Raw genomic sequence first — 46218 nt, 5'->3', positions numbered from 1 at the left:
ATTTTATGTATTTTATGTATTTTATGTATTTTATGTATTTTATGTATTTTATGTATTTTATGTATTTTATGTATTTTATGTATTTTTGTACTTTACATAATTTCCATAATAATATGAGAATGTAATATTTATCTTTATAATTAAGTTAACTCAATCTATGATAGCATAATTATCTGTCTGCTGTTATGTCTTTAAAAGATATTTGTGTTTTAAATTTTATAACTCATTATTTTATAATTTTTTATCTAATATTTTTTTAGTTTGTTAAACTTAATAAATATTTATTTTACTGGAAGAGTTTTGATTGAAAATTCCACTTTCCAGGATTAATTAGAATCATAAATGCAGTAACAGGCTTCAATGAAGTAAAGGAAAAATTTGATAATGAACTTGATGAAAAAGTATAGTATCACTAACTTTGTTATATACCAAGTCAGTGATGTTTTATTCACTATCTCCATTAAAACAATAGGAATGTTGTTTACATGGATTATGCTTAATCAACTCGGATTGGTCGTTGAGTTAGGCTATTTTCTTTTTATATCGTGGGCATTGCAGGTGCTTACTTTGCTTGCTTTCGGTTTGTATGGTGACAAGTTTTCAACTAAGTTCTATTTGATTTCATTCTGTATTTTAAGCTTACTTATTATTTCCAGCCTGTACTTTATTGAAAGTAAAAACTACTTTTACTGGGGAATATTTTTTATCGTCACATCTCTGTTCTCTATACTGACCCAACCGATTGGAAACAGTATCATCAGCCGAATATTGCATAATACAAACACCGATCTTGCTTTCAGAGCTAGAGGGTTGGTCAGTTCACTGAACGTTGTATCAGGCCCGGCTATCTCTGGAATATTAATTAGTTATCTTGCATATGGGCATATACTCGTCATTGTATTTTGCAGTGTCGTCATCTCTTTCTTAGGTTTTCTTTGGGTTTCTATGATGCCATCAGAAAAAAAAGCTGATACATCAAAGGTGAGTTTAAAGATCTTAAAGAACAACCCTACAGAATTAAGGTTAGGTGCAATTTCTGGTGTTTTTAATTTTGTCATCGTCCCATTGGTTTCTTACTTTATTCCTTTTTTGATCATCAATACGATGAAACTAGGTGCATTTGACTTGGGGGTAGCTGAGTTTTTCTTTGGTGCGGGAATGTTCTTGGGTAGTAGCGTTTTAGTAAAATTTTTCAATCAGATGCTCGGTAAAGGTTATGCATCATTGACTGGAACTATTTTAGTTTCACTTGGTATTTTCGGCGTATCCATATCGCAGTCAAATATTCATATCAATATATCCATGTTGATTGCAGGCATTGGCGTTGTTATTTATAACATAAACACAACATCTATCAGGATGACGGCAACACCTTCTTCACAAAGGCACTCCATGGAATCTGTATTTTTATCTCTGTGCATTATTCCCATTCCATTGGGAATGTTATTTTCTACTTACAGTATTCAGTTTCTAAGTGTTAACAGCATTCTGCTTGGCATGTCATTGATATTGTTATTCTGTTCCATTTTGATTATTAAAACGCCTAATTTTATGCATCTTTGCAAGATGAGCAGTGAATCGTTGGATGGATATTATGAAAAACTGTATCCGCGTTCTGTTGGTTAATAGAGAAAATGTATTTCAAAAACAGTTCTCATTTTACTGGTTATATTCAGGTTGCTTTAGCCATGCGTCTGGTCGGTAGCAATAATTCCCTGTCTCTAACTATGATACCCCTATCTCATAAATACAAATGGTTGTCCTATTGAATAAAAAATAACATGTCTTGATTGAGGGAAACTTATTTCATTAAAAGAGAACCTTGTAGGAGAGACAATTATGAGTAACCAGTATGATGTTTTGATCATGGGGGCCGGGGTTGCTGGCATTGGTATGGCATGTCATTTAACAAGAGAATGTCCCGATAAAAAGGTGATTATTTTAGAGCGCCGTCATGCTATCGGAGGGACTTGGGATTTATTTCGTTATCCGGGCATCCGTTCAGATTCAGATATGATGACTTTTGGTTATAAATTCCGGCCTTGGTCTGAAACCAGTGTTTTTGCCGATGGCGAGTCAATTAAAAACTATGTCAATAAAACGGCAAAAGAGTATGGAATTGATAAAAAAATCCAGTTTGGGTTAAAAATTACTCATGCGGACTGGTCTGGCACGACTAACCAATGGAACATTACCGCTGTTGAGGAGACGAGTGGAGAAACTCGAACTTTTACCTGTAATTATCTGGTCGCGGCGACGGGTTATTACAACTATGATGAAGCGTATTTACCTGAATTTCCCGGTATTGAGGATTTCAAAGGGCCCGTTATTCATCCCCAACATTGGCCTGAAGGATTAGACTATAAAGGAAAACGGGTTGTTGTTATTGGTAGTGGGGCGACAGCAGCCACGTTAGTTCCAACAATGGCAAATATTGCCGAACATGTCACTATGCTACAGCGCTCCCCCAGTTATTATTTGTCTGTACCCGGAACAGATAAAATCGCTGAGTTTTTAAGTAAATTTATACCAAAACGCTGGGTTTACTCATTCAGCCGAAATCGTAATATCTTTATGCACCGTTTACTTTATAAAACCAGCCGACATTTACCTACGCTGTTGAAATCGTTTTTATTGTCGTCAGCCCGCAAAAGGGTTGGGCCAAGTTTTAATATGAATCACCTTACACCAAAGTACATGCCTTGGGATGAACGGTTGTGTGTGATCCCCAATGGTAATTTTTTAAAGTCACTGAAAGAAGGCAAATCCTCTATTGTGACCGACCAGGTTAAACGCTTTACTGAAAATGGCATTTTACTGCAATCTGGCAAGGAGTTGCCGGCGGATATCATCGTTTCTGCTACAGGTCTGAAATTACGCTCTCTTGGTGGAGTTGAAATTTCTATTGATGAGCAAAAACTGCAGGGCAATAATCGTATGCTCTACAAGGGAACGTTGATACAGGATATTCCGAATTTTGCTTATTTGTTTGGCTATATCAACAGTTCTTGGACATTGAAAGTGGATCTATCCGCAGATTATGTTTGCCGATTACTGAAAGAGATGGATCGTCGTGGTGCTAAGTCTGTGACAGCTTATGCTCAGCCGGATGAAATGTTGAAACACGAAAACATTTTTGGTGAGTTACAATCGGGTTATGTGAGGCGAGGTGATGAAGGTCTTCCTCGTCAGGGGCGCAGCCCGAATTGGCATGTTCCACATGATTATAAAAAGGATAAAGAGGTATTGGGACAGCCTGTAGATGATACGGCACTGAGATGGGAATAATTTAAAATACGGCTGATAGCCGTATTTTGTATCTATTTTTAGTGACGGCCCCCGTCCTTTTGCGACACCCTCGCACTGGACGAGGGTTTACGGTGTTTAACGGTTCGTGATAATCCATTTCTTGGTGAGCCAAGAAAAAACCAGCCCCGCAATAGCGCCAAAAATATGCCCTTCCGTTGAAACATCTTCTTGCCATGGTAACAAGCCAAAGGCGATCCCACCGTAATACACAAAGACCAGAATGGCAAAGAAGAAATCTTTTGCTCTCCTTTGGAAGAAAGCATTGGCCAGCAATAATCCCCACAGCCCAAAAATCCAGCCGCTGGCACCAATATGAATAGATGTTCGGCCAAATAACCAGACCAGTGTCCCTTCCATAAAGATAATAAACAGACTGGCAAGAACATAATAGCGAATGGAGTGGGTCATCAGTAACGTACTTAGCATCAATAATGCAGGAAGATTACTGAACAAGTGTTTCCAGCTACCGTGTAGAAATGGGGATAGCGGAATACCGATCAGGCCTTGGAAGTATCTGGGAATGATACCGAAATGATTCAATGCACTACCGGTCAGGGTACTGATCAAGTGAACGAAGATAAGTATTGCTGTTAATCCGATTAGTATACTAAGGCGTTTTTTTAGCCATAATTTCACTGTGTTATTGCCTTATTATTTATGAGAAATCAAAATTGACTCTGGCCTTGAAAAAATGTAATTATAAAAATTGATCCCATGTCCTGAAATATTTGGATTCACTGATTTACATATGAGATTTGAATTTTATTTTAGCACAATAATTTTGGTTGTGTGCTTAAATATATATATCATTGATGTAAATTAATTTATTTTTGTATATATTAAGTGATTATCTTATTTAACTTTAAAATGATATTGATCACAATGCTGTTGATATTCTATTATTTATACTGGAATTATAAAATCTGTTTGTTATATATTGATTGTTATTATTTGAATATTTTGTTTTTATAGGGGTAACATTATTTATTGTCTGGATTGGAATCAACAGTAAAAAATTACAAATAAATATAACTGTAGTAAATGTCAATAGGATAAATACCTCCAGATAAGTCGGTGTTGGGTTAGGGCTTCTCATCAGTTTTATTTTTTTATTTCGTGAAAACTCCACCATACGCCAAATTTTGTTTCTCTTTTTTCTCTGTGCATAACGGAATTTTTTTGAAGTGTCTTGTAGAATATCTCTGTTGAGCCAAACTCTGCGAATGTCATAAACATTACCCCTTCATTTATCAGATAGTTACGATACTGACTAAAAATAGTTTCTCCGTAACTCGATATTGTATGCCCGGAAAGTGTTTTTTCTGACCAAGACTCAGGAGAAATGGGCCCATTGGCGAATATATAGTCATATTTACCATCAATAGACTCAAAGATATTACTATTTATAAAATGGATATCAGTAACCTTATTCAGATAAGCATTACTTTTAGCATGGTGTAATATATTATCATTGATATCTGTTGCTACTACCAAAGATGCACCATTAAGGGCAGAATAAATAGCAAGAATACCACTGCCAGTTCCTATATCAAGAACTTTTTTCCCAGTAAAATCATGATCTATAATGTTTTTTATAAGTAATGGTGTAGAGTGCGTTTGTAATGGAGATGGAAGAAATACTTGAGGAATAACAGATAACTTAATTCCTGCCAGTGTGATTTTTACCGGGGTTTCATCATTCGTTCTTAATTTTTCCTGCTCCAACCACCATTCTGTATAACGTTTGCAGTTCTTATTCATGGCAAGCTCTTTTTTAGGATGATTTGTAAGTATGATAAATACAGTCAAGAGGCTTTTTTATTTCACGTGTTTCCACTATACAAAGACCCGCATGTATTGCTTCTTTATATATAGTGGTCAATGACCAGTAGAAATCTGTGAAGGTCAAAACAGTTTTATTTTGGATGGTGGAATTATATTATTAAGCATTCTTCATCCTTATAATTATTATATTTTCTATGGTATGATTAATAGTAATGTTGTTTTTCAGTATGATCTGGATGATTAATCGTGATAAGGAACATACCTTTCTCTGTGATGTTCCAGATCAGCCTGTTTCCCTTTATATTTTCCCAGTATCCGAACCCTGTTTCTGACGCTCCCTGCGACTAAGCCCGTTTTTATGGGTCATTGTTGTCATCAAGTCTATCAGCATGTTGCTAATTGCCGTTATTACAGCTTTTGTTACGGGGGGATATTTGAGGGTTATTCAGTTGCTGTTACTCAGGCGGGTCAGATTGTCTATCTGTTCAATCAGCAGGATGACAGTCCTTCAGTAACCGACTCAGCTCAGGCCGTTCCGGCTGTATTTCACTGATATTTTCCCAGTAAATGGTAAGCAGATCTTTGCTGAAATACGGTTGCCATAGCATATAAATTTACTTGCACCTTTTATCATATTTTGTCAGCTTTAATACAAGTCAGGGTAGCTGACGGATATCTTTCAAGACAGGATAAACATGATGAAAAATGTAGGTTTGATCGGCTGGCGTGGTATGGTCGGCTCAGTATTGATGCAGCGTATGGTGGAAGAGCGTGATTTTGACCAGATCAATCCGGTCTTCTTCACTACATCCCAGCATGGGCAGCCGGCACCCGACTTTACCGGGAAAGCGGGCATTTTGCAGGATGCCTTTGATATTGAGGCGTTAGGTGCACTGGATATTATCATTAGCTGCCAAGGTGGGGATTATACCAACGAAATTTATCCCAAACTGAAGGCGACAGGCTGGCAGGGGTATTGGATTGATGCGGCTTCTGCGCTGCGTATGAGCGATGATGCCATTATTATTCTCGATCCCGTCAACCACCAGCATATTCAGGATGGTCTGAATAAAGGCATTAAAACCTTTGTTGGCGGCAACTGTACCGTTAGTTTGATGCTGATGTCTTTGGGTGGGTTGTTTGCCAATAATCTGGTTGAGTGGGCGTCGGTAGCAACTTATCAGGCGGCTTCTGGCGGTGGTGCTCGTCATATGCGTGAGCTGCTAGTGCAAATGGGCATGCTGCATAATCAGGTTGAAAGTGAGCTGCAAAACCAGGCTTCTGCAATTTTGGATATCGAAAAGCGTGTAACAGATTTCACTCGCAGTGGCGCATTGCCGATGGATCAATTTGGTGTTCCGCTGGCAGGTAGCCTAATTCCGTGGATTGATAAACAGTTGGACAATGGGCAGAGCCGTGAAGAGTGGAAAGGGCAGGCTGAAACCAACAAGATCCTCAATACAGGCAATAATATCATTCCTGTTGATGGCCTGTGTGTTCGTATTGGAGCGCTGCGTTGCCATAGTCAGGCATTTACCCTGAAATTGAAAAAAGATATTTCCATTCATGAAATTGAAACGCTGCTGGCTTCCCATAATGATTGGGTTCGCGTTATCCCAAATGATCGTGAATTGAGCATGCGTGAATTAACCCCGGCTGCGGTTACGGGGACACTGAATGCGCCCGTTGGCCGCCTGCGTAAGCTGAATATGGGGCCGGAATATCTGTCAGCCTTTACCGTCGGTGACCAATTGCTGTGGGGAGCGGCAGAGCCTCTGCGCCGTATGCTGCGTATTTTGCTGTAATTTCAACTCTGTTTAAGAACATTGATTTCAGAAGCCCGCAGATTCAAGCCCGGTTTTTTCGGTTGGAACGTATAAGCAATTAACCCTGATACAATTTCCAGCAAGAAACCGAGTTGACTGCGGTGCTTTGCGTGATGAAAGGAAGGTATACAAGGGAATGAGCGCCCTTCTTTTCAGCGTTAACATCCGAGTGTCACTGACCAATCCCGGAAATCGTCACTAATATAGTGCTTAATATGAGAAATATAAGAATTTTTGATGGCTCATATGAAATAAAGTGAGGCTATTCATGGCTTCACTGAGAAAAAGGGAAGCCGGCTGATAACGCTTGAGTAACCCGTATTCAATCAATTACTGATGCCAGAGAGGAATAAGTTTTTGGCAAAAGTCATCGACGTGACAGTAAAGTTCTTCTAAATTAATCTTGCCTGAGGATCTCCACGATGGGGTTTCCTTTGACAAAAACTTTGCTCGTGCCTCAGACACTGAGTTTCCTTCTGAAGTGAAATTCAGGTGGTTATCAATAAATCACACAACCTTTTTAACGACTCCTAGCCATGACAAAACTTAACATAGTTTAGCTTGTGGGAAATGGGGTATGCGGAGCATGGACATGATAAATAAAAACCTTCAGGTTCACCACAAAACGCCAGTGGTCACCGTGCAGGATAACCGGATGCTGACTGTGCGTGATATCCATTACCATTGCCATCCTGACCAGCCAGATCACATCGATGATCGCATCACTCGCTATCGGTTTAACGCCCACGGCAGTTTGAGCACGAGTATTGATCCGCGCCTGGCTGAATTGCAGCAGTCGAACCAAGCGATTAATCCCAATTTCACTTATCTCTCCTCCCTCACTGGTGATGTCCTACGTACTGATAGTGTCGATGCTGACGCTACCCGCTTTTGGCGCAATCAGAAGGTAGATGCTAAAGCGATTTATGTTTTACGACAGCCTGTATCAATTGGGCAGCAAACTAATCAATTGCCGACACCGATTATTCCTCTGGATACTGACAGCAGCACTTACACTAACTACACCCGCACTTACACGTATGACCGTGGTAACAATCTAACCCAGATACGCCACAGCGCGCCGGCAACCGGTCACAACTACACTACTGCTATTACTGTCTCCGAACGTAATAACCATGCCGTACTCAGCACACTGACAGACATACCATCAAAAGTAGATACTTTTTTTGATAAGGCAGGGTCTCAACTGCAATTAATGCCAGGGCAGAGATTGGATTGGACGATGAGGGGGGAGTTGCAACAAGTGACACGGGTAAATCGTTTATCTGGTCAACCAGACAGGGAAAGTTATCTTTATGATGGCAGTAATCAGCGTGTGGTGAAAGTCAGTACGCAGCAGACTGGTGGCAGCCAACAGCAACAGCGGGTGCTTTATCTGCCGGAGCTGGAGCTGCGCACCACAAAAAACGGCGATGTGGAAAAGGAAGTACTTCAAATCATTAAGGTCGGTGAGGCGGGGCGGGCGCAAGTGCGGGTACTGCACTGGGAAAGCGGCAAACCGGATGCGCTCAGTAACAACCAGATACGCTACAGCTACGATAATCTGGTGGGGAGCAGCGGACTGGAAGTGGGCGGTGACGGGCAGATCATCAGTCTGGAAGAATACTATCCGTATGGCGGCACGGCGGTGTGGACAGCCAGAAGCCAGACAGAAGCGGACTACAAGACCATCCGATATTCGGGCAAGGAGCGGGATGCAACGGGGTTGTACTACTATGGATACCGTTATTACCAACCGTGGACAGCGCGTTGGTTAAGTGCCGATCCTGCGGGAACAGTGGACGGGTTGAACCTGTTCCGAATGGTGAGAAATAATCCTATTACATTATTTGATCCGACTGGAAACCTTCCCATAAATCATAATGAGTTACCTGCGGATACTAAGTTATCTCAGATAGCAATGCTGGGCAGCCATGACGCAGGCACTTATGCCTACAGTAGGGCAAAAAAGCGGATTCTCAATGAGTTTAGGAGCACTATTGCCCCGAGCATTTAAAACTCAAAATCTAACCTTGAAGGAGCAAGCAGAAGCGGGTGCTAGGTACTTCGATATTCGAGTAGCACAGCGCAAAGATGGTTCATTTGGTTTTTTCCATGGCCCTAGCGTTGCAGGAGGTGATGCCACTGCCGATGTTAAGGCACTATTGGAGCATGCAGGAAAAGATACTAATAATTTCTATGTGCTCAAAATGGTATTTAAAGGGGAAGGAAAGAAGAAAGCAACGTCTAGAACATCGGCCTCAGATACATTTTTACAGGATGTACTTGCTGCTCACCGCAATAATCTTATTACACGTGATGATACATCGAGTTTAGGTGAAGCAACGGTTGATTTACTGAGTAAAGGAAAAAACATAGGGCTTATGGTTCATGGCTATGATGGAACTGAGCCACATTGGAGCTACAAAGAACAAGTTCATACTCAGTGGGCTAATAGAGCGAGCGCAACGGAGACAGCCGAGTTTTTGAGTGAGTATCATGCAACCCCAGCGCCTGACGGCCAGCTTAATGTTATTCAAACGAATATTCCATTTGCCTCTCCTGCGCGTGGGCAATTCACTCGAGGGGTAAAAAGTTACTTATCTAGAATTAAGGGCATTTTGGCTGATGCTGTCGATAAGATCCCTCATGCGGGAATAATTAGTGGGGATTATATCGGGAGTGAGCATGGGGCAAGTTCAAGATTTATGGAAAGGATTGAATTACATAATCAAAGCCTAATGAATACGCATTTATAAGGTAGCCAACAATAAAGAACCGATAAAATAAATCTGGCTCACCTTGTGTTGCAAGGTGAGCCAGATTAAGGATTTTTTGTATCCCAGCCAGATAGTGGAAAACTATCTGGGATAAGGACGATTAAATATCAATATTCGCGGCTTTCAGGGCATTCTCTTCGATAAATGCACGGCGAGGTTCAACCGCATCTCCCATCAGAGTCGTAAACAGTAGATCGGTAGCAATCGCATCCTTCACTGTTACACGCATCATGCGGCGGGTTTCTGGGTTCATGGTGGTTTCCCACAATTGATCAGGGTTCATTTCTCCCAGACCTTTATAGCGTTGGATGGAAAGGCCACGGCGTGATTCTTTACTCAGCCATTCTAATGCCTGTTCAAAGTTACTCACGGGTTGACGACGTTCGCCACGTTCAATGTATGCATCTTCTTCAATCAGGTTGCCAATCAATTCTCCCAGCTTGGTGATGCGGCGGTATTCGCCCCCGTGGATGAAATCGAAATCCAGATTGTAGTTGGTATCAACGCCATGTGTACGGATACACAGAACGGGTTCATAAACCTGACGCTCACGGTTCTCATGGATTTGATAGCTATAAGTGCTGCCATGCTGCTCTTTATCATTTAGACGAATAGCCAGCGTACTCACCCATTCTTCCACTTTTGCCTGATCGTTCAAGGCATCTTCGGTCAGTATCGGGTGGTAAATCAGATTATTCAGTAAAGCCTGCGGATACAGGCGTTCCATGCGTTTAATGATTTTGTTACTGGCATTGAACTCAGTGACCAGTTTTTCCAACGCTTCGCCTTTCAGTGCTGGGGCATGCTGATTGGTGTAGAGAGATGCGCCATCCAGTGCAATCGACATCTGGTAGGCTTCCATTGCATCGTCATCTTTGATGTATTGCTCTTGTTTGCCTTTTTTCACTTTGTACAGAGGTGGCTGGGCGATATAGACATAGCCACGCTCAATGATCTCAGGCATCTGGCGGTAGAAGAACGTCAGCAGCAGGGTACGGATGTGGGAACCATCGACATCGGCGTCGGTCATGATGATAATGCTGTGATAACGCAGTTTGTCCGGGTTGTATTCATCACGGCCAATACCGCAGCCCAGTGCGGTGATTAACGTTGCGACTTCCTGTGAAGACAACATCTTGTCAAAACGCGCTTTTTCAACGTTCAGGATCTTACCTTTCAGTGGCAGGATCGCCTGATTTTTACGGTTGCGCCCCTGTTTTGCTGACCCTCCCGCAGAATCACCCTCCACCAGGTAGAGTTCGGACAGAGCAGGATCACGCTCCTGACAGTCAGCCAGTTTGCCCGGCAGACCTGCCAGATCTAGTGCGCCTTTGCGGCGGGTCATTTCACGGGCTTTACGCGCCGCTTCACGGGCACGAGCGGCATCAATGATTTTGCCGACGACCGTTTTGGCATCGTTCGGGTTTTCCAGCAGGTATTCTACCAGCTTCTCATTCATCTGGGTTTCAACCGCAGTCTTCACTTCAGAAGAAACCAGCTTGTCTTTAGTCTGGGAAGAGAATTTCGGATCAGGGACTTTGACGGAAATAACTGCAATCAAGCCTTCGCGGGCATCATCACCCGTGGCGCTAACTTTGGATTTTTTGTTGTAACCTTCTTTATCCATGTAGCTGTTGAGGGTACGAGTCATCGCGGCACGGAAACCAACCAAGTGGGCTCCTCCATCGCGCTGAGGAATGTTGTTGGTGAAACAGTAAATGTTTTCCTGAAAACCGTCATTCCACTGCATGGAAATTTCCACGCCAATACCGTCTTTTTCCGTGGAAAAATAGAAGACATTAGGGTGAATAGGCGTTTTATTGCGGCTCAGGAATTCAACAAACGCTTTGATACCACCTTCATAATGGAAATGGTCTTCTGCATTAGTGCGTCTGTCGACTAAACGGATGGAAACGCCGGAGTTCAGGAATGACAGCTCGCGCAGGCGTTTCGCCAGAATATCATATTCGAATTCGGTGTTGAGCTTGAACGTGTCCATACTTGGCCAGAAACGGACAGTTGTCCCAGTCTGCTCAGTATCTCCGACCATTTTCAACGGGGCCTGTGGAACCCCATGCTGGTAGGTTTGTTCGTGGACTTTGCCGTCACGACGGATAGTCAGTTCCAGTTTTTCAGATAAGGCGTTAACAACAGAAACCCCTACACCATGCAGACCGCCGGAAACTTTATAGGAGTTGTCATCGAATTTACCCCCCGCATGCAGCACGGTCATGATGACTTCCGCTGCTGAAACACCTTCTTCTTCGTGTATGCCGGTAGGAATACCGCGGCCATCATCCTGAACAGAAACAGAGTTATCTGTATGGATGGTGACAAGTATTTTGTCACAATGACCTGCGAGGGCTTCGTCGATAGCGTTGTCAACAACCTCGAAGACCATGTGGTGCAGGCCGGTACCATCATCGGTATCACCGATATACATGCCTGGACGTTTACGGACGGCATCCAGCCCTTTTAATACCTTGATACTTGAGGAGTCATATGTATTCGACATCAACGTTTCTCGCTCATCTTAATCCTGTGGTTGAACCTCGATTTTGCCATGTTCTACGCGAAACATCCTGCTATTTACATCAATCATGTCTGTAACTTGCCCAAGCGTGATTGCACTGACAAATACCTGAGCCTGCGTAGATTTTAGACGCTCGGCTAACAGTTGACGACGGCCGGCATCCAGTTCAGAAGCAAAATCATCAAGCAGATACAGGCATTTTTGCCCGCTCTGTCGGGTGAAATATTCACCCTGCGCTAACCTCAACGCGCACATCAGTAATTTCAACTGACCACGGGAGAGCATATCTTCTACCGGTGTGCCGTCCACCCTGATCCGTAGATCGGCTTTATGGGGGCCGGAAGCGGTGTAGGTTAACGTTCTGTCGCGCTCGAATTGCCGCGCGAGCAGTTCTGCATATTCACTCTCTTTGTCCCAGCCCTGCTGGAAGCTGATGCTGAGGGTGAATTCAGGTAAAAATTGTTTGCAGGTTTTCTCGATATCTTCAGCAATACCTGCAATGTATTCAGCCCGCCATTGGCTTATTTCAGTCGCTAGCGGTGCAAGCTCACGATCCCAGTGTTGGATTTGGCTGTAGCGGGTCACTTGTCGCAATGCCGCATTTCGCTGTTTGAGCAGCCTTTTCAGGTTGACCCAGGCAGTAAAAAAACGCGGCTCATTGTGAAAACAGCCCCAGTCAATAAAAGCGCGGCGGTATTTAGGGCCACCGTTTAGCAGCGTAAAACCTTCTGGCGTGATAAGTTGCATCGGCAGCATTTTCGCCAGTTCGGCAATTTTATGCCCGTCACTGCCATCGATCCTGACTTTGCTGTCACCCAGACGGTTTTTACTCAGCCCTACCGCCAAGATCCGTTCGTGGAATTGCTGTTCCAGCCGCCCATGAAGAATGAATTCTTCACAATCATGGCGGATCACCCTTCCCGCCTGAATGCTGCGAAAAGCCCGCCCATGGCCCAATGTATAAATGGCTTCCAGTATACTTGTTTTACCACTGCCATTTGGCCCAACCAGAAAATTAAAACCGGTTGCCAAAGTCAGATCGGCATTCGCGATATTACGAAAATCGCGGATCAGCAAACGCGAGAGAATCATAAAATGAGTTAATGTGGTTACAGGCGCATAGGCATCACGACATAAGTCGCGGCCTGACTGGCTGAATTCTCTATTTTTACACTGGAGGTGGCATCCGTCAGCAAGAGACTTACCTGCTCGCATTTCAATGCATTCAGGACATCCAGCACATAGCTGACATTGAAGCCAATTTCCATTTCAGTGCCTTGGTAGCTGACATCGACAATCTCTTCCGCTTCTTCCTGTTCCGGGTTGTTTGCGGTAATTCTGAGTTGGTTTTGGCTTAAATAGATACGAACACCACGGAATTTTTCGTTGGATAAAATCGCTGCCCGTGAAAATGCCTGCTTAAGCACGTCACAGTTTGCTTCCAGCGTTTTATCTGGGTTTTTGGGCAGTACGCGGCGGTAATCAGGAAAGCGCCCGTCCACCAGCTTGGATGTGAAGACGAAATCACCGACATGAGCGCGAATGTTATTACTGCCAATCTGCAATTGCAGCGGGCTATCGCCGCCATCGAGCAGCCGCATCAATTCAATGACGCCTTTACGGGGAACGATCACCGAATGGGAAGGCAGGTTCTGGCCGATATTCATAGAGCAGACTGCCAGACGGTGGCCGTCTGTTGCAACGGTACGCAGTTCTTCCTCTTCGGTTTCAAACAGCATGCCGTTCAAGTAATAGCGCACATCCTGATGTGCCATTGAAAACTGGGTGGATTCAATCAGACGTTTCAGTGTTGCCTGTGGCAGAGAAAATTCGACTTCGCTCTGCCAGTCATCAAGATTGGGAAAATCTGAAGCCGGCAGGGTAGACAGTGAAAAACGGCTGCGGCCAGAGCGAACCAGAATGCGATCGCCATCCAGTTCAACACTGATTTCCGCTCCGTCAGGCAATCCTCGCCAGATATCAAAAAATTTACGCGCGGGGATGGTTGTTGCGCCCTGTTCATGCGGTTGAGTCAGCGCAACCCGTGCCTTCATTTCCATTTCTAAATCTGTACCTGTTAGCAACAGGGAACCTTCCGTCACCTGCAACAACAAGTTGCCCAAAATTGGCAGGGTAGGGCGGCCACCCAAGGGACTGCTAACCTGCTGTAAGGGTTTTAATAATTGCTCACGTTCAATGATAAATTTCATAGCGCTAGGAAGATAATGTTCTGATTAAGTTAGAAAAATCTTCTTTGATGTCATGACTTTCCTCACGCAGCTGTTCGATTTTACGACATGCGTGAAGGACTGTTGTATGGTCACGTCCACCAAAGGCATCCCCGATTTCAGGCAAACTGTGATTCGTCAGCTCTTTTGCCAGCGCCATTGCCATTTGTCTTGGGCGGGCAACGGAGCGTGAACGGCGTTTGGAAAGCAGATCAGCAACCTTGATTTTGTAATATTCAGCGACTGTTTTCTGAATATTATCAATAGTTACCAGCTTTTCCTGTAGAGCCAATAAGTCACGTAGTGCTTCGCGTACAAAATCAATGGTAATCGCCCGCCCGGTAAAATTGGCGTTGGCGATGACCCTGTTCAAAGCGCCTTCGAGCTCACGAACGTTGGATCGCAGGCGTTTGGCAATAAAGAAAGCCACTTCACCCGGTAACTGGATTTGGTTCTCGTCAGCTTTCTTCATCAGAATGGCAACGCGTGTTTCCAGTTCTGGTGGCTCGATGGCAACGGTCAGCCCCCAGCCAAAACGTGATTTTAACCGATCTTCGACGCCATTGATCTCTTTTGGATAGCGATCTGATGTCAGAATAATCTGTTGATTACCTTCCAGCAGGGCATTGAACGTGTGAAAGAATTCTTCTTGGGATCGCTCTTTATTCGCAAAAAATTGAATATCATCGATCAGCAGGGCATCCACTGAGCGATAATAACGTTTAAATTCTTCTATCGCATTGTTCTGCAATGCTTTTACCATATCCTGAACAAAACGTTCAGAATGCATGTATACCACTTTTGCATTGGCTTTGCGCGCCATGATGCTATTGCCGACGGCATGCAAAAGGTGAGTTTTACCCAAGCCGGTGCCGCCATAGAGGAACAGCGGATTGTATGCGCCCCCCGGATTATCGGCAACTTGTCGGGCCGCAGCTCTGGCGAGCTGGTTGGATTTACCTTCAACAAAGTTATCGAACGTATGTTTTGGGTTCACATTGGAACGATAGGATAACTCTGGCTGGGCTTTTGCATTATCCCAGCTTGGGCGCACAGATAAACTGGACGGCGCAGTAGCTATCGGCATGTTGGCAATGATTTTCTGAGATGTAGACTGGTTCGGTGAAACAGGCTTATTACCGACTTCAAAACGCAGTAACGGTACTTCAGGGCCACAGAAATCATTTAATAACAAATTGATATTGTTGATATATTTCTCTCTTACCCAATCCAGCACGAAACGGTTGGGGGCATAGAGAGCCAAAGTGTTATCACTCAGTTCTGCCTGAAGGGGTCGTATCCACATACTGAATTCTGTGGCAGGTAACTCATCCTGCAATCGGGCAAGACATTGCTGCCAAAGCGAAAGTGACACGGCGAACTCCCCTAAAACAAGACCAATAAAAGAAATCGGAATAATAGATACGTTATACTGGGTATAAAGCGTCACTCCCCCGATGATGAGGAAGGTCGCATGTACCTTGTGGCGATTTTTACTATCATCGCTCCCCAACGATCCGTATAGTGAGATCGGGATCGGTGATCATAACGCAAAAGACGGTATAGATCCTCATTCTTTTACACAGCTTTGACGCTTTTTATCCACAGGGAGATCGCCACGCTTTGGCACTCGGAGAATATAAGGCTCGTAGAAGATACTGTAGTGTAATCATGGTATATAGCAAATTCCATTTAGCTATTGTTTAAAATATGAAGTGAAAACAACATGATGATCACGATTAAGGTGTAAGGATCGGTGTATGATCCTTGCGCTTTATTACACAGTCCGTATAATCCTCCACCCTGCGTGTTATGCCAACGATTTTTTCCGGCTATGGCTGGTTAAGTTTTGGGTGAGCACCTCGGGTAGCAAAAGTCTGGTAATGTCTGGTTAAAGTAAAAAAAACCGACAGGAAAGCGGTCAGGCTCGCGTCATCTTAGATTGATGGATTGACTAGGGGTAGTACATTTTATTACAATCCTGCCTCTTTCTATATATTGATGTTGCGACTGAGGCATCGGTGTCTACTTATTTCTCACTGGTCGCCAACGAATTTGCTGAATCAGTAACAAATTTTAAGTTAGGTAGAAATCGCTATGAAACGCACTTTCCAACCGTCCGTACTGAAGCGTAACCGTACACACGGCTTCCGCTCTCGTATGGCCACCAAAAATGGTCGTCAAGTTCTGGCTCGCCGTCGTGCGAAAGGCCGTACTCGTCTGACTGTTTCTAAGTAATAAAGCTAATCATACCACGTGGTTAAGCTCGCTTTTCCGAGGGAGTTACGTTTGTTAACTCCCGAGCATTTCACTTATGTTTTCCAGCAGCCACAACGGGCAAGCTCCGCAGAGATAACCATTCTTGGGCGCCTTAATGAGCTGGGGCATCCCCGCATCGGTCTAACCGTCGCCAAAAAAAATGTTAAACGCGCCCATGAGCGTAATCGTATCAAGCGATTGGCTCGTGAAAGTTTTCGTTTAAACCAGCATAAATTGCCTTCCATGGATTTTGTGGTTTTGGTGAGGAAGGGGGTTGCTGAGCTTGATAATCGTGAGCTAACGGAGGCGTTGGGCAAATTATGGCGTCGTCACTGTCGCTTGGTTCGCGGCTCTTGATTGCGATAATCAGGGGCTACCAGTTGGTGATCAGCCCACTGTTGGGGCCTCGCTGTCGTTTTCATCCTACCTGTTCTCAATATGGCATTGAGGCACTGCGCAGGTTTGGAATGATAAAAGGCAGTTGGTTAACAGTGAAACGCATATTAAAATGCCACCCCTTACACGAAGGTGGTGATGATCCTGTCCCACCTAAAAAAAACGAAGATAACAGAGAACATTAACGATGGATTCGCAACGCAATCTTCTTTTCATCGCTTTGCTGTTTGTTTCGTTCTTGGTCTGGCAGGCGTGGGAGAAAGATCAGAACCCACAACCAACGGCACAGATCACGCAACAAGCAAATACGCCGAGTAGCGAAGCAAGCAGTGGGCAAGGTAAACTGATCACCGTGAAAACGGATGTGCTTTCTTTGCACATTAATACCCGTGGCGGTGATATCGAAGAGGCTGATCTGCTGGCCTATCCTGATACCCTCGGTTCAAACAAACCATTCAAACTGCTCGAAAGCACCCCTGAGTTCATTTATCAGGCTCAAAGTGGATTAACTGGCACCAATGGCCCAGATAATCAAGCTGAACGCCCGTTTTACCACACCACTCAGGATAGCTACGTTTTGGCTGATGGTCAGAATGAATTGCGTATTCCGATGACTTACACTGCACCAGATGGTGTTGTTTATGTCAAAACCTTCATTTTGAAACGCGGTAATTACGCGGTTTCTGTCGATTACAACATCGATAACGTGACTGACAAGCCGTTGCAGATGGCGTTCTTTGGTCAGTTGAAGCAGAGTGTTGAGTTGCCGAAAAGTCGTGATACTGGCAGCAGCAACTTTGCTCTGCATACTTATCGCGGTGCTGCTTATTCATCAGCTGAAGCAAAATACGAAAAATACAAATTCGGCGATATTGAAGATAAAGCGTTAGCCGTAACGACCAACGGTGGCTGGGTAGCGATGTTGCAGCAATATTTCGCCACTGCTTGGGTGCCGGGCGCAAACTCTACCAGTACTTTCTACACGATTGACCAGAAAAGCCAGAAAATGGCGATAATCGGGTACAAAGGTGAAACCGTCAATATCGCACCTAACAGCAAGCAGAATATCTCCTCTACTCTGTGGGTAGGCCCTGAAATTCAGGACAAAATGGCTGAAGTTGCTCCACATCTGGATCTGACCGTTGATTACGGCTGGTTGTGGTTTATTTCTCAGCCTCTGTTCAAATTGCTGAAATTCCTGCATGAATTCATCGGTAACTGGGGCTTCTCCATCATCGCCATTACCTTTATCGTGCGCGGTATCATGTATCCGCTGACTAAGGCGCAATACACCTCCATGGCGAAAATGCGTCTGTTGCAGCCGAAAATTACGGCGATGCGTGAGCGTCATGGTGATGATCGTCAGCGCATGAGTCAGGAAATGATGGCGCTGTACAAAACAGAAAAAGTGAATCCACTGGGCGGCTGTCTGCCTCTGGTGATTCAGATGCCAATCTTCCTTGCGTTGTATTACATGCTGATGGGTTCTGTTGAGCTGCGTCATGCGCCATTCATTGGTTGGATTGAGGACTTGTCCGCACAAGACCCTTACTACATTCTGCCATTGCTGATGGGTGCGACCATGTTTGTGATCCAGAAACTGTCACCAACGACCGTAACCGACCCTATGCAGCAGAAGATCATGACTTACATGCCCGTAATGTTCACTGTCTTCTTCCTGTGGTTCCCGTCTGGTCTGGTGCTGTACTATATCGTCAGTAACTTGGTCACCATCATCCAGCAGCAGGTTATTTTCCGCAGTCTGGAAAAACGCGGTTTGCATACCCGCGAAAAAAAGTAGCTCTTTAAAAGAGCTAACTAGAAGGCGGTCATTGGCCGCCTTTATTATTTCAGTTGATTAGTAAAAGAGAGAGTTTCATGAATACCACCGATACGATAGTCGCTCAGGCCACTCCTCCGGGACGAGGCGGTGTAGGCATCCTGCGTATTTCTGGCCCTAAGGCGGCGGAAGTTGCTGAGGTGGTATTGGGCAAGTTGCCGAAACCCCGTTATGCGGATTACTTGCCCTTCCGTGATGTGGATGGAACTGTGCTGGATCAAGGCATCGCGCTTTACTTCCCCGGCCCCAACTCTTTTACCGGCGAAGATGTGCTGGAACTTCAGGGGCACGGTGGGCCGGTCATTCTTGATTTGCTGTTAAAACGTATTCTGACAATTTCTGCTGTGCGTATTGCCAATCCGGGTGAATTTTCTGAACGTGCATTTTTGAATGACAAACTCGACTTGGCACAGGCTGAGGCGATTGCGGATCTGATTGATGCCAGTTCTGAGCAAGCTGCCCGTTCAGCCATGAATTCTCTGCAAGGGACATTTTCCCATCACGTCCACCAAATGGTGGAAGCGCTTACTAACCTTCGTATCTACGTTGAAGCGGCGATTGATTTTCCTGATGAGGAAATTGATTTTCTTTCCGATGGCAAGATAGAAGCCAAGTTGGATGAGGTGATTGCGGAGCTTGGTCACGTTCGTTCACAAGCTCGTCAGGGAAGCTTGCTGCGTGAAGGAATGAAAGTGGTTATCGCGGGGCGGCCAAACGCGGGTAAATCCAGTTTGCTCAACGCATTGGCTGGCCGTGAAGCCGCGATTGTCACCGATATTGCAGGTACAACCCGCGATGTTTTGCGCGAGCATATTCATGTTGATGGAATGCCGCTGCATATTATTGATACGGCGGGGCTGCGCGAAGCGAGCGATGAAGTGGAACGCATTGGTATCGAACGCGCATGGCAGGAAATCGAGCAGGCGGATCGCGTGCTGTTTATGGTAGATAGCACGACCACGGATGCCGTTGAACCTGCGAAAATCTGGCCGGAATTTATGGCAAAGCTGCCTGCATCACTGCCTGTTACCGTGATCCGCAATAAGACCGATATGACCGGAGAAGAAACCGGCGTATTAGAAGTAAGTGGTTACTCATTAATCCGCCTCTCTGCCCGTGAGGGGAAAGGTATTGATTTGCTGCGGGATCATCTAAAAGAGGCGATGGGTTTCAACAGCAATACCGAAGGGGGCTTCCTCGCCCGTCGTCGCCATTTACAGGCATTGAATACGGCGGCAGAACATTTGCAGGAAGGCCATCAACAACTGGTTTTTGCCCGTTCAGGGGAATTGCTGGCGGAAGAATTGCGACTGGCGCAACAGGTATTGTGTGAAATTACCGGCGAATTTACTTCGGATGATTTGCTGGGCAGGATTTTTTCGAGTTTTTGTATTGGGAAGTGAATGGGTAAAAAATATCGGGTAACGTTCACTGAGGCTTATCAAATGTATATTTTGATGAGCTTTGCTAGGATTGGCTTATGCTCTTTCTCAGATAAATTATCTACCTTATTTTGTATATTCAAAATAAACTACCATTGTATCTCCAAAAGAAAGTTGATGCTCTCCCGGACAGTACGCGTTCACCGTAATATCTGCACTAGCATATTCTTTCGCTGCACATCGGCTATTGCTTTAACTTGAACAATACCTGCCTTATTAAAATAAGGAAGAGCAATATCAATCGGTTTTTTTAAAAAAATTAAACAATGTACAATTAGGACATATTGCGCTTTATTTAAATGTTTTTTCAGATTTATATCAATTCATTTCGATATGATATAGGAATTACATTCATTAAAGATTGAATCACCAGCAGTATATTCTATTGTTAATGAAATGATGCAATTTTGTTATTGTTATATAAGCTTGGATGTTATTGATGATTTTTTTCATGACGATATACCAAATAAGACAGTTTATATTTTAATTAATTATAACTTGGTTTCTTCTTAAGATAATTATAATAATTGATATTATATCATATTTATTATAAGTAACAAATTAAATTCCATTGTAATGTTTTGTGTTAATATTATTAATTTGTTGTTATTTAAGATAAAATGAATAAAATAACAATTTGTTATTATTGTTTTTTTATTCATTTATTTATTGTTAATAATGAATATTTAATCATGATTTCATTTTGGAATAGTTATATATAATTATTCCAAATCTCAAATTTGAAAAAAATAATATATTCTTTCTTGTTTGTTATTAATTTAATTAATGGTGTTTTTATTTTTGTTTGTAGGATTGGTTTTCTTATTTATTGACATGGTGGAATAGTTTGTGAGACTTTATTATTCCATTAAGTTAAATATACGTTTGTAGGCGAATGTTATATGAAAAAATATGTATCTGCGGTATGTGAGGAATTATCCTCAATTCTCTTTGTTGAAGAAAATACTATTCATGAAAATTCTTCATTAATTAATGACTTGGGTGCCGATTCTTTAGATGTTATTGATTTGTCATTTAACCTTGGTAAGAAATTTAAAATCACGATGCCGACAAAAAGTGTTTTTGCCCATGCTTATGAAGTTCTTTCCGAAGAGGTACTGAACCGACTGTTAGCTGAGGATACGCTTACTCAAGAAGGCAAAGGATTACTTGTTTATAGTTGTTATGATTATACACCGGAACAGTTGAATACCATTCATACTTTGGGTGACGTATTTGGTGAAACCAATGTTCACAATTGGGCTTCGTTATGTAAAGCCACTTACGAGTCGAATGGAAAAAATGCGGATGAGATTATCCTGGAAGAAATAAAAAAATATTGTTCAGAAATGTTAATTAAATAATAAGGTTCTTAATTCATGAAATTAACTGGCTAAGATAAAAATAATTACAATTCAGTATTAATAGAAAATAACCTGAATAAAACATATTATTAAAATAGAAGATAACTATGACTGGTATTAGTACAGATAATATTGCTGTAACCGGTTATGGTTTAATTGTTCGTAATCATGATTGCCCAAGTGATTTATTTAATTCTCTATCGGAAGGGAAATCACTTATCTGTGAAGATGAGTTATTAAAAGAGTATGGAATAACCCATATTCCGAGTGCAAAATTATCCTTCAAAGATATAGATAGGTTACGTAGTCAATTCAGCTGTACAGGACAATTATCCAATAATCGTGTTTTCTTGATGGCTTGCGGTGCTGCATCAAATAGTTTGCAAATGGCGGGATTGACTCAAACGGAGTTAAATCAATCCCAATGTGAGTTATTTTTTGCCAATAACAAGATGTTTGTTGATGGTGAGGCATTATCCCGTTATTTCAATTCAGGAATATCACCCTCAAAATATATCGATATTGAACAATTTGGGGCGCTGATGCGCCCATATGAAATCGCCGAAGAGCTGGCAAACAGCTTAAATATCTCAACACTACCCAAAATTTATAGTGATGCTTGTACAGCTGGCATAGTCGCACTCTATTCGGCCTATCAGCACCTCAAGAGTGGCAGGCTTGACATTGCATTGGTTGGTGCTTCTGAAGAAGCCACCCACCCGATTATGCAATTATTGTTCAAGAAAGTCAGAGCGCTGTATGACGGTAAATTTACCGATATGAGCCAATCTTCACGGGCATTTGATAAAGATAGGTCAGGTTGTGTTCTGGCTGATGCTTCTGCATTTTTGGTTGTAGAACGTTGTTCTCATGCTATTGCCAGAAAGGCGAACATCATAGCTGAAATTGCAGGAATGTCTCGGCAATCCGAAGGGTATAAAATGACGTCAACCGATCTCTCTGGGCGATATTACCGGGACTGCATGTCTGCTGCATTGCAAGATGCGGGCTTATCAGCGGAGGATATTGAGCACATTAATTCTCATGGTACATCAACCGTCAATAATGATCTTGCTGAGAGCAAAGCGATTAATGCACTTTTCCCCCATAACCCATTGGTTATTTCCACGAAATCAGCGATGGGGCACTCGCTTGCTGTTAGCGGACTATTGGAAGCCATCCTTTCCATTGAAACACTGAAGAATGAACTCATTCTTCCCAGCCTTAATTTTTCTGAGGCGGGGAAAACAGATGGGGTGGTTAACGTTAACAGCACTGCAAAAGTGAAACGCGTTAATCACATCTTGAGTAATTCCTTTGGGTTTGGTGGGGAAAATAGCAGTCTGATATTAAAGCGGCATGAGGGGTGAAAAATGGGAATCTACATTGCCAGTGGAGTTAGCCTGCTTCCTGATGGCCTGAATATGGACAACCTGATACAGGGTAATATAGCAGCGGCTGAACGTTCAGATAGTTCACTTCATTTACCCAATATCGTAGGTGAAAGGCTTATTAGCGATAAGGCTTTTGTCATGCCACGTATGGATAAGATTGTCCGGCGGGTTGCGAATGCGCAAAGTCGGTGGGTGCTCTATTCTGGCATCAAAACGTGGGAAAGTAGCACTGGGGATAAAATTTCGCCTGAACAACGAGGATTGTTTATCGGATTAGGAACCAGTGATGCTGATGATGACATACTTCCTATTGCCTTTGATGCACAGGACGATGAAAGTTATGTTTCCAGAGCCTTGGTTGAAACACCTCCATTAATGGGATTGGCACTGTTAAATACGTCAACAGCCAGCCATTTATCTCAACATCTTAATATTCAGGGAGACAATGGTTTTTTTTCTCCTCATGTTGATGCAGGTGGCAATGCACTTCTGGAAGGCTATTACAGTATTAAAGAAAAACGTAGCCAATGGGTTCTCTGCGGCGGGGGCAGCCAGAAAATTTCACCGTGGTATTACCTTGCATACGAACGCCTCATAAAAAATACCCCGTGGCTACCAGCAGAAGCGGCGGCATTTATCACTCTGCATGAAGATGTTCATAATGCGGACGGTGAGATCCTCCGTTTTGAACGTTCATTTCTGCACAACACAGCCTTTCACAACAATAATCCGTATCAGCGTTTTCTGACTGAATTGACGGAGGAAAATTTATCGCCATGCCAAATCATCCATGTTGGAAAAGCTACTGATGGGTTCATAGCACTGGCAAGCGATACTTTTCCTGATGCTATACAATTTTATCTTGATAAAACAATGGGATATTCAGGGCCTGCTGCACCTTTTATTGCGATTAATCTGGCCATTGACATGCATAAAAAAGGGATCAGTGTTGATAACGTCAATCGGAATTTCATCCGTCCACTGCCGCCTAGTTTGGTGTTAGTCGTGGTTCATGGTTTGGAAAATCAATGCATTGCCATTTTGCTTCGCATGGGGATGCCCAAAGAGGGGGAGTTGTGATGGTTTCTGATCGTCGCGTTGTAGTCACGGGCATGGGGATCGTCAGTGCTTTCGGGACTCATATTGATGTTTTCTGGCAAAAACTTTGCGATGGAGAATCTGCCGTTAAACCACTGGCGTTTGCAGATAATGGCGCATTACCTATCAAATATGCTGCACAGATTGATTTTGATTCACTGATTGCCAATCACTCTGCGTACCTGCCGGAATCCGGGATGACAGACAGACGTGGAGTGATGGGGATTATTGCTGCAGCCAAGGCATTGGAAGATGCGGGGCTACATCCGGCACAGCTTGCTGGGAAGCGCATCGGAATTTATGGGTGTAGCGGGGTTTCTAGCACTCTTGAAGATGATAGAAATCTGTGCCGTCATTCTCATGAACCAGTTATGCAATCCCTGTTGCAGCAACGCAATAATTTGGGTGCTTATTCAGGCATAAGATGCAGTAATGATGGAATGGTAACGGAGATCGCTCGCCAGCTTGCTTTAGCGGGGCCTGTCGTCAATGTCAATGCGGCTTGTGCTGGTGCGACTCACGCTATTGGGCTGGCCTGTCAGTCCATTCGAAGGGGAGAGGCCACCATGATGCTAGCGGGAGGGGCTGATTCGGTCATAAGCCTGCGCACTTTGGTCGGGTTGAATTTGTTGGGAGCAACTGCCACAACAGAAAAATGGGGTGACAGGTTTTGTCGGCCTTTTGATAAAAATCGCAGTGGTTTGGTTGCTGGCGAAGGGGGTGCTTTCTTAGTCCTTGAAAGTGAAGAAAGTGCGTTGAGCAGAGGCGCGAAAATTTACGCTGAAATTACAGGATACGGTGCTTCCCTTGATGCTTATAAGCTGACCGCTCCCCATCCTGATGGCATTGGGGCGGAAAACGTTATCAGGAAGGCTATCAGGGACAGCGGTTTAGAACCTCACCAGATTGATTATGTTAATGCCCACGGTACATCAACCCCATTGAATGATGAGTTGGAAACTGCGGTTATCAAGCGGATCTTTGGCAGCCAGCCGCCCCTGATTTCATCAATAAAATCGATGTTGGGCCACTGGATAGCCGCGGCGGGAGCGGTTGAAACTATAGCAACGGTTCTGACGGTGAAAAACAAGTTTATTCCTCCTACCATCAATCTTGAAACGCCTGATCCACTGTGTGATTTGGATTATGTTCCACAGAAGGGCAGGCCTTTCCCCGTAAAAAATGCGATAACAAACTCATTTGGCTTTGGTGGCATTAATTCGTGTTTAGTGATAGGGGATTACGGTGATAAATAGAGGCGTAAAACTTATTAGCTATAATGTGACTAGTCATCATTCGTCATTGAATAGCTTGAATCATGAGAATAATGGCGGTGAGCTGATTAAAAATGACAAGTTGAGGCGTTTTTATTCTATAGGAACGGAAAAAGGCATTATTTCAGCGCGAAGAGCGTTAATGTTATCCGGTTTGGATATCGCTGATCCTAATAAAAGATTTGGCCTGTATACCACACAGTATGGCTATCTTCATCCTATGCCTTCGGAATTGAATCCTGAACAGGAAGAACATGGGGCAGAGAATGAACATGAAATTTATCAAACTATCTGGAATTCAGTACAGGTAAATCCTTTCTTAATTACCCTATCGCTCAGTAATAACCTGCTAGGTGTGCTTTCCCAAGAATTGAGCCTGCAATGTGATTGTGCTTCTTTTTTACGTGGAAATATCGGTTTGTTGTCAGCATTCAGTGAGGCTGAGTTATTCCTGAGCAACGGCATGATTGACTATGCATTAGTGGTGGCTTCTGGCATGGGAAATATCACTCATGATGCTCAATCTGATGGTGAGGAAGACTTTGTGGAATTTGGCGTCACTTTTATTCTGGCGAAGGGTGAAAGACCGACACTGCAAGATTATCCGACCATCGATATTTCCTCTCTGAGCAGAATGTATCGTGAAGGAAATCATTGTGCTGAAGCCGTCTTGTTTATCAATGAAATAGCGGACTATATGTCAGCCTGTGTACGGACTGAGACTGCCAGCCCTAGTCTCAAACCATAGCTCCACACAACCATAGCTTCATATAACCGCAGGTTCACATATTAAGGATCTATAATGGAAAATTACGCTAGGTTTTGTAAGCCATTGCTTACCCGTGCATTGGTTTCTATTGGTTTAGACAAAACTTATCATCGGGCTTCGGGCAATTTTTTGTATTACAAAGATGAACAGGATCAGGAAATACCCGTATTAGATCTTTTAGGAGGATATGGTGCGACATTGCTTGGCCACAATTCCCTTCTTATCAGAGAAAGAATTAAGCACTATCTTGATGAAGAGATACCGGTTCATAACCAGTTTTCCATCAGAAAGCCTGCGGCCGTCTTGGCAGAAAGATTGAATGAATTACTGAAGGAAGAAACTGCGACCAGCGGCGATTTTGTGTTCTGCTTTACCAGCACAGGAGCAGAATCGATGGAAGTTGCGCTGAAAAGTGTCGAATTCACACGTAATGCAGAGCTTGTAGCCTTGGAGCAAGAGGTTGCACAGGCTACTGCTAAATTAAACGGTGAGTCAGTGATTGCGCTGACAGATGAGCAGTACCAGCAGCTGCAACTGGAGGAAAAGGCTTCTGCCCAAGATATCCAACGTGCGTTGACTGCATTCAACCAGAGTCGGTTAGATTCAAAGCCAACATTTCTTGCCCTTGAACATGCCTTTCATGGAAAAATGATAGTAACGGCGAACTGTACACACGGTATTATGTATCGTGATTACTTGAAGCGTCTGAAAATAAACACTTATTTCCTTTCCACTGAGAAACTGTCTGAGTTTGTTGAGATGGGAGAGAAAGCCAATGACATTCTGAATGGTTGGTTATGGCTGCCACAGGAAGAAAATGACCGGATTATCCTGACGAAAAAGAAATTTAGAACCGTTGCCGCATTGTTGATAGAACCCGTTCAGGGAGAGGGGGGCGTTTACCCACTTAGTGCAGAGCAGGTAAGCGGAGTTAATCAACTAAAACAGATTATTAGATGTCCAATCATTGCGGATGAAGTGCAGGCTGGATCTGGGCGGTGTGGGTTTCTGGTGGCATCCAGTGATGTGGGTATTCATGCTGATTATTATGTCCTTTCCAAAGCATTGGGTGGAGGGTACGCCAAAATCGGGGTTGTTGCGATCCGTCAGGAGAGTTTTACTCCGGGGTTTGATTTAATTCAAAGCTCAACGTTTGGTGAGGATGATTTTTCCTGCCGAGTGGCTTTGGACTATATAAACTTACTGCATGCTGATCAGCGCCAGTTACTTAAGCAAGTCACCCAACTGGGGGAAGAGTTCAAGGTACGGCTCCATGCCCTGAAAGAAGACTACCCCGATATTATTCGAGATGTGCGCGGAAAAGGGCTGATCTGGGGGGTAGAATTCCATGATGTAGATGATTCAGATTCTTACATTTTGCAAAATATCGCTGTTCAGGGCAGCCTGGGCTATGTCATCAGTGGTTATTTGCTGTGCGGCAGCCATATCCGTGTTGCACCTTCAGGTAGTGCGTCCAATGTGATCCGTATGGAACCCTCTGTTTTTCTGGAACTTCGGGATATTGTCCGGTTTGTGGATGAGCTTGCCAAAGTTTGTCTGGCGATTCGCCATGCCAATGCAGGGTTCATTGTGGCCCCTATCCTTGGGAAGTTGAATCAATCCACTCCTGCTGATTATCGTAGCAGGGAAGTGGGCCAACAAAATGGCAGTGCAGCAAATTATAAGGCGGCGTTCATTAACCATCTGATTTCTGCAGACTGGCTCAGAGAAGTTGATCCCTCTTTCAGCATTTTCAGCGATGAAGAATTGGAATCGTTTGTCGAGAGCACCAGCTTTAATCTGGCGACTAAACCTTTCAAACCCGCACGTATAAGCTCGGTTAATGGGCAGTCGGTAGACTTTACGCTGTATCCGATTCCTGTGACATCAAAAATGATTAAGGCTGCACTGGCCCAAAATGATTTGGCGCGGTTGAGGCATGAAATTGATGTTCGTATTGCTCAAGCTGTGGAGTCTGGCAATACGGTAGTTGGGTTGGGGATGTTTACATCGATTATTACCAATAATGGTAAGTCAGTGAAAAATAACCAGATAGGTATAACGACCGGTAATGCTTTGACTGTGGGGATTGGGATTGAAGCCTTGCAAAGAAGTACATCGCATCGGGATATCACTCAAATGCGGCTTGCGGTGATTGGTGGCGCAGGGAATATCGGTCGGGTTTATGCAGAAATTTTGGGGCCACAATATCAGGAAATGGTGCTGATAGGCAGTAATAATCAGGGTTCAGTGAGAAAACTGAATGAAGTGAAATACCATATTTATCAATATATCTATGAACAATTTATTGTCAATAAACAGCCGTTAATGGGTGGGTTGGCACAAAGGATCGTGGATTGTCTTGCATTGATGCCAGATGATGACTTTATTAGCCAGTTCAATGAGGGTAAAACCAGCATAGGTGAAGCTATTGATCACTATCTGGTTCAGCATTATCCCGATCAGATATTTATCCATATTTCTCAGAGTATTTCTGATATTGAGCACAGTGATGTCATTGTGTGTGCCGCCAATGCCTCAGAAGCCTTTATATCGGTAGACCAGATAAAGCGGGATGCGATCGTTTGTGATATTTCTGTGCCGCATAACCTTTCCGATGATGATTTGAGGACCCGACCGGATATCAAAATACTGCGGGGAGGAATTGTCCAGACTCCTCATCATGACAGTCTAGATCCGCGGGTCAGGGCCTATTTGGGAGAAGGTCAGCTTTATGCCTGCATGACGGAAACCATTTTGCTGGCGTTGGAACAGCATAAAGATAATTTTTCATACGGAAATATCTCTACCCATCAAGTTCTCGACATTATGGCGATCGCGAGGAAACACCATTTCACCCTATCGGATATCAAAGAGAATTCTAGCTTATGAGTGAAAACACACAGGTAGGGCAAGACACCGTAAAAAAATGTGCCATCGTAACGGGAGGCAGTAAGGGCATTGGCCGGGCAATAGTGCTAAGTCTGTTGGAGAAGGGATATCGGGTCGCGTTTTGTTATCGAAATGAAATGCCTCAAACAGCCGATTTTATCGCTGAAGTGACACACGATTATCCCGACGTACTGCCAATCAGAGCCGATCTTGCCAAAGCGGAAGATGTCAGCACATTTATTAATACCGTGAGTGAGGCGTTTGGCCGAATTGATCTTCTGGTCAATAACGCAGGGATTACCAGAGATGGATTGTTGGCCACAATGGAAACCAAAGATATTGAACTACTGATAAATAACAATTTATTGAGCTATATCTTGTGTAGCCGTGAAGTATTGAAAGTGATGATACCTCAGCGTAGTGGGCATATTATCAATATCTCGTCGATTTCAGCCAAAAGGCCCAATAAAGGTCAGTCAATTTATGCGGCCACCAAAGGCGGAATAGAATCATTGACGCGGGCACTTGCTGTTGAAGTCGCAGCCAAGAATATTCGGGTGAATGCGGTTGCACCAGGCATTATTCAGACGGAAATGTCGGAATCATTATTAAAGACACATAAAGAATTAATTAATAACAAGGTATTACTTAAACGAGTTGGCACTGTCAGAGAAATTACCTCGTCGGTACATTTTCTTATAGAGAATAATTACATAACGGGGGAAGTGATTAATGTCAATGGTGGAATTGCATTAAGCTAACAGAAGGAAGTTTGATGTTAACATTTATTGTCACAGGCGCGGCTAGTGGAATTGGATACGTCGTTTGCCAGAAACTTGTTGTAGCCGGATATTATGTCATTGCAATTGATATTGAACATGATGGATTAAATCAACTGGTGGAACAGTCACCAGAATATATTAAAGCAATCCAGATTGATTTAACTGATGAAAACGCAATAATTAATGAAGTGTTCCCTTTGATTAAGAGTGGTAACTTACAGGGAATCGTAATCAGTCATGGTAAAGATAATAGCAATGATATTGGGCAGAGTGATATCTGGGATTCGATATTAGCAACCAATTTATATTCAACACAACGCCTATTATCGCATGTTGTACCTGAAATCCTCCTTGGAGGCAGGGTTGTGGTTATTTCTTCTATTCTTGGTAAAGCGGGAAAGAAACATAATAGTGCTTATTCTGCATCGAAACATGCCTTACTGGGGCTAACAAAGTCACTGGCCTTGGATTTGGCAGAACGGCAGATTACCGTCAATGCTGTCTTGCCTTCTTGGGTGGATACGCCGATGCTAGTGAAGGGGTTAGAGCCGCAGGCAAAATTGCTTGGCTGTTCAACATCAGCCCTGCTTAAACGCATTGAAAAACGTATTCCATTGCGGCGTTTGGTCAGCCCGCAGGATGTTGCCAATACAGTCATGTTTTTCATTTCTCACGATGCTTCCATGATCACAGCCCAAGGATTGGTCATTGATGGTGGAGATAGTTGTGGAGCGTAAATGCTATTCCAGTCTATTGTGAATAAGTGCTATTGATAATGTTGCTTAGATGAACTCGCTTTTTATTAAGCGGGTTCATCTTTATGATGATATCTATCAATATAATTTTTGTTCCTTTAAGGAAATATTAAACATGAAACATATGATTATTTATGCCCACCCTAATCCAAAAAGTTTTAATCATGCTATCAAAGAAAAGATTATTAGCGAAATAGGTAATAAGGGTGAGGAATATAGTTTTATTTCCCTCTATGATGAAAAATTTAATCCTGTGCTTGCCAGTTCAGATTTTGAAGCTCTGCATCGTGGAGAAGTATTACCCGATGTAGCGAAAAGTCAGTCTATGATTAAAGAAGCCGATCATCTTATTTTTATTTATCCTATTTGGTGGTTTGGTCAGCCAGCTATTCTTAAGGGATGGATAGACCGGGTCTTTTCCAATGGCTTTGCTTACTATGAAGATGACAAAATATTTACCCCTTTTCTGACAGACAAATCCGCAACGGTGTATGTCACGTTGGGTACGGCAAAAGAAGTGTTGGTTCAGAATGACATGGAGATAGATAACTTCATGCGTGACATGACACTTGGAACGCTGGGATTAGTGGGTATTTATCCTGTGAATGTTGTGCCTTTCTATGCCATTCCCACAATCAGTGATGGAGAAAGAAATTCTATGCTGGAATCGATTGTTATTTAATCCAGCTCAAAATCAATTTCAAGTGTTACATCGGGTGCCAAATCTGCCGGTTTGGGACCAACCGAACTGGCACGAGCGATGGCATCCAGCGCGGCATCATCCAGTACGCTGTTGCCAGAGGAGTTAATCACTCTGGCAGCCGTGAATGAACCGTCATTAAGCAGAGTAAAACCAATGGTCACTGTGCCTTCTTGTTTCATTCGCTTTGCTTTACGGGGATAACGTTTGTGGCTTTCAACTTCTTGCTTGAGTCTTGATGGGTAATTATCCAGTGCGCTATTGCCCTGACCCACCAGAGGCTGTGTAGTTGCGGCTCGGCTCATGCTACTTTGTGAATTGATCTGATCGGTGCCGTTGGTTTCAAGTTCCTCATTACTGTCTTTCTGAACTTGTGGTGATGGCGCTGATTTTTTTTCTGCCTTCTCCTGCGGCTTTTCTTTCTGCGGTTTTTGGCGTTTTTGCGGTTTGACGGATTCCAGTGGTTTTTCCAGCTTGTTTTCGGCCTGAACCGCTTTATCCAGAGCAATTTCTGGCTTTGTCGGCGATTCAGGCGCGGTGATCAACGGTGGCGGAGGAGAGACAGGCTCTGGTTCATTCGCCCATGATGAAGCGGCTACCATCGTGATGGAAAGCCCCGTTAAGGGCGAACTTTGGTTTACATGATGAGCGCTGTCATCATATGAGGCATGTCGATTGAACAGCCATATCAGACTGATATGCAATAAAATGGCAATCAGGATACCAACCAGAAGTTGCTTTCCGGGCAGAAGCGGAAAATGGTTGGCTGGGCTTTCCAATATGGCTGTGTTAGTCATATCATCCTCTAAAACTGGCTGGTAATACTGAGTTTAAAGGTTCTCCCCGGCGCAGGTATCATGGAGCGCGTCAGAGGATCGAGATAGTAGCGATTGGTTAAGTTCGTTCCGGTCAGTTCCATCGATAGGGTTGGCGTGATCTGGTAGCTAACATAGGCATCAACGGTGAGAACCGGATTCCAGCGCATTGGGTTATTTGACTGGCCTTTATAGACATCGGGTAATGTTTCCATCAACCATTTTTCGTCTTTGTTTTCTGCTTTGCTGTGGTAAAGTATCCGGCTGCCCAGCTCCAGCTTCTCATCAAACAGGCGCCCGCCGACAGTCAGATTCGCTGAATATCGGGGCTGAATGGAAGTACGCAGATAGCCTCCCGCAAAACCGCCATCAATACATTCTGGTATATCGTGGCGATTCAATGAATTCATTCTCAATGAAGAATTGTTGTCGCACACTTTATTTTTCAGGTTGTAGGTTAATCCCATATCGGTAAAGAAACTGCCATTGTCGTAACGCGCCTGTAGTTCCAGACCGGCAATTTTCTGTTTGTCCATTTGGGAAAACTCATAGGTGTTATCCCGGTCAAACACATTTTCAATCACGATGTTGTAGTAAGACATTTTGATATCGGCATGGCGTTCTGCATCAACCAACTGGCTGAAATCATAGACGAACCCCACTTCAGTGGTTTTGGCGCGTTCGGGTTTGAATTTCTGGCCTACGCGATTGCCTTTGTTACCGGAGAAACCCACAGTATCTTCAAAAATACTGGGCATTCTGACGGCTTCGGCATAGCGAGTATAGATCCGGAAATCGTCTGTAATATAGGCCGTGGCAGAGAAAGTGGGCGCCCACGCGTGATCTTTGCGTTTAGAGGCCGGTTCCCAAGGATCGTCAACATTAGAGCCAGATATAACATTTGCTGCACTAGCTCTTGCGCCGTATTCGTATTTATAGGCTTCTTTACCACTTATTGGGTCGATAACCTTTTCATTCATATCGAGTTGGCCATTGAAGTAAGGGTTATCGCTTTTATTGAGCTTGCCACTGCTGGAATCGTAAAGCCAAGTGAATTTTTCGCTAACCATCCGGCGTGTATGTTCATCGCGATCGGTTTTAGAATTTATTTCTTCTGCTTTATGACGTAATTCTTTTTTTTCTTTCCTGCTAAGTTTGGAATAATATTCATCATCCCATCTTTTCTTGAAATAAGAGGCTTCTTCTTCTGTCGGCGTTCGCCAATAACTCATTTCATGTCCGATGGTTTCCTTCTCTTTTTGATAACGATCATCTCTTGCGGCACGTCGCTCATTGAGCAAATGATCTTGAGACCAATAGGAAACGCGTTTGGCACCTGCGCTCAATGCCAGCCATGAAGTCGGCCGCCAGTCAAAGTTAAAGGCGAGATTGATTTCCTGACGCTGTCCTTTCCGTGCTGGCGACTGGAAAAAGTACAGATTGGTGGAATTATAGTCATCATTGGAGTTAAGGCGTTCGTGCTGGAAATTCCCCATCAAGGTCAGATCCAGATAGCGAGTTAGTTCAAATTTATTGGAGATATCTATACCCCAGCGATTATTTTGGGAATTGGTGATAGCTGTATCTATCAGTGTGCCATTGATATTGGAGTCCCTACTTCCGACTTTGACATCCTTTTCCCAATTAAAATCTCTATTGATTGGAGATCGCGGGTATCCACCCGCGGTGTTTGTGTTGCTGGTGGTGCGGGTTATCCACAAGTTTATGTCGAAATCGACATAGGGGTTATCGGTAGGCTGCCATTTATAGGTCAGGTTGGCGGCTTGCTGATGGACATTGGCTAATGGCCACTGAGGAACCATATTCTCTTCGGGTTTAATCCAGCCCAAGCGTGAAGGCATAATATCGCCAAATTCCATACGGGTATTGCGAAAACCCAGCTGTAGAGCCTGATCATCGGTGAAACGCCAAGTGTTCTTGATTAATACGGAACTCATCTCACTGGAAGTATTAGGGACTTCATTGCCGGGTTGATAGATACGGGCGGCAAACGGAAGATAAGGATCTAATGTCGTTCGAACATCCTTCATCAGTTGCCTGTCGGTTTCTGTAATAGGGTTGTCATAACGATGAGCACCGCCTTTGCCGGCAAAATAGTTTCCCTGACGTCGGTAGCTATAAGCCAACATCAGATCGAAATATTCCTGCCGTGTTCCTAATGCGACCCGGAAAGCATTATCTTTGAATCCGGGAAATTTATTGTCTTTTGACGAATGAGGGGTGATTTTTAATTCAGGATCAGTTTCGACACCGTTTTGGATAAAGTCGGGAACATCGCGGTAGTCTTGTCCCAGTGCCAAAGAAGGCTTGCGTTCCCTAACTGAATTACTGCTGGTTTCTACTTTGGTATTGATGCCAAAAGTTTCCCCTTTTGGCACGACATCATCAATGGTTAATGTTTTGATAACCACGGCTCCGCCGATTGACCCTTTGATGTTGCGGCTCAGGGAGGGGCCTTTTTCAATTTCGATGCTACTGATTAAATTGGGATCAATGTAGTTGCGGTTATTGGCGCCATTATAACCGCGTCCCACTGTAATAGCCTGCTCCGTACCATCAATAGTGACGGGAATGCGCCCTTGCCCCTGAATACCACGGATATTGATATCCAAAGCGCCGCTATTACGGGCATCACCGCTGTAGACACCCACCGCACCTTTAATCAGATCGGCGGGAGACGCCCCTTTATAGCGCTCTATCTGTTCCTTGCCGATATAGATATTGGAGATATCTTTGTCATAGACCGCATCATGACCGGCTTCATCTTTATCACTGTTATCTGTGACACGAATTTTGCCTAAATCCGTCTGCTTGCTTGGAGAAGTGACGGTAGATTTGGGTTCGGCAAACAGGGGGGGGGCTGTCAGCGAAAATGCCAGTGATAGTGCAATTGTAATGGGGGTTAGCTGTATTTTAACTCGGTATGCCATTGATATCCCTTGCCTCAATTTGTCAATCATCATTACGCAAATAGAAAGTCATAACTTATTGATTAAAAATATTTTTCCAGCCTCAATAGTACTTCGTTTTTGTTATAGTTATAGTTGTACAGCCAATTCACACTGCTGTGATTGCGTCGATGGCGGAAAGTGATAGAGGGGGTCATACCCAATATTTCAGCGGCAGGGACTTTAATGACGGCAGTATAGATCTGTTCATTGTCCTGACGTCTGGCGTGGAGTATCGGGTTGTAAGCACCAAAGCGCCGCTCTCGCAGTGTGGCAGACAGTGAGCCATTAATACCGGGGTAGATCTGCCCGGATATGCCTGCCCGGATTCCCCATTGTTGATAGCGATCCGCCGGTTGCGGGTTGTCCCGATAGACCCAGTCACCGCCACCAAATACGACAAATTCTTTGCTGATGGCATGGGATAGAGTGAGATAGGAAGAGGAGAGGTCGCCATTTTTCCAGTGGTAACGCTGCTGATGCCGCAGTTGTTTATGCTCCAGTTCGATATTGAGAGCTGTTTTAGGGCTGAATGTTTGTCTCCATTCCGTTTTGACACCTGTGGCGCGATAATAGGTATCACCCGCCCGTTGTTTATATTCAAACAGGGGGCCAAAAGAGAAATCGTGATTTCTGCTTTTGTAGTTGTAACCGGTGACCAGAAGGAAGGTATTTTCGTTCTCATCGTGGTAATCACGGTAGTTTTCGCCATAAATCAGGCCACGCCCAAAAATGCCGTGATGACCGGAAAGTTGGTAACGTCGGCTTAGGGTGGCGTCATAAGACATTCCCCACTTTTTAATGGCTTTTGGTATATGGAGTTCCTCATAGCAGCCCCCATCAGGCTTATAGGTAAGGCAGGTTGGTTCCTGATCCGGGGACATATTGACATTATCGTTATAGGCATAACCTACCGAAAAAGAGCCACGCCAGTCACTTCTCAATGCTATTGCTTTCAGATAGCTGTTGATATTTTTCAAGACCGTTTCCGGTAACGGGTTCTGTTCACTCAATCCCACAAACAGTTGCTCGGCTTCCCGATTTTTATGATTTTCAAAATAGACACGGGCCAGTTCCAGCTTGATGCGTGTGAAGTCGGGTTGTTGGTTCAGGAGCTTTTGATAATGATAGGCGGCGAGATCCAAATCTCCTTCAAAACGCGCCAGGCCGCCTTGGGCAAAAGAGACCAGCATGACATCATGCCCAGATAGTTTTTGATAAGCCGTCAGAAAACGTCTGACGTCCGGCCACTGTCGATGGTTAGTGGCAAGGTATAGCGCCTGACCGATGTTATTGAGGTTGTTTTCTACCTGAAATGTTTGTCCGTTAATGACAATCGATGAAGCGCCATCCTCAATAAAAATAGGCTCTGGCGTTATCAGATCAGCTTCATTTTCTTGTTGATTGTGCTGCGCCTCCTGCCAGATTTTGCGGTTGGTATCTTCATCAGCATAAACGGGCAGGGAGAGGCATAAGGCCATCAGTGCCGTTAATAATATTGGGGTTGTTATATTGTCAGACATCGAAAAACCAGCTCACAAGGCTCACGTTATTAGAAATAAATAGCCAGAAATCAATAGCGATAAATAAAACGGCAATAAACAAAACAGAGAACAATGCCAAAAATGACATTGCTCTCTGAAACATTAGCAATTACTGTTTCGAACCACCGAAAGCGGTATCTTTAGATTTGTCATCAAATGTGGCATATCCCGTCAGACTGGAAGCGCTGTCACCAAAGAAGTGACCTTGGGTTGTCCCAGCCAGGCCATCAGTTTTAGCGTCGCCTTCAAACTTAGCATCAGCATAGATATCAGCATCAATACTTATTGTCATAGCGGTATTTGCCATTGAGCCGATCAGCGTTTTTTCACCAAAATCTGCTGTTAATGTGCCGGAAAGGGCATTGTCACCGCTGTACTGGTTAATACCGTTCACCACATAGGTAGCTGTACCGTCGGTTGGCATATTGGTGGTAATGTCCTTGCCCGCATAATAAACGGTATGGGTTGTGTCTGTTGCATTACCTGTTTCTGACCATTCGCCAAAGTAAACGTCCGCATTGGCGACTTTGCTGAAATGGAATACGCCCATACCACCGTGAGAGCCGGGTGCGCCTGCCATTGAGATATTATGAATACCATTGCTGTCAGCAGGAGCCATACGGGTTAATCCGGAAAAACCGATGAGCATACCGTCACGAACGGAACTGACACCAATGCCAGGTTCATTACCTGAGCCACCGTGTGGAGCTGAACTCGCTTTGGTGGCACCAACCTTAATGTGAGGTGTAGTGTCTTCTTGACTCTGACCAAATCCAACACTTGCCTGAGCTTGTGCCATAAACCCTAATGCGCCTAAAGCGGCGACTAATACATTGATCTTTTTCATCATTATCCTCATTTAGAATCGGGGGATCCCTCGTTACCCAATCATAAAAACGGCCTGATTTATTGCGCGAAGAAAACCTACACCTTTCAAATGATAATGTAAATGATAATTATTATTATTTATTCTGGGTTTTACAGGGTTTATTAATTAAAATTTGAGTCTAACTTATTAAATTTCGATGCTTTTTGCTGTTTTAGAGTAAGAAAACAACAATCTACTTTTTACTAAAAATGTGACGCAGGTAGATTTAATCACCTGATATTACTGTGTTATTAGTAATGTCGTTTTTTTCAAAAAATCCTTACGTCATTTATTTAATCAAGTTATTTAAACTTTTTCATCAATAAATACCATTATAGAAATTAATGTTTTTAATCTGGCTATATAAGCATTTTTACGTAGATATATCTTCGAATGAAAAATAAAGATAACGTGTTAATCATTTAATATTAGGAATTGAATTTGAGTGGGAATAAATAAATTTAATGATAAATTAAATTTATCATTAAAGGTGGGTATCTTACTGTAATATCGTATATGTGCAATTCTCTGCTTACTAAGTTTAATTTATACCCAATAGATTTAATCGGGGGTAATTATGGACGCTAAAATAATCATTCAATCTGCGGAAGAGAGGGCTGATTTAGACGAACAAATATATGATCTTGTTCGTCATTTATGGCCTTTTTTTATGAATCAAGATCCTGTTGCCCAACAACATTGGGAAAAATTATATGAACCCGATTTCAGTCGCTTCCAGAAATTTGCCATTCTGCAACAAGGGCAGGAAGAGCGCCTTATTGGGTTATTGAATGCCATTCCTTTCCCGTGGGAACCGCACGCTTTGGATCAATTGCCGGATGAAGGATGGGATGCCGTGTATTGCGCAGGAATGGCAGCAAAAGGAAAACAACAGCCGACCCTGCTGTCAGCACTTTCGGTGACCGTTGCCCCTGAATTCCGTGGACATAACGTGCCTGCGTTATTGATCAACAGCGTGAAACAGACTGCCCGTGAAGCGGGATTGCAGGGTTTTGTGGTTCCGGTCAGGCCGAGCCTGAAATGCAGTTATCCCCTGCAAGATTTCGTTCAGTACTGTGAATGGAAAAATGAAAAAGGTGAGCCTTTTGACCCTTGGATCCGCACTCATTGGCGCTTGGGGGCAAAAATCATTAAACCTGCGCTACGCTCCATGGATATTTACGGTACCGTGGCGGAGTGGCAAGAATGGACAGGCATGAAATTCCCACAAAGTGGGGAATATATCATTCCGGGCGGGTTGGTGCCGCTGCTGGTGGATGTTGAAAAACAGATGGGCTACTACATTGAACCCAACTTGTGGATGTTCCACAGTCTTGATTAATCCACCAGACGCCGTGGATGGGTATATACCGTTGCCCGTCCCAGCTTGCAGAAACCCACGAGTGTCAAATTGCATTTCTCCGCGACTTCGATTGCCAGCGAGGTGGCGGCAGAAACAGCAAACAAAATTTCTACACCACACATAGCGGATTTTTGTACCATTTCATAACTGGCGCGACTGGAAACCAATACCGCGCCCTGCCGCCAGCCCGTTTTGGCTCGCATTCCCAATAATTTATCCAGTGCAACATGGCGGCCAACATCCTCACTGCCGCCAAGCAATACCCCTTTAGCATCAATCCAGCCAGCAGCATGCGTACAGCCTGTGATCGCGCCGATTTCCTGAAGACGGGGTAATTGTGCAAGCGCCTGATCAAGATAATCCAATGAAAAAGTCTGGGTGAAAGGCAAGGGGGGCATCGGGCGGAAAATTTCGGCAATCTGTTCGGTGCCACAGATACCACAACCGGTTCTGCCTGCCATGTTGCGTCGGCGTTCTTTTAATTCCGTAAAACGACGGCTGGAAAGTTCGATATGCAGCTCAATACCGCCGTGGCAACTGATTACGGTATCTATGCCGTGAATTTCCTGTGGGGAAGTGATAATGCCTTCCGATAATGAAAAGCCCATCGCGAAATGGTCGAGATCTTTGGGGCTAGCCATCATCACAACATGGGAAATACCGTTGTAGACCAATGCAATCGGGACTTCTTCTGCCACCCAGTCCGGTTTTGGGCTATTCAGCTGGTTTTTTTGTTGCACATTGATGCGAGTGGCTCCGCAAATCTCGTCGATTATTAACCTGTTTCCTGAATTTGCATTATCCATTAGGTGAATTTCCCATCATAATACTGTTTGTGTGGATAAATCGTGAGCGTAGGGAGTTTACACGATTTAAACGCATGATGTTGATGACAGACAGAATCCATAATGAAAAGAAAAACATTCATAAATCTAGGCCTAAAATTGCATACCTACGGGTTTTCCGTCAGGGCATGTGTTAATGAGCAATGTGAGTGAGGAGATCCCCATGCAAGTCAGCAGAAGGCAGTTCTTTAAGATCTGCGCTGGTGGTATGGCGGGTACGACGGCAGCCGCGCTGGGTTTTATCCCAACCGCCGCGCTTGCACAAACACGTAACTATAAATTATTGCGTGCGCGTGAAACCCGGAATACCTGCACATACTGCTCTGTCGGCTGTGGGCTGTTGATGTACAGCCTCGGTGATGGCGCCAAAAATGCCAAAGCAACTATTTTCCATATCGAAGGGGACCCGGATCACCCTGTAAACCGTGGCGCCCTCTGCCCTAAAGGGGCTGGGCTGGTGGATTTTGTCCACAGCAAAAACCGCCTGCACTATCCGGAATATCGTGCCCCAGGCTCCAATCAATGGCAGCGGATAAGCTGGCATGACGCTTTCGACCGCATCGCGAAACTGATGAAACAAGACCGCGATGCCAATTTCATCAAAACCAACAATGACGGTGTTGAGGTTAACCGCTGGCTGACAACGGGGATGCTTTGCGCCTCCGCCGCCAGTAATGAAACCGGCTATTTGACACAAAAATTCACTCGCGCTCTCGGCATGCTGGCCGTAGACAACGAGGCGTGTGTCTGACACGGACCAACGGTAGCAAGTCTTGCTCCAACATTTGGTCGCGGTGCGATGACCAACCACTGGGTGGATATTAAGAACGCGAACCTGATTGTCGTGATGGGTGGGAATGCCGCTGAAGCGCATCCTGTCGGTTTCCGCTGGGCAATGGAAGCCAAAATTCACAACAACGCTAGACTGATAGTGATCGATCCACGTTTTACCCGTACGGCATCCGTGGCGGATTTCTATACGCCAATTCGTTCCGGTACGGATATTACCTTCCTGTCAGGTGTGATTTTATACCTGATGAACAATGAAAAGATTAACCGCGAATACGTCGAGGCTTACACCAATGCCAGCCTGATCGTACGGGAAGACTTCTCATTCGATGATGGCCTGTTCAGCGGCTATGATGCGGAAAACCGCCGCTACGACAAAACCACATGGAACTACGCGCTGGATGAAAACGGTTTTGCCAAACGCGACAAAACCCTGAGCCATCCACGTTGTGTCTGGAATCTGCTGAAAGAGCACGTTAGTCGCTATACGCCGGATGTGGTGACCGATATCTGTGGTACACCGAAAGAGGATTTCCTCAAGGTGTGTGAATATCTGGCTGAAACCAGCGTAAAAGACAAAACCGCGACTTTCCTGTATGCACTGGGCTGGACGCAGCACTCTGTCGGCGCACAGAACATTCGGACTATGGCAATCATCCAACTGTTGCTCGGTAATATGGGCATGGCTGGCGGTGGCATCAATGCGCTGCGTGGTCACTCCAATATTCAGGGGCTGACAGATTTGGGGCTGCTGTCCCAAAGCCTGCCGGGTTATCTCTCCCTGCCATCGGAAAAACAGACCGATCTGCAAACCTACTTGCAGGCCAATACCCCGAAATCCACTGTCCCGGGGCAGGTCAACTACTGGGGTAATTATCCCAGATTCTTTGTCAGCCTGATGAAGAGTTTCTACGGCGATCATGCCCACAAAGAGAATGACTGGGGCTTCGATCTGTTGCCGAAATGGGATAAACCGTATGACGTCCTGCAATATTTTGAAATGATGTCGCAAGGGGAAGTGAACGGCTATATCTGTCAGGGATTCAACCCGATAGCATCGTTCCTGCACAAGAACAAAGTGGTGGCCGCGTTGTCGAAACTGAAATTCTTGGTCACGGTTGACCCACTCAGCACTGAAACCGCCTCATTCTGGCAGAACCACGGCGAGTTTAACGATGTTGATCCTTCTTCCATTCAGACCGAAGTCTTCCGTCTGCCCTCCTGCTGTTTTGCGGAAGAAAACGGCTCGATAGTCAACTCTGCCCGTTGGCTGCAATGGCACTGGAAAGGTGCGGATGCGCCGGGGGAAGCGATCAGTGATGGCGAAATTTTGTCTGGGATCTTCAAGCGCATGCGGGATATGTACCTTGAAGAAGGCGGGGCTTTTCCTGAACAGGTGTTGAACATGACATGGGATTATTTTGATGCCGATAATCCAACGCCAGAAGAAGTCGCGCAGGAAAGCAATGGTCGAGCCTTAGTTGATTTGCTGGATGCCAACGGCAATGTGCTGGTGAAGAAAGGGCAACAACTCTCATCCTTTGCACAACTGCGTGATGATGGAACTACCGCCAGTGGCTGCTGGATTTTCGCTGGAAGCTGGACACCGGAAGGCAATCAGATGGCGCGTCGCGATAATGCTGATCCGTCGGGCATCGGTAATACGCTCGGTTGGGCGTGGGCGTGGCCGCTGAACCGCCGCATCCTGTACAACCGCGCTTCTGCCGATCCACAGGGCAAACCGTGGGACGCTAAACGCCAGTTGATTGCGTGGGAGGGTGATAAATGGAGCGGAGTTGATATCCCTTACTACAGCAATGCGGCACTGGGAACCGATGTCGGGCCATTTATCATGCAGCCTGAAGGTATGGGGCGCCTGTTTGCCATCGACAAAATGGCGGAAGGGCCATTCCCTGAGCATTACGAACCATTTGAGACGCCGCTGGGAACCAACCCGCTGCATCCGAATGTCATTTCCAATCCGGCTGCCCGTATCTTCAAGAGTGATTTTGAATCCTTGGGTAAGGCAGACAAATTCCCTTATGTAGGCACCACTTACCGTCTGACCGAACATTTCCACTTCTGGACGAAACATGCGTTGCTGAACGCCATTGCCCAGCCGGAGCAATTTGTGGAAATTGGTGAACGGTTGGCGGCGGAGAAAGGCATTAAACAGGGGGATACCGTCAAAGTCAGTTCCAATCGCGGCTATATCAAAGCAAAAGCGGTGGTGACGAAGCGTATCCGAACCCTGAATGTGCATGGCCGTGAAGTGGATACTATCGGTATTCCCATTCACTGGGGCTTTGAAGGTGCGGCGAAAAAAGGTTTTCTGGCGAATACCCTGACGCCGTTTGTCGGTGATGCCAACACGCAGACACCGGAATTCAAGGCATTTCTGGTCAATGTGGAAAAGGTGTAGAGGAGAAAAGTCATGTCGTTGCAAACTCAAGACATCATTCGTCGCTCTGCCACCAGCTCTCTGACCCCCGCACCCCGTGTGCGGGATCACCAGCAGGAAGTGGCAAAACTGATCGATGTCACGACCTGTATTGGTTGTAAAGCCTGTCAGGTAGCTTGTTCAGAATGGAATGACATTCGTGATGAAGTCGGCCATAACGTCGGCGTTTATGACAATCCGGCCGATCTGACAGCGAAGTCATGGACGGTGATGCGATTTTCTGAAGTTGAGGAACATGGCAGGCTGGAATGGCTGATCCGCAAAGATGGTTGTATGCACTGTGCCGATCCGGGCTGTCTGACAGCCTGCCCTGCGGAAGGGGCGATTATCCAGTATGCCAACGGGATTGTGGATTTTCAGTCAGAACACTGCATCGGCTGTGGTTACTGCATTGCTGGCTGCCCGTTCGACGTGCCGCGTATTAACAAGGAAGACAATCGGGCATACAAATGTACCCTGTGCGTTGACCGTGTGGGCGTAGGGCAGGAGCCTGCCTGTGTGAAAACCTGTCCGACAGGCGCGATTCATTTCGGCAGTAAGCAGGATATGAAAGAATTGGCGGCGGAACGGGTGGAAGAGTTGAACGGGCGCGGTTATGACAATGCGGGTTTGTACGATCCAGAAGGCGTAGGGGGAACGCACGTCATGTACGTTCTGCATCATGCCAATAAGCCGCAGCTTTATCATGGCCTGCCGGATAACCCGACCATCAGCCCGACGGTGACATTCTGGAAAGGCATTTGGAAGCCTCTGGCGGCGATAGGTTTTGCCGCGACTTTTGCCGCCTCCATTTTTCATTATGTCGGAATTGGTCCGAATCGCGTATCGGAAGAAGAGGAAGATAGTGCGCGCAAGGATGTTGAATCTTCAGCCAATGAGGAAGAACAGCAATGAAAAAGCGCAACGATATCATTATCCGTCATTCCCCGATTGAACGAATCAATCACTGGGCCGTCGTTATTGTCTTCTTGTTCACCGCCATCAGTGGTTTAGGATTTTTCTTCCCTTCGTTGAACTGGATGATGAATATCTTTGGTACACCGCAGTTGTCACGGATACTGCACCCGTTTGCCGGCTCCGTGATGTTTTTCCTGTTTGTCTTTATGTTTTTCAGATATTTCAAACATAACATGCTCGACAGGGATGACATTGAGTGGGCGAAGCATGTTCACAACGTGCTGCGTAATGAGGAAGCCGGAGATACCGGCCAGTATAATCTCGGGCAGAAAGGCATTTACTGGTCTGTCAGTGCTTGCCTGTTCCTGCTGCTGGTCAGTGGCATCATCATCTGGCGTCCTTACTTCGCGGAATACTTTTCGATTCCGCTGATTCGCATTGCTTTGCTGGTGCACTCGCTGTCAGCCATCGGCCTGATCCTGACCATTATCGTCCATGCTTATGCGGCATTCTGGGTCAAGGGTTCGGTGCGGGCAATGGTGGAAGGCTGGGTTACGCGCGGCTGGGCGAAGAAACACCATCCGCGCTGGTATCGTGAGATTTTGAAAGAAGAACAGCAGAAAGAGAAAGAATAAATGTGAGGCAGGGTACCAAACAGATTGTTGAAACATATCCAAATGATTTAGTCACCTCGTCTCAGCTGCGTGCATTAGGGTTCAACATTCCACTGACAAAACGGTATTTAGAATTCGCAGCTGATGCATTAGAACAGGAAATTGGCGAAAACGGTCGATATCAGCTGGTAGATAATTCTCCAAATATCATTATTCAGGACGAGGAACTGGAGACTGACATCATTGATAATGAATCCATTGAGGATGATGAGATAGAAATTAATGATGATACTGCCGAGAACGGATATGAACCAGAACAGGAGCCTGAACCTAATTCAGAATCTGAGGAAAAACTGGAACAGATAGAACAACCAGAATCAGCAGAACGCCCACGATTTTCTGCACCACATCGCCGTAACGATGGTCAGTGGATAGTTAGATTCGAATATAGTGGACAAAATTACTCATGGGTTGGTCAGGCGGACAACCTGAAAGATGTGATGATTCAGGCGTGGCTTGCGAATTTCGTTTATTTCGATTATACTAACAAAAATATTAACACTGGGTATATAAATATGAACAACACAACTTTAACCAGCTTGAATCTTCCAGCACAACATGAGATTGAAATCGCAATGCGTGGCCAACGAGAGCTGGCCACGTTTCTTTCTACTAAATCCGAAACTCAGCAGATTATCATTAACGGTGCTGATAACGTGTCGCACCAAATTGAACTGCCTACCTCGGTATTAACCATGCTGATGAATATACTGGGTGAACTGGCGGTAGGCAACGCCGTACAAATTGTACCAGTACATGCTGAACTAACGACGCAGGAAGCTGCGAATATAATGAATGTATCGCGTCCTCATATGATTAAATTATTAGAGGACGGGAAATTACCTCATCATAAAACAGGGCGGCATCGTCGAGTGTTATTCGCCGACCTGATGGAATACAAAAAGAAACGTGATGCTGACAGCATAGCTGCTATGCAAGAGCTTGCTGCTCAGGCGCAAGAACTTAACTTGGGCTATTGACAGATGCAGCACTCTCCCTATCCAGCCGTACTTGATGCATGTGTTTTATACCCGGCAAGATTGCGCGATTTACTTATGCATTTAGGGCTGGCTGGTTTGTACCAACCCAAATGGTCGGACACTATTCAGGACGAATGGAAGCGAAATTTACTAAAACAGCGCAGTGATATAAAGCCCGAAGTACTGGAACAAACAACAACATTAATGAATACAGCATTGCCGGATGCTAATGTCACAGGATTTGAACTGTTAATTGAAGGGCTCAGACTACCTGATGAAGACGATCGCCACGTGCTAGCCACAGCCATACGTGCAAATGCAGAAGTCATAGTCACTATGAACTTGAAAGACTTTCCGCCCAAGATTTTGGCTGAATTTGATATTGAAGCGCTTCATCCGGACGAGTTTATTTCAGACCTTTTTGACTTAAACCACGCAGCTGCGCTGGAAGCGGTAAGGCAGCAACGTATAGCATTAAAAAATCCACCGATGTCTACGGATGAATTTTTATATACGCAATTAACTTGAAGAGGCGGGTTTTAAAATCTGGAAGTTATCAGTCAACCGAGTGGTGAGCTCTTTCGCTT

General features: G+C 44.6%; 35 protein-coding genes and 4 pseudogenes. 26 read left to right on the top strand and 13 right to left on the bottom strand.

The window, feature by feature from the left end; genetic code table 11:
• Positions 1 to 384: 384 nt before the first annotated feature.
• Together NXS07_RS10275 and NXS07_RS10270 are read left to right on the top strand one after the other, a co-directional pair.
• The gene (locus NXS07_RS10275; RefSeq protein WP_238125830.1) at positions 385 to 1626 is read left to right on the top strand and encodes an MFS transporter; all 1242 of its coding nucleotides are present in this window, start codon (positions 385 to 387) and stop codon (positions 1624 to 1626) included.
• A gap of 213 nt (positions 1627 to 1839) precedes the next feature.
• Positions 1840 to 3288, top strand: a complete 1449-nt coding sequence (locus tag NXS07_RS10270) for a flavin-containing monooxygenase (protein ID WP_238125829.1) — start codon at positions 1840 to 1842, stop codon at positions 3286 to 3288.
• A 96-nt stretch (positions 3289 to 3384) separates the two neighbouring features.
• On the opposite strand, the gene NXS07_RS10265 is transcribed toward NXS07_RS10270, so the two are convergent.
• The 3 genes and pseudogenes from NXS07_RS10265 to NXS07_RS10255 all read right to left on the bottom strand — a co-directional run.
• Entirely contained in the window at positions 3385 to 3945 is a 561-nt protein-coding gene (locus NXS07_RS10265; RefSeq protein ID WP_038194896.1) for a rhomboid family intramembrane serine protease, read from the bottom strand.
• A 465-nt stretch (positions 3946 to 4410) separates the two neighbouring features.
• Positions 4411 to 5070 (bottom strand): 50S ribosomal protein L11 methyltransferase, encoded by a 660-nt coding sequence (locus NXS07_RS10260; RefSeq protein WP_051863000.1) that lies wholly within the window; start codon positions 5068 to 5070, stop codon positions 4411 to 4413.
• Between the two features lie 288 nt (positions 5071 to 5358).
• Positions 5359 to 5672: pseudogene (locus tag NXS07_RS10255) on the bottom strand (recombinase family protein); the annotation flags it as partial.
• A 120-nt stretch (positions 5673 to 5792) separates the two neighbouring features.
• Here NXS07_RS10255 and asd point away from each other — a divergent pair.
• Positions 5793 to 6899, top strand: a complete 1107-nt coding sequence (gene asd / locus NXS07_RS10250) for an aspartate-semialdehyde dehydrogenase (protein ID WP_258086695.1) — start codon at positions 5793 to 5795, stop codon at positions 6897 to 6899.
• Between the two features lie 2 nt (positions 6900 to 6901).
• Here asd and NXS07_RS22185 read toward each other — a convergent pair.
• A pseudogene (locus NXS07_RS22185) lies at positions 6902 to 7322 on the bottom strand (hypothetical protein).
• 442 nt (positions 7323 to 7764) lie between these two features.
• On the opposite strand from NXS07_RS22185, the pseudogene NXS07_RS10245 reads away from it, so the two are divergent.
• A pseudogene (locus NXS07_RS10245) lies at positions 7765 to 8784 on the top strand (RHS repeat-associated core domain-containing protein); the annotation flags it as partial.
• Positions 8785 to 8902: 118 nt separating this feature from the next.
• The gene (locus tag NXS07_RS10240) at positions 8903 to 9679 is read left to right on the top strand and encodes a PI-PLC domain-containing protein (RefSeq protein WP_155271836.1); all 777 of its coding nucleotides are present in this window, start codon (positions 8903 to 8905) and stop codon (positions 9677 to 9679) included.
• A 121-nt stretch (positions 9680 to 9800) separates the two neighbouring features.
• Here NXS07_RS10240 and gyrB read toward each other — a convergent pair whose 3' ends face one another.
• Genes gyrB through dnaA form a run of 4 tightly spaced genes read right to left on the bottom strand, consistent with a single transcriptional unit; the run spans position 9801 to position 15836 of the window.
• On the bottom strand, positions 9801 to 12215 hold the full coding sequence (gene gyrB / locus NXS07_RS10235; RefSeq protein ID WP_038223430.1) for a DNA topoisomerase (ATP-hydrolyzing) subunit B: 2415 nt from the start codon (positions 12213 to 12215) through the stop codon (positions 9801 to 9803).
• Between the two features lie 18 nt (positions 12216 to 12233).
• Entirely contained in the window at positions 12234 to 13325 is a 1092-nt protein-coding gene (recF, locus tag NXS07_RS10230) for a DNA replication/repair protein RecF (RefSeq protein ID WP_038208169.1), read from the bottom strand.
• A 17-nt stretch (positions 13326 to 13342) separates the two neighbouring features.
• Positions 13343 to 14443 carry a DNA polymerase III subunit beta gene (dnaN, locus tag NXS07_RS10225; RefSeq protein WP_258086692.1) on the bottom strand — a complete coding sequence of 367 codons (1101 nt, stop codon included), beginning with the start codon at positions 14441 to 14443 and terminating at the stop codon, positions 13343 to 13345.
• Positions 14444 to 14447: 4 nt separating this feature from the next.
• Complete coding sequence (gene dnaA, locus NXS07_RS10220) at positions 14448 to 15836, bottom strand: chromosomal replication initiator protein DnaA (RefSeq protein ID WP_012986629.1); 1389 nt, start codon at positions 15834 to 15836, stop codon at positions 14448 to 14450.
• A 722-nt stretch (positions 15837 to 16558) separates the two neighbouring features.
• Here dnaA and rpmH point away from each other — a divergent pair.
• From rpmH to NXS07_RS10150, 14 genes are all read left to right on the top strand, one after another.
• Positions 16559 to 16699, top strand: a complete 141-nt coding sequence (rpmH, locus tag NXS07_RS10215) for a 50S ribosomal protein L34 (protein ID WP_012990648.1) — start codon at positions 16559 to 16561, stop codon at positions 16697 to 16699.
• A gap of 18 nt (positions 16700 to 16717) precedes the next feature.
• On the top strand, positions 16718 to 17077 hold the full coding sequence (rnpA, locus tag NXS07_RS10210) for a ribonuclease P protein component (protein ID WP_038196844.1): 360 nt from the start codon (positions 16718 to 16720) through the stop codon (positions 17075 to 17077).
• A complete protein-coding gene (gene yidD, locus NXS07_RS10205) occupies positions 17041 to 17301 on the top strand; it encodes a membrane protein insertion efficiency factor YidD (RefSeq protein ID WP_038180719.1) in 261 nt (86 codons plus the stop codon). The genes rnpA and yidD overlap by 37 nt, the downstream gene beginning before the upstream one ends.
• 2 nt (positions 17302 to 17303) lie before the next feature.
• Complete coding sequence (gene yidC, locus NXS07_RS10200) at positions 17304 to 18917, top strand: membrane protein insertase YidC (RefSeq protein WP_038216444.1); 1614 nt, start codon at positions 17304 to 17306, stop codon at positions 18915 to 18917.
• Positions 18918 to 18994: 77 nt separating this feature from the next.
• The gene (mnmE, locus tag NXS07_RS10195; protein ID WP_038216446.1) at positions 18995 to 20359 is read left to right on the top strand and encodes a tRNA uridine-5-carboxymethylaminomethyl(34) synthesis GTPase MnmE; all 1365 of its coding nucleotides are present in this window, start codon (positions 18995 to 18997) and stop codon (positions 20357 to 20359) included.
• Positions 20360 to 21300: 941 nt separating this feature from the next.
• Positions 21301 to 21762 (top strand): acyl carrier protein, encoded by a 462-nt coding sequence (locus NXS07_RS10190; RefSeq protein WP_051870614.1) that lies wholly within the window; start codon positions 21301 to 21303, stop codon positions 21760 to 21762.
• A 107-nt stretch (positions 21763 to 21869) separates the two neighbouring features.
• Positions 21870 to 23132 carry a beta-ketoacyl synthase N-terminal-like domain-containing protein gene (locus tag NXS07_RS10185; RefSeq protein WP_258086691.1) on the top strand — a complete coding sequence of 421 codons (1263 nt, stop codon included), beginning with the start codon at positions 21870 to 21872 and terminating at the stop codon, positions 23130 to 23132.
• Between the two features lie 3 nt (positions 23133 to 23135).
• Positions 23136 to 24236, top strand: coding sequence for a beta-ketoacyl synthase N-terminal-like domain-containing protein (locus NXS07_RS10180; RefSeq protein WP_038208179.1), 1101 nt, complete (start codon positions 23136 to 23138; stop codon positions 24234 to 24236).
• On the top strand, positions 24236 to 25510 hold the full coding sequence (locus NXS07_RS10175; RefSeq protein WP_258086694.1) for a beta-ketoacyl-[acyl-carrier-protein] synthase family protein: 1275 nt from the start codon (positions 24236 to 24238) through the stop codon (positions 25508 to 25510). Before NXS07_RS10180 ends, NXS07_RS10175 begins: the two co-directional genes overlap by 1 nt.
• Positions 25500 to 26276 (top strand): hypothetical protein, encoded by a 777-nt coding sequence (locus NXS07_RS10170; protein ID WP_258086690.1) that lies wholly within the window; start codon positions 25500 to 25502, stop codon positions 26274 to 26276. The genes NXS07_RS10175 and NXS07_RS10170 overlap by 11 nt, the downstream gene beginning before the upstream one ends.
• 54 nt (positions 26277 to 26330) lie before the next feature.
• Positions 26331 to 29189: an aminotransferase class III-fold pyridoxal phosphate-dependent enzyme gene (locus NXS07_RS10165; RefSeq protein WP_038208186.1), complete on the top strand. Its 2859-nt coding sequence runs from the start codon at positions 26331 to 26333 to the stop codon at positions 29187 to 29189.
• Positions 29186 to 29950, top strand: coding sequence for an SDR family NAD(P)-dependent oxidoreductase (locus tag NXS07_RS10160; RefSeq protein ID WP_258086689.1), 765 nt, complete (start codon positions 29186 to 29188; stop codon positions 29948 to 29950). Before NXS07_RS10165 ends, NXS07_RS10160 begins: the two co-directional genes overlap by 4 nt.
• Positions 29951 to 29964: 14 nt before the next feature.
• Entirely contained in the window at positions 29965 to 30708 is a 744-nt protein-coding gene (locus tag NXS07_RS10155) for an SDR family NAD(P)-dependent oxidoreductase (protein WP_038194838.1), read from the top strand.
• 133 nt (positions 30709 to 30841) lie between these two features.
• Positions 30842 to 31408, top strand: coding sequence for an NAD(P)H-dependent oxidoreductase (locus tag NXS07_RS10150; protein WP_258086688.1), 567 nt, complete (start codon positions 30842 to 30844; stop codon positions 31406 to 31408).
• Here the strand turns inward: NXS07_RS10150 and NXS07_RS10145 are convergent.
• The 4 genes from NXS07_RS10145 to NXS07_RS10130 all read right to left on the bottom strand — a co-directional run bounded on the left by NXS07_RS10145 (position 31405) and on the right by NXS07_RS10130 (position 37601).
• Complete coding sequence (locus NXS07_RS10145; RefSeq protein WP_038208188.1) at positions 31405 to 32223, bottom strand: TonB family protein; 819 nt, start codon at positions 32221 to 32223, stop codon at positions 31405 to 31407. The two genes, NXS07_RS10150 and NXS07_RS10145, sit on opposite strands and share 4 nt — an antisense overlap.
• 8 nt (positions 32224 to 32231) lie before the next feature.
• Entirely contained in the window at positions 32232 to 35192 is a 2961-nt protein-coding gene (locus NXS07_RS10140; protein ID WP_258086687.1) for a TonB-dependent receptor domain-containing protein, read from the bottom strand.
• 62 nt (positions 35193 to 35254) lie between these two features.
• On the bottom strand, positions 35255 to 36733 hold the full coding sequence (locus tag NXS07_RS10135) for a surface lipoprotein assembly modifier (protein ID WP_258086686.1): 1479 nt from the start codon (positions 36731 to 36733) through the stop codon (positions 35255 to 35257).
• A gap of 130 nt (positions 36734 to 36863) precedes the next feature.
• Positions 36864 to 37601: a Slam-dependent surface lipoprotein gene (locus NXS07_RS10130; protein ID WP_258086685.1), complete on the bottom strand. Its 738-nt coding sequence runs from the start codon at positions 37599 to 37601 to the stop codon at positions 36864 to 36866.
• Between the two features lie 598 nt (positions 37602 to 38199).
• Here NXS07_RS10130 and NXS07_RS10125 point away from each other — a divergent pair.
• Positions 38200 to 38964, top strand: a complete 765-nt coding sequence (locus tag NXS07_RS10125; protein ID WP_038223713.1) for a GNAT family N-acetyltransferase — start codon at positions 38200 to 38202, stop codon at positions 38962 to 38964.
• Here NXS07_RS10125 and fdhD read toward each other — a convergent pair.
• A complete protein-coding gene (gene fdhD / locus NXS07_RS10120; protein WP_258086684.1) occupies positions 38961 to 39791 on the bottom strand; it encodes a formate dehydrogenase accessory sulfurtransferase FdhD in 831 nt (276 codons plus the stop codon). The two genes, NXS07_RS10125 and fdhD, sit on opposite strands and share 4 nt — an antisense overlap.
• Positions 39792 to 39993: 202 nt before the next feature.
• Here fdhD and fdnG point away from each other — a divergent pair, with 202 nt between their 5' ends.
• The 6 genes and pseudogenes from fdnG (at position 39994) to NXS07_RS10095 (ending at position 46159) form a co-directional block, all read left to right on the top strand.
• Complete coding sequence (gene fdnG / locus NXS07_RS10115) at positions 39994 to 43041, top strand: formate dehydrogenase-N subunit alpha (RefSeq protein ID WP_258086683.1); 3048 nt, start codon at positions 39994 to 39996, stop codon at positions 43039 to 43041.
• A 12-nt stretch (positions 43042 to 43053) separates the two neighbouring features.
• The gene (fdxH, locus tag NXS07_RS10110) at positions 43054 to 43974 is read left to right on the top strand and encodes a formate dehydrogenase subunit beta (protein WP_258086682.1); all 921 of its coding nucleotides are present in this window, start codon (positions 43054 to 43056) and stop codon (positions 43972 to 43974) included.
• The gene (gene fdoI, locus NXS07_RS10105) at positions 43971 to 44612 is read left to right on the top strand and encodes a formate dehydrogenase cytochrome b556 subunit (protein WP_258086681.1); all 642 of its coding nucleotides are present in this window, start codon (positions 43971 to 43973) and stop codon (positions 44610 to 44612) included. The genes fdxH and fdoI overlap by 4 nt, the downstream gene beginning before the upstream one ends.
• Before the next feature lie 2 nt (positions 44613 to 44614).
• Positions 44615 to 44749 (top strand): annotated as a pseudogene (locus tag NXS07_RS21825) (hypothetical protein); the annotation flags it as partial.
• Positions 44750 to 45166: 417 nt separating this feature from the next.
• Positions 45167 to 45631 (top strand): helix-turn-helix domain-containing protein, encoded by a 465-nt coding sequence (locus NXS07_RS10100; protein WP_258086693.1) that lies wholly within the window; start codon positions 45167 to 45169, stop codon positions 45629 to 45631.
• A gap of 3 nt (positions 45632 to 45634) precedes the next feature.
• Positions 45635 to 46159, top strand: coding sequence for a PIN domain-containing protein (locus NXS07_RS10095; protein WP_258086680.1), 525 nt, complete (start codon positions 45635 to 45637; stop codon positions 46157 to 46159).
• Positions 46160 to 46218: the final 59 nt, after the last annotated feature.

Source organism: Xenorhabdus bovienii (assembly GCF_024721015.1).
Classification (GTDB): Bacteria; Pseudomonadota; Gammaproteobacteria; order Enterobacterales; family Enterobacteriaceae; genus Xenorhabdus; species Xenorhabdus bovienii.
Note: the sequence above shows the minus strand (reverse complement) of the source record. Positions and strands in the feature narration are given on the sequence as shown.

Bases quoted from the DNA above. Each gene is read 5' to 3' on its own strand.
- NXS07_RS10275 (WP_238125830.1), top strand. From the start codon at position 385: ATGAACTTGATGAAAAAGTATAGTATCACTAACTTTGTTATATACCAA.
- NXS07_RS10270 (WP_238125829.1), top strand. From the start codon at position 1,840: ATGAGTAACCAGTATGATGTTTTGATCATGGGGGCCGGGGTTGCTGGC.
- NXS07_RS10260 (WP_051863000.1), bottom strand. From the start codon at position 5,070: ATGAATAAGAACTGCAAACGTTATACAGAATGGTGGTTGGAGCAGGAA.
- asd (WP_258086695.1), top strand. From the start codon at position 5,793: ATGAAAAATGTAGGTTTGATCGGCTGGCGTGGTATGGTCGGCTCAGTA.
- NXS07_RS10240 (WP_155271836.1), top strand. From the start codon at position 8,903: ATGAGTTTAGGAGCACTATTGCCCCGAGCATTTAAAACTCAAAATCTA.
- gyrB (WP_038223430.1), bottom strand. From the start codon at position 12,215: ATGTCGAATACATATGACTCCTCAAGTATCAAGGTATTAAAAGGGCTG.
- recF (WP_038208169.1), bottom strand. From the start codon at position 13,325: ATGATTCTCTCGCGTTTGCTGATCCGCGATTTTCGTAATATCGCGAAT.
- dnaN (WP_258086692.1), bottom strand. From the start codon at position 14,443: ATGAAATTTATCATTGAACGTGAGCAATTATTAAAACCCTTACAGCAG.
- rpmH (WP_012990648.1), top strand. From the start codon at position 16,559: ATGAAACGCACTTTCCAACCGTCCGTACTGAAGCGTAACCGTACACAC.
- yidD (WP_038180719.1), top strand. From the start codon at position 17,041: ATGGCGTCGTCACTGTCGCTTGGTTCGCGGCTCTTGATTGCGATAATC.
- yidC (WP_038216444.1), top strand. From the start codon at position 17,304: ATGGATTCGCAACGCAATCTTCTTTTCATCGCTTTGCTGTTTGTTTCG.
- mnmE (WP_038216446.1), top strand. From the start codon at position 18,995: ATGAATACCACCGATACGATAGTCGCTCAGGCCACTCCTCCGGGACGA.
- NXS07_RS10190 (WP_051870614.1), top strand. From the start codon at position 21,301: ATGAAAAAATATGTATCTGCGGTATGTGAGGAATTATCCTCAATTCTC.
- NXS07_RS10185 (WP_258086691.1), top strand. From the start codon at position 21,870: ATGACTGGTATTAGTACAGATAATATTGCTGTAACCGGTTATGGTTTA.
- NXS07_RS10180 (WP_038208179.1), top strand. From the start codon at position 23,136: ATGGGAATCTACATTGCCAGTGGAGTTAGCCTGCTTCCTGATGGCCTG.
- NXS07_RS10175 (WP_258086694.1), top strand. From the start codon at position 24,236: ATGGTTTCTGATCGTCGCGTTGTAGTCACGGGCATGGGGATCGTCAGT.
- NXS07_RS10165 (WP_038208186.1), top strand. From the start codon at position 26,331: ATGGAAAATTACGCTAGGTTTTGTAAGCCATTGCTTACCCGTGCATTG.
- NXS07_RS10160 (WP_258086689.1), top strand. From the start codon at position 29,186: ATGAGTGAAAACACACAGGTAGGGCAAGACACCGTAAAAAAATGTGCC.
- NXS07_RS10155 (WP_038194838.1), top strand. From the start codon at position 29,965: ATGTTAACATTTATTGTCACAGGCGCGGCTAGTGGAATTGGATACGTC.
- NXS07_RS10150 (WP_258086688.1), top strand. From the start codon at position 30,842: ATGAAACATATGATTATTTATGCCCACCCTAATCCAAAAAGTTTTAAT.
- NXS07_RS10145 (WP_038208188.1), bottom strand. From the start codon at position 32,223: ATGACTAACACAGCCATATTGGAAAGCCCAGCCAACCATTTTCCGCTT.
- NXS07_RS10140 (WP_258086687.1), bottom strand. From the start codon at position 35,192: ATGGCATACCGAGTTAAAATACAGCTAACCCCCATTACAATTGCACTA.
- NXS07_RS10135 (WP_258086686.1), bottom strand. From the start codon at position 36,733: ATGTCTGACAATATAACAACCCCAATATTATTAACGGCACTGATGGCC.
- NXS07_RS10130 (WP_258086685.1), bottom strand. From the start codon at position 37,601: ATGAAAAAGATCAATGTATTAGTCGCCGCTTTAGGCGCATTAGGGTTT.
- NXS07_RS10125 (WP_038223713.1), top strand. From the start codon at position 38,200: ATGGACGCTAAAATAATCATTCAATCTGCGGAAGAGAGGGCTGATTTA.
- fdhD (WP_258086684.1), bottom strand. From the start codon at position 39,791: ATGGATAATGCAAATTCAGGAAACAGGTTAATAATCGACGAGATTTGC.
- fdxH (WP_258086682.1), top strand. From the start codon at position 43,054: ATGTCGTTGCAAACTCAAGACATCATTCGTCGCTCTGCCACCAGCTCT.
- fdoI (WP_258086681.1), top strand. From the start codon at position 43,971: ATGAAAAAGCGCAACGATATCATTATCCGTCATTCCCCGATTGAACGA.
- NXS07_RS10100 (WP_258086693.1), top strand. From the start codon at position 45,167: ATGAACAACACAACTTTAACCAGCTTGAATCTTCCAGCACAACATGAG.
- NXS07_RS10095 (WP_258086680.1), top strand. From the start codon at position 45,635: ATGCAGCACTCTCCCTATCCAGCCGTACTTGATGCATGTGTTTTATAC.